Annotated in this window: 51 protein-coding genes (1 of these 51 only partly in view); 11 read left to right on the top strand and 40 right to left on the bottom strand. The window is 59.5% G+C overall.

The features are described from left to right. The 4 genes from CRO59_RS20355 to CRO59_RS20340 all read left to right on the top strand — a co-directional run. Positions 1 to 195 carry the 3' portion of an energy transducer TonB gene (locus tag CRO59_RS20355; protein ID WP_097089485.1) on the top strand. The gene continues 555 nt to the left of window position 1, outside the view, so only the last 195 of its 750 coding nucleotides appear in the window; its start codon lies beyond the left edge, outside the window; the stop codon is at positions 193 to 195. Positions 196 to 449: 254 nt separating this feature from the next. Then, positions 450 to 1,379, top strand: a complete 930-nt coding sequence (locus CRO59_RS20350) for a hydrogen peroxide-inducible genes activator (RefSeq protein WP_027610401.1) — start codon at positions 450 to 452, stop codon at positions 1,377 to 1,379. A 9-nt stretch (positions 1,380 to 1,388) separates the two neighbouring features. After that, positions 1,389 to 3,464 carry an ATP-dependent DNA helicase RecG gene (gene recG, locus CRO59_RS20345; RefSeq protein ID WP_027610400.1) on the top strand — a complete coding sequence of 692 codons (2,076 nt, stop codon included), beginning with the start codon at positions 1,389 to 1,391 and terminating at the stop codon, positions 3,462 to 3,464. Positions 3,465 to 3,543: 79 nt separating this feature from the next. Continuing rightward, positions 3,544 to 4,944 carry an aminoacyl-tRNA deacylase and HDOD domain-containing protein gene (locus tag CRO59_RS20340; protein WP_097089483.1) on the top strand — a complete coding sequence of 467 codons (1,401 nt, stop codon included), beginning with the start codon at positions 3,544 to 3,546 and terminating at the stop codon, positions 4,942 to 4,944. 286 nt (positions 4,945 to 5,230) lie between these two features. On the opposite strand, the gene CRO59_RS20335 is transcribed toward CRO59_RS20340, so the two are convergent. Continuing rightward, entirely contained in the window at positions 5,231 to 5,614 is a 384-nt protein-coding gene (locus CRO59_RS20335; RefSeq protein WP_047596805.1) for a helicase, read from the bottom strand. A gap of 515 nt (positions 5,615 to 6,129) precedes the next feature. Here CRO59_RS20335 and CRO59_RS20330 point away from each other — a divergent pair. After that, positions 6,130 to 6,501 (top strand): DUF6124 family protein, encoded by a 372-nt coding sequence (locus CRO59_RS20330; RefSeq protein ID WP_027610398.1) that lies wholly within the window; start codon positions 6,130 to 6,132, stop codon positions 6,499 to 6,501. Between the two features lie 92 nt (positions 6,502 to 6,593). On the opposite strand, the gene CRO59_RS20325 is transcribed toward CRO59_RS20330, so the two are convergent. The 29 genes from CRO59_RS20325 to tssA form a co-directional block, all read right to left on the bottom strand. Beyond that, a complete protein-coding gene (locus tag CRO59_RS20325; RefSeq protein WP_027610397.1) occupies positions 6,594 to 7,181 on the bottom strand; it encodes a lysozyme inhibitor LprI family protein in 588 nt (195 codons plus the stop codon). Between the two features lie 38 nt (positions 7,182 to 7,219). Then, the gene (locus CRO59_RS20320) at positions 7,220 to 7,678 is read right to left on the bottom strand and encodes a hypothetical protein (RefSeq protein ID WP_027610396.1); all 459 of its coding nucleotides are present in this window, start codon (positions 7,676 to 7,678) and stop codon (positions 7,220 to 7,222) included. Positions 7,679 to 7,819: 141 nt separating this feature from the next. Then, positions 7,820 to 9,175 carry a lysozyme inhibitor LprI family protein gene (locus CRO59_RS20315; RefSeq protein WP_027610395.1) on the bottom strand — a complete coding sequence of 452 codons (1,356 nt, stop codon included), beginning with the start codon at positions 9,173 to 9,175 and terminating at the stop codon, positions 7,820 to 7,822. A 114-nt stretch (positions 9,176 to 9,289) separates the two neighbouring features. After that, positions 9,290 to 9,826 carry a hypothetical protein gene (locus CRO59_RS20310; RefSeq protein WP_097089481.1) on the bottom strand — a complete coding sequence of 179 codons (537 nt, stop codon included), beginning with the start codon at positions 9,824 to 9,826 and terminating at the stop codon, positions 9,290 to 9,292. Between the two features lie 491 nt (positions 9,827 to 10,317). Beyond that, positions 10,318 to 11,151, bottom strand: coding sequence for a type IV pilus biogenesis/stability protein PilW (locus CRO59_RS28600; RefSeq protein ID WP_143503114.1), 834 nt, complete (start codon positions 11,149 to 11,151; stop codon positions 10,318 to 10,320). Between the two features lie 2 nt (positions 11,152 to 11,153). Continuing rightward, positions 11,154 to 14,408, bottom strand: a complete 3,255-nt coding sequence (locus CRO59_RS20295; RefSeq protein ID WP_027610393.1) for an EF-hand domain-containing protein — start codon at positions 14,406 to 14,408, stop codon at positions 11,154 to 11,156. Between the two features lie 16 nt (positions 14,409 to 14,424). Then, complete coding sequence (locus tag CRO59_RS20290; RefSeq protein ID WP_097089480.1) at positions 14,425 to 15,447, bottom strand: tetratricopeptide repeat protein; 1,023 nt, start codon at positions 15,445 to 15,447, stop codon at positions 14,425 to 14,427. A gap of 5 nt (positions 15,448 to 15,452) precedes the next feature. Next, positions 15,453 to 17,489: a type VI secretion system tip protein VgrG gene (locus CRO59_RS20285; protein WP_097089478.1), complete on the bottom strand. Its 2,037-nt coding sequence runs from the start codon at positions 17,487 to 17,489 to the stop codon at positions 15,453 to 15,455. A 28-nt stretch (positions 17,490 to 17,517) separates the two neighbouring features. Continuing rightward, positions 17,518 to 18,519: a serine/threonine-protein kinase gene (locus CRO59_RS20280; RefSeq protein WP_097089476.1), complete on the bottom strand. Its 1,002-nt coding sequence runs from the start codon at positions 18,517 to 18,519 to the stop codon at positions 17,518 to 17,520. Further along, the gene (locus CRO59_RS20275) at positions 18,516 to 19,244 is read right to left on the bottom strand and encodes a PP2C family serine/threonine-protein phosphatase (protein WP_027610389.1); all 729 of its coding nucleotides are present in this window, start codon (positions 19,242 to 19,244) and stop codon (positions 18,516 to 18,518) included. The genes CRO59_RS20280 and CRO59_RS20275 overlap by 4 nt, the downstream gene beginning before the upstream one ends. Then, complete coding sequence (gene tssM, locus CRO59_RS20270; protein ID WP_097089475.1) at positions 19,244 to 22,783, bottom strand: type VI secretion system membrane subunit TssM; 3,540 nt, start codon at positions 22,781 to 22,783, stop codon at positions 19,244 to 19,246. Before tssM ends, CRO59_RS20275 begins: the two co-directional genes overlap by 1 nt. A 13-nt stretch (positions 22,784 to 22,796) precedes the next feature. Next, a complete protein-coding gene (icmH, locus tag CRO59_RS20265; RefSeq protein ID WP_095668000.1) occupies positions 22,797 to 23,672 on the bottom strand; it encodes a type IVB secretion system protein IcmH/DotU in 876 nt (291 codons plus the stop codon). A 5-nt stretch (positions 23,673 to 23,677) separates the two neighbouring features. Next, complete coding sequence (tssK, locus tag CRO59_RS20260; protein WP_007962327.1) at positions 23,678 to 25,009, bottom strand: type VI secretion system baseplate subunit TssK; 1,332 nt, start codon at positions 25,007 to 25,009, stop codon at positions 23,678 to 23,680. Positions 25,010 to 25,011: 2 nt separating this feature from the next. Then, positions 25,012 to 25,512 carry a type VI secretion system lipoprotein TssJ gene (gene tssJ / locus CRO59_RS20255; RefSeq protein WP_007962325.1) on the bottom strand — a complete coding sequence of 167 codons (501 nt, stop codon included), beginning with the start codon at positions 25,510 to 25,512 and terminating at the stop codon, positions 25,012 to 25,014. Between the two features lie 5 nt (positions 25,513 to 25,517). Next, a complete protein-coding gene (gene tagH, locus CRO59_RS20250) occupies positions 25,518 to 26,711 on the bottom strand; it encodes a type VI secretion system-associated FHA domain protein TagH (RefSeq protein ID WP_097089473.1) in 1,194 nt (397 codons plus the stop codon). Between the two features lie 18 nt (positions 26,712 to 26,729). After that, complete coding sequence (locus CRO59_RS20245; RefSeq protein WP_003229566.1) at positions 26,730 to 26,870, bottom strand: hypothetical protein; 141 nt, start codon at positions 26,868 to 26,870, stop codon at positions 26,730 to 26,732. A 333-nt stretch (positions 26,871 to 27,203) separates the two neighbouring features. Beyond that, on the bottom strand, positions 27,204 to 28,724 hold the full coding sequence (locus tag CRO59_RS20240; protein WP_097089472.1) for a sigma-54-dependent Fis family transcriptional regulator: 1,521 nt from the start codon (positions 28,722 to 28,724) through the stop codon (positions 27,204 to 27,206). 10 nt (positions 28,725 to 28,734) lie between these two features. Continuing rightward, positions 28,735 to 31,392: a type VI secretion system ATPase TssH gene (tssH, locus tag CRO59_RS20235; RefSeq protein ID WP_095137721.1), complete on the bottom strand. Its 2,658-nt coding sequence runs from the start codon at positions 31,390 to 31,392 to the stop codon at positions 28,735 to 28,737. Between the two features lie 11 nt (positions 31,393 to 31,403). Continuing rightward, positions 31,404 to 32,411 (bottom strand): type VI secretion system baseplate subunit TssG, encoded by a 1,008-nt coding sequence (tssG, locus tag CRO59_RS20230; protein ID WP_041071592.1) that lies wholly within the window; start codon positions 32,409 to 32,411, stop codon positions 31,404 to 31,406. After that, the gene (tssF, locus tag CRO59_RS20225; RefSeq protein WP_007962320.1) at positions 32,375 to 34,162 is read right to left on the bottom strand and encodes a type VI secretion system baseplate subunit TssF; all 1,788 of its coding nucleotides are present in this window, start codon (positions 34,160 to 34,162) and stop codon (positions 32,375 to 32,377) included. Before tssF ends, tssG begins: the two co-directional genes overlap by 37 nt. 27 nt (positions 34,163 to 34,189) lie before the next feature. Beyond that, positions 34,190 to 34,621: a hypothetical protein gene (locus CRO59_RS20220; RefSeq protein ID WP_177409027.1), complete on the bottom strand. Its 432-nt coding sequence runs from the start codon at positions 34,619 to 34,621 to the stop codon at positions 34,190 to 34,192. Positions 34,622 to 34,841: 220 nt separating this feature from the next. Continuing rightward, a complete protein-coding gene (locus CRO59_RS28785; protein WP_177409024.1) occupies positions 34,842 to 35,003 on the bottom strand; it encodes a hypothetical protein in 162 nt (53 codons plus the stop codon). An 11-nt stretch (positions 35,004 to 35,014) separates the two neighbouring features. Then, the gene (locus CRO59_RS20210; protein WP_097089467.1) at positions 35,015 to 35,380 is read right to left on the bottom strand and encodes a hypothetical protein; all 366 of its coding nucleotides are present in this window, start codon (positions 35,378 to 35,380) and stop codon (positions 35,015 to 35,017) included. Further along, entirely contained in the window at positions 35,377 to 36,054 is a 678-nt protein-coding gene (locus tag CRO59_RS20205) for a DUF6695 family protein (protein ID WP_097089465.1), read from the bottom strand. Before CRO59_RS20205 ends, CRO59_RS20210 begins: the two co-directional genes overlap by 4 nt. A 1-nt stretch (position 36,055) precedes the next feature. Next, the gene (locus CRO59_RS20200; protein WP_097089463.1) at positions 36,056 to 36,580 is read right to left on the bottom strand and encodes a PAAR domain-containing protein; all 525 of its coding nucleotides are present in this window, start codon (positions 36,578 to 36,580) and stop codon (positions 36,056 to 36,058) included. Positions 36,581 to 36,591: 11 nt separating this feature from the next. Next, positions 36,592 to 36,999, bottom strand: a complete 408-nt coding sequence (gene tssE / locus CRO59_RS20195; RefSeq protein WP_007920274.1) for a type VI secretion system baseplate subunit TssE — start codon at positions 36,997 to 36,999, stop codon at positions 36,592 to 36,594. Between the two features lie 9 nt (positions 37,000 to 37,008). Beyond that, entirely contained in the window at positions 37,009 to 38,484 is a 1,476-nt protein-coding gene (gene tssC, locus CRO59_RS20190; RefSeq protein ID WP_003229584.1) for a type VI secretion system contractile sheath large subunit, read from the bottom strand. Positions 38,485 to 38,509: 25 nt separating this feature from the next. After that, the gene (tssB, locus tag CRO59_RS20185; protein ID WP_003229587.1) at positions 38,510 to 39,013 is read right to left on the bottom strand and encodes a type VI secretion system contractile sheath small subunit; all 504 of its coding nucleotides are present in this window, start codon (positions 39,011 to 39,013) and stop codon (positions 38,510 to 38,512) included. Between the two features lie 32 nt (positions 39,014 to 39,045). After that, the gene (gene tssA / locus CRO59_RS20180) at positions 39,046 to 40,608 is read right to left on the bottom strand and encodes a type VI secretion system protein TssA (protein ID WP_027610379.1); all 1,563 of its coding nucleotides are present in this window, start codon (positions 40,606 to 40,608) and stop codon (positions 39,046 to 39,048) included. An 874-nt stretch (positions 40,609 to 41,482) separates the two neighbouring features. Between tssA and CRO59_RS20175 the strand changes: the two genes are divergently transcribed. Continuing rightward, positions 41,483 to 41,716 (top strand): hypothetical protein, encoded by a 234-nt coding sequence (locus CRO59_RS20175; RefSeq protein WP_256578468.1) that lies wholly within the window; start codon positions 41,483 to 41,485, stop codon positions 41,714 to 41,716. A gap of 97 nt (positions 41,717 to 41,813) precedes the next feature. Here the strand turns inward: CRO59_RS20175 and CRO59_RS20170 are convergent, their stop codons facing one another. The 3 genes from CRO59_RS20170 to CRO59_RS20160 form a co-directional block, all read right to left on the bottom strand. Beyond that, complete coding sequence (locus CRO59_RS20170) at positions 41,814 to 42,089, bottom strand: HU family DNA-binding protein (protein ID WP_003213368.1); 276 nt, start codon at positions 42,087 to 42,089, stop codon at positions 41,814 to 41,816. A gap of 190 nt (positions 42,090 to 42,279) precedes the next feature. Continuing rightward, the gene (locus tag CRO59_RS20165) at positions 42,280 to 43,428 is read right to left on the bottom strand and encodes an NAD(P)/FAD-dependent oxidoreductase (protein ID WP_097089461.1); all 1,149 of its coding nucleotides are present in this window, start codon (positions 43,426 to 43,428) and stop codon (positions 42,280 to 42,282) included. A gap of 20 nt (positions 43,429 to 43,448) precedes the next feature. Next, positions 43,449 to 43,616, bottom strand: a complete 168-nt coding sequence (locus CRO59_RS20160) for a rubredoxin (RefSeq protein ID WP_003229600.1) — start codon at positions 43,614 to 43,616, stop codon at positions 43,449 to 43,451. 198 nt (positions 43,617 to 43,814) lie between these two features. Here CRO59_RS20160 and CRO59_RS20155 point away from each other — a divergent pair, with 198 nt between their 5' ends. Then, on the top strand, positions 43,815 to 44,375 hold the full coding sequence (locus tag CRO59_RS20155; protein ID WP_097089459.1) for a chorismate lyase: 561 nt from the start codon (positions 43,815 to 43,817) through the stop codon (positions 44,373 to 44,375). After that, positions 44,375 to 45,265: a 4-hydroxybenzoate octaprenyltransferase gene (ubiA, locus tag CRO59_RS20150; protein WP_097089457.1), complete on the top strand. Its 891-nt coding sequence runs from the start codon at positions 44,375 to 44,377 to the stop codon at positions 45,263 to 45,265. The genes CRO59_RS20155 and ubiA overlap by 1 nt, the downstream gene beginning before the upstream one ends. A gap of 112 nt (positions 45,266 to 45,377) precedes the next feature. Here ubiA and CRO59_RS20145 read toward each other — a convergent pair whose 3' ends face one another. Next, the gene (locus tag CRO59_RS20145) at positions 45,378 to 45,761 is read right to left on the bottom strand and encodes a hypothetical protein (protein WP_027610374.1); all 384 of its coding nucleotides are present in this window, start codon (positions 45,759 to 45,761) and stop codon (positions 45,378 to 45,380) included. Between the two features lie 151 nt (positions 45,762 to 45,912). On the opposite strand from CRO59_RS20145, the gene phoB reads away from it, so the two are divergent. The 3 genes from phoB (at position 45,913) to CRO59_RS20130 (ending at position 49,414) form a co-directional block, all read left to right on the top strand. Beyond that, positions 45,913 to 46,602 (top strand): phosphate regulon transcriptional regulator PhoB, encoded by a 690-nt coding sequence (phoB, locus tag CRO59_RS20140; protein ID WP_003229608.1) that lies wholly within the window; start codon positions 45,913 to 45,915, stop codon positions 46,600 to 46,602. Positions 46,603 to 46,676: 74 nt separating this feature from the next. Further along, positions 46,677 to 47,963, top strand: a complete 1,287-nt coding sequence (gene phoR / locus CRO59_RS20135; RefSeq protein WP_256214113.1) for a phosphate regulon sensor histidine kinase PhoR — start codon at positions 46,677 to 46,679, stop codon at positions 47,961 to 47,963. A gap of 110 nt (positions 47,964 to 48,073) precedes the next feature. Beyond that, positions 48,074 to 49,414, top strand: coding sequence for a hemolysin family protein (locus tag CRO59_RS20130; protein ID WP_003229612.1), 1,341 nt, complete (start codon positions 48,074 to 48,076; stop codon positions 49,412 to 49,414). A gap of 114 nt (positions 49,415 to 49,528) precedes the next feature. Here CRO59_RS20130 and CRO59_RS20125 read toward each other — a convergent pair whose 3' ends face one another. From CRO59_RS20125 to CRO59_RS20100, 6 genes are all read right to left on the bottom strand, one after another. Further along, a complete protein-coding gene (locus CRO59_RS20125; RefSeq protein WP_096795413.1) occupies positions 49,529 to 50,425 on the bottom strand; it encodes a M23 family metallopeptidase in 897 nt (298 codons plus the stop codon). Between the two features lie 210 nt (positions 50,426 to 50,635). Beyond that, positions 50,636 to 51,595: a response regulator gene (locus tag CRO59_RS20120; RefSeq protein WP_027610371.1), complete on the bottom strand. Its 960-nt coding sequence runs from the start codon at positions 51,593 to 51,595 to the stop codon at positions 50,636 to 50,638. Positions 51,596 to 51,775: 180 nt separating this feature from the next. Continuing rightward, the gene (gene phoU / locus CRO59_RS20115) at positions 51,776 to 52,537 is read right to left on the bottom strand and encodes a phosphate signaling complex protein PhoU (protein ID WP_003229617.1); all 762 of its coding nucleotides are present in this window, start codon (positions 52,535 to 52,537) and stop codon (positions 51,776 to 51,778) included. A 70-nt stretch (positions 52,538 to 52,607) separates the two neighbouring features. Further along, a complete protein-coding gene (gene pstB, locus CRO59_RS20110; protein WP_097089455.1) occupies positions 52,608 to 53,441 on the bottom strand; it encodes a phosphate ABC transporter ATP-binding protein PstB in 834 nt (277 codons plus the stop codon). A 161-nt stretch (positions 53,442 to 53,602) separates the two neighbouring features. Next, on the bottom strand, positions 53,603 to 55,273 hold the full coding sequence (gene pstA, locus CRO59_RS20105) for a phosphate ABC transporter permease PstA (RefSeq protein ID WP_007962288.1): 1,671 nt from the start codon (positions 55,271 to 55,273) through the stop codon (positions 53,603 to 53,605). Between the two features lie 15 nt (positions 55,274 to 55,288). Next, a complete protein-coding gene (locus CRO59_RS20100; protein WP_171061889.1) occupies positions 55,289 to 57,322 on the bottom strand; it encodes an ABC transporter permease subunit in 2,034 nt (677 codons plus the stop codon). Between the last annotated feature and the right edge of the window lie 349 nt (positions 57,323 to 57,671).

Here is a 57,671-nt window from a genome sequence, read left to right as displayed (position 1 = left end):
TTCGTGGTGGATGCCGAAGGTAATGTGCTGTCGTTCGAACTGGTGGGCCGCTCGGGCAACGCCGATCTGGACCGGGCCACCCTGGAAATGATCCGCCGCGCACAACCGCTGCCCAAGCCACCGGCCGACATGCTCAACAACGGCTCGATCGAAATTGTCGCGCCGTTTGTGTACTCGCTGGATAAACGCCGCTGATCCATTGTGGGAGCGGGCTTGCTCGCGAAAGCGTCGTGTCTGTCGACATCCATGTATCTGACACACCGCATTCGCGAGCAAGCCCGCTCCCACAGGGTCGACAGTGAGATCGAAAAGGCACCGAAAGGTGCCTTTTGCCTATCTGGCAACGGCAAACTCACATTGCCCGGTGTCGCATTCCTCACTCAGTCTGATAACGTGCGTCTATCGATTGCAGCCGTTATGCTTGGCCCGCAACTTCATGGACGCTTGCTATGACCCTCACAGAATTACGCTACATCGTTACCCTCGCCCAAGAGCAGCACTTCGGCCACGCCGCCGAGCGTTGCCACGTCAGTCAGCCGACCCTGTCGGTGGGCGTGAAAAAACTTGAAGACGAACTCGGTGTGCTGATTTTCGAGCGCAGTAAAAGCGCCGTGCGCCTGACCCCGGTCGGCGAAGGCATCGTCGCACAGGCGCAGAAAGTCCTGGAACAGGCGCAAGGCATCCGTGAACTGGCCCAGGCCGGCAAGAACCAGCTGACCGCCCCGCTGAAAGTCGGCGCGATCTACACCGTCGGGCCGTACCTGTTCCCGCACCTGATTCCACAACTGCACCGGGTCGCCCCGCAGATGCCGTTGTACATCGAAGAAAACTTCACCCACGTGCTGCGCGACAAACTGCGCAATGGCGAGCTCGACGCGATCATCATCGCCCTGCCGTTCAACGAAGCCGACGTGCTGACCCTGCCGCTGTACGACGAGCCGTTCTACGTCTTGATGCCGGCCCAGCACCCGTGGACGCAAAAGGAATCCATCGACGCTGCCCTGCTCAACGACAAGAGCCTGCTGCTGCTCGGCGAAGGCCACTGCTTCCGCGATCAGGTGCTTGAGGCCTGCCCGACTCTGACCAAGGGCAACGATGGCGCCAAGCACACCACGGTGGAATCCAGCTCGCTGGAGACCATCCGCCACATGGTCGCCTCCGGCCTGGGGATCTCGATCCTGCCGTTGTCGGCTGTCGACAGCCATCACTACGCCCCGGGCGTGATCGAAGTACGCCCGCTGTCGGCGCCGGTGCCATTCCGCACCGTGGCGATTGCCTGGCGCGCGAGCTTCCCGCGGCCGAAAGCCATCGAGATCCTCGCCGACTCCGTTCGCCTGTGCTCGGTGGCCAAGCCCGCCGCACCGGTCACGGCCGGTTAAGCCAGAGTCATGACTGAGCTGTCGCAAGTGTCGGTGACGGCACTCAAGGGTGTCGGCGAAGCCATGGCCGAGAAGCTGGCCAAGGTCGGCCTGGAAAACCTCCAGGACGTGCTGTTTCACCTGCCGCTGCGTTATCAGGATCGCACCCGCGTGGTGCCGATCGGCCACTTGCGCCCGGGCCAGGACGCCGTGGTCGAAGGCACCGTCAGCGGTGCCGACGTGGTCATGGGCCGACGCCGCAGCCTCGTCGTGCGCATGCAGGACGGCACTGGCGGCCTGAGCCTGCGCTTCTACCATTTCAGCAACGCGCAGAAAGAAGGCCTCAAGCGCGGCACGCGGATTCGCTGCTACGGCGAAGTGCGCCCCGGCGCTTCGGGGCTGGAAATCTACCACCCGGAATACCGCGCCATCACCGGTGACGAACCGCCGCCGGTGGATGAAACCCTGACCCCGGTTTACCCGCTCACCGAGGGCCTGACCCAACAGCGCCTGCGCCAGTTGTGCATGCAGACCCTGACGCTGCTCAAGCCAAACACCCTGCCCGACTGGCTGCCGACCGAACTGGCCCGCGACTACCAACTGGCGCCGTTGGCCGACGCGATCCGCTACCTGCACAACCCGCCCGCCGATGCCGATGTCGATGAGCTGGCCCTCGGTCATCACTGGGCCCAGCATCGGCTGGCCTTCGAAGAACTGCTGACCCATCAACTGTCGCAACAACGTCTGCGCGAGAGCATGCGTTCCCTGCGCGCGCCAGCGATGCCGAAGGCGAAAAAGCTGCCGCCGAAATACCTGGCCAACCTCGGTTTCAACCCGACCGGCGCCCAGCAACGCGTCGGCAACGAAATCGCCTACGACCTCAGCCAGCACGAACCGATGCTGCGGCTGATTCAGGGCGATGTTGGCGCGGGCAAAACCGTGGTCGCCGCCCTCGCGGCACTGCAAGCGCTGGAGGCCGGTTATCAGGTCGCGCTGATGGCGCCGACCGAGATCCTTGCCGAGCAACACTTCATCACCTTCAAGCGCTGGCTCGAACCGCTGGGCATCGACGTCGCATGGCTGGCAGGCAAGCTCAAGGGCAAGAATCGCGTCGCCGCGCTGGAACAGATCGCCAGCGGCACGCCGATGGTGGTCGGCACCCACGCGCTGTTCCAGGACGAAGTGCAATTCAAGAACCTGGCGTTGGTGATCATCGACGAACAACACCGCTTCGGCGTGCAACAGCGTCTGGCGCTGCGGCAGAAAGGCGTCGGCGGGCGCATGTGTCCGCACCAACTGATCATGACCGCCACGCCGATCCCGCGCACGCTGGCGATGAGCGCCTACGCCGACCTCGACACCTCGATCCTCGACGAACTGCCGCCCGGTCGCACCCCGGTCAACACCGTACTGGTCACCGACACCCGTCGCGTTGAAGTCATCGAACGGGTGCGCAGCGCCTGCGCCGAAGGGCGTCAGGCCTATTGGGTGTGCACGCTGATCGAAGAGTCGGAAGAGCTGACCTGTCAGGCGGCCGAAACCACGTTCGAAGACCTCACCGCCGCCCTCGGCGAGCTGAAAGTCGGACTGATTCACGGGCGCATGAAGCCTGCCGAAAAAGCCGCGGTCATGGCCGAGTTCAAGGCCGGCAACCTGCAACTGCTGGTCGCCACCACGGTGATCGAAGTCGGCGTCGACGTGCCCAACGCCAGCCTGATGATCATCGAAAACCCCGAGCGCCTGGGCCTCGCGCAGTTGCACCAGTTGCGCGGTCGCGTCGGTCGGGGCAGCGCGGTCAGCCATTGCGTGCTGCTCTACCATCCGCCGCTGTCGCAGATCGGCCGTCAGCGCCTGGGCATCATGCGCGAGACCAACGACGGTTTCGTCATCGCTGAAAAAGACCTCGAACTGCGCGGCCCCGGCGAAATGCTCGGCACCCGTCAGACCGGCCTGCTGCAATTCAAAGTCGCCGACCTGATGCGCGACGCCGATCTGCTGCCCGCCGTACGCGATGCTGCGCAAGCGCTGCTGGAACGCTGGCCGACTCACGTCAGCCCATTGCTCGACCGTTGGTTGCGCCACGGGCAGCAATACGGCCAAGTGTGAGCACCGTCGCAGTTTGTGCAGGATCGTTCCTACAGAGCTGGTTATACTCCTGCCATTGTTTCAAAAACGGATACAGACCATGACTGACGCAGCTCTCGCCCCTGAACTTCCGCACGCGCCGTCTGTAATTCGGCTGCTGCTCGGCAAGCTGGGGATCGCCTACGAAGAAGTGCTCGACCACCACGGCCTCAACGCTTCGCGCAAGGTACAAGCCGTGTTGCTGGACGATGCCGTCGGCGCGCTGATGGTGCTGTTTCCGCAGAGCCAGTTGCTCGACCTCAACCGCCTCGCCGAACTGACGGGCCGGCGCCTGACCGCCGTGTCCACCGAGCGCCTGGAAAAGATGCTCGGCAAACACAGCCTGAGCCTGCTGCCGGGCCTGCCGGCACTCACTAGTTCGCCATGCCTCTACGAAGAAAGCCTGCTGCGTGAGCCGAAACTGCTGATCAACTCCGGCGAGCCGGGCCTGCTGCTGGAAATCACCAGCGAAGCCTTCAAGAGCATGCTGACCAAGGCCAGCGCCGCCAACTTCGGCGAAGCCCTGAGCAGCATCCGCCCGAACCTCGACCGCCCGGACGATGACCGCGAGGAAATCACCCAGGCTGTGCAGGCGTTCACTGCACGCCGGATTCAGCAGCGTCTGGAAGCGACCATCGAGATTCCACCGCTGGCCGAAACCGCGCAAAAAATCATCAAGCTGCGCGTCGACCCCAACGCCACTATCGACGACATTACCGGCGTGGTCGAAACCGACCCGGCACTGGCCGCGCAAGTGGTGAGCTGGGCGGCGTCGCCGTACTACGCCTCGCCGGGCAAGATCCGTTCGGTGGAAGACGCGATCGTTCGCGTGCTCGGTTTCGATCTGGTGATCAACCTGGCGCTGGGCCTGGCCCTCGGCAAGACCCTGAGCCTGCCGAAAGACCACCCGCAACACACCACACCGTACTGGCAGCAATCGATCTACACCGCCGCCGTCATCGAAGGCCTGACCCGCGCCATGCCGCGCGCCCAGCGCCCGGAAGCCGGCCTGACCTATCTGGCCGGTCTGCTGCACAACTTTGGCTACCTGCTGCTGGCCCACGTGTTCCCGCCGCACTTCTCGCTGATCTGCCGCCACCTGGAGGTCAACCCGCACCTGTGCCACAGCTACATCGAGCAGCACCTGTTGGGCATCAGCCGCGAACAGATCGGCTCGTGGCTGATGCGCTACTGGGACATGCCCGATGAACTGGCCACCGCCCTGCGCTTCCAGCACGACCCAAGCTACGACGGCGCCTACGCCGAATACCCGAACCTCGTCTGCCTGGCCGTGCGCCTGCTGCGCGGTCGCGGGATTGGCTCCGGCCCCGACGAAGACATCCCCGACGCCCTGCTCGAACGCGTCGGCCTGACCCGCGACAAGGCAAATGACGTGGTCAGTAAAGTGCTTGAGGCAGAAGTCCTGCTGCGCGAACTGGCCTCGCAGTTCAGCCAGGCCTGAACCAAAACAGGCCCGCTCCCCCAAGGTTTACACAACCTCTGTGGGAGCGAGCCTGCTCGCGAAGAATTCACCACGATCCAACTGGCTCAGCGAAACCCTGTGGTGAGGGGATTTATCCCCGACCGGCTGCGCAGCAGTCGCAAACCCAGCCAACAGGGTGTGTCAGTTATATCGAGGTCTCAGGTTTTGGGGCCGCTGCGCAGCCCATCGGGGATAAATCCCCTCGCCACGACAGCCCATCTTCTCAAGCCCTTCTACTCAAGCCCCTCCACTCAAGCCCGTCTACTCAAGCCTTCGGCTTGGCCTTCCTCGGCTTCAAATACTTCATCAACCCCTGAAACCACATCACCAGCGCCGGATTCCCCTTCAGCTGAATCGACTTGTCCTGAATCCCCTGCATAAACGCCAGCTGCTTGTTCTTCGCCTGCATCGTGGCAAAGGCATAACCCGCATCCTTGAACGCAATCGCAAACGCCGGCTCCGCCACCACGCCAGACTTGCTGGTAATGCGCTGATTCTTCACCACGAAATGCCGCGCCACTTTCCCGTCCAGCGTCTGCAGCTGAAACACCAGATCCTTGTCCCCCAACTGCTGCTGGAACGCAGGATTTGTCCGGCTGGCCTTACCCATCAACAAACCCATCATCCACAGAAGAAAACGAAATTTCATGCGCACAGCCTCAAAAGGAAAATGAACGGCCGGGGCAGTGTAAGGGATTCAGACGATAACGCCACTATCGACCGCTATTGGAAGATGATGCAGACCATTTCCCGCACGATGACCGCCAAGTCACACTTCTGCACCCACCGTCCTACACCTGTTGAAACACATCCCTGTAGGAGCTGCCGAAGGCTGCGATCTTTTGATCCTCCGGCCTGCAAACCTATGGGAAATTTCCTGCAAGGCGTGGTGTTGTGCGAGAACTAGGCAGGTTGGAGCATCGTCGATAGCCTGTGTGTGTCTCCGCAAAATCGGTGACTCGGACGTGCAAGTCCAGACTCGTCATGCATTCAGTTATGGCTATTCGCCGGGTGTTTTCCTATGCTCGCGAACTGTTATGGCGGCTGTGTATGGGAGGCCTTCGGGTCTGCCGGTTTCCGAGTCCGGTCTTGCACACCTATGCACAGCTGCCACCCTCTCGAAGCAAGCGAAACGGTGTTGGCTCCATAACTCGGAAAATACTTATGATCAAACCAACACCCAATCCCCCCGAAACCCCAGACATATCGCCCTACGAATCGCTGGAATCCAAGAAATTCCACGAGGCCGCCGAACGCGCCCTCGACCACCATTTCAAACCGCGCACCGAATCCCAACCCAAACGCGAAACCGGCCTCTTCAGCCTCACCCCCGGCACCGACGCCGAAGCCCTGATGGCCAACGCCTCCGAAGACCTCCTGTCCATCAGCGCCATCGCCTGCGACCTCGCCGACGACCTCCACGGCTCCCGTCGCTCGGTAGCACTGGCCCTGAGCAGAATGGCGGATGGGGTGCGATTGATGGTGGAAGGGACGCTCGACCATATTGAAGTGCGAAACCTGGCAGCCAAGTCGTAGCGGGATTTGCGGATGAAAAAAGGGGACGTTAAGTCCCCTTTCTCAATGAACCCCGGCTCACCACTGACAGCCTGTTTCTGGCGAAGCGTTCTTTAGCGGTTCATGGGTAATTGAAAACGCATCCTCACCGCGCAGTAGGCGACGTCTTCACGCCACAGACGGCCAGCCATCTCACAATGCCCTTCTGCGTACGTCTTCCAAAGGGGATCATTGAACTCATCCCCTCCCAGTCGCTCAATGGCGGCCGCTAAATTTCTCTCACGATCCTTCCCCGCAATCGCAGATGCGGCTTTGTAAAAGCCATCTAGCGATAAGCCCGTCTGCAGGGCAATCAACTCTCCCAACCGGGCATTGGTCGTTTGTACCAGACACCCCAGTCTCTCGATTGGCGCCTCAGCGCCCGGCAAAGTGGATTGATAAAGCTCCTCGCAAAACGACTCTTTGAAACGCACCCAGTTCTTTTGCACATCTCTCAGATGGCTCTGCTCCGCAGGAGCCAAACTCGTCAGCGCTTTTTTGTATTGCTCGTTCAACACAGCGTCGACCTTCTCGAAGGTTTGCTGGCCGCAAATGATCAAGTCTGGGTTGGAAAAACTGTCTGGGTTACACGTCTCTACCGCAAGCGCCGTCGAGGAGGCTACCAATACCAAGCAGCCGAGCAGAATCGAAAATCCTTTCACGCTATAGCTCCTTCATTACCAATATGCCCAATGCCCAGTTATTGAGTGATTTTTTGGCGATCGTGGACATACAGCCAGCTCAACGGCGGCAATAGCACGAGCAATGCAAAAGCATCGAGCCACAGGTGCGACCAGACCTGCAGTTGCGCCGAGAGCCACATGTCTTGTGGCGCCCATAACAGGATCCCGGCAATCAGCCAGCCCCAGGCTGCCGAGGTTTTGAGACGGTTGCCAAGGTGCACCAGCGCGAGCATGTACAAGGAATAACTTTGCAGCGTCGCGCCGAACAGCGCGAGCCACCAGATCTGCTGTTCGTGGCCGGCGGCAGGGACTGCACCTGCGCCCCAGAATGCGAGTTCGAGATTGTGCAAGTAGCTGTCGAGTAAGCCGGAATGCCCGGCCCAGGTCAGGGTGAGGCCGGCGAGAATGTGCACGATCGCAGCGGCGTATAGCCAGAGCACGAGTGCTGGGCGGAGCGAGGTAGAGGGGGCTGGCATTCCGTGTCCTGAGCGCATTCCTTGGGGGGATGGGGAGCTTAAAGGAAAATCGCTGTCGTCAGATGCTCAAGTATTAAACTTTTAAGCGTGACGGACTCAGACTTAACATTTGCGGAAGCGCATCAAACATCACCCCGAACTTCAAATGCAGTGACTGGCCTTGATCGGCTGCGACCCCAATCGCTTCAAACTGTTGATGCTCGACTCATCACCTTTGTCAGCCGCCATCTGATAACAGGCTAACGCCCGAGACATATCCTTCGCTCCCAACTCACCACCCTCAAAGGTAGAAGCCAGATAACTCATCGCATCTGTGGAACCCATGGTGATCGCCCGAATGACCTGCTCTTCTGCCTGCTTGGGATGGAGGCAAGGGCCGTTATAGTCGGTGGAGTTTCCTGAACAAAGAAACGTGGCATAGCCCAGCGCGCCACTTGGTATTTTCGAGGCCGCTTTGAACAGCGCCTCAACCTTGCTGATTTCCAGCTGAGAGGCCATCTGCGAAAGACTCAGGCGTGCCGCCGACAGGCTCGCCTTCGCGTCACCCGACTCCGCAGCACATACATAATTTTCCAGCGACGCCTCAATCAACTCCGCAGTCAGCGGATATTGCTCAAGAAATCCCAGCCCTCCTAAAGCTTCAGCACGTTGTTCACAGAAATTCTCTGCGCGGCTCATTCCCAGATTACGTGTTGCGACAAGATCCTTCTCACTGATCGACCAGTCCTCAATCCCCTCCAGCACCCAGCACGCCTGACGAGAGAAGTTGAAGATCTTGATATTACTGTTGCCCGCCCGTTTATCCACCACCTTGACGTGACTGTCATCAACCTCTTCGATCTCGACCCCTGGTGTCTTGCCGGGTGTGATTGCAGCCATCAGCGGATAGGTGAAAGTAGCTCCACTGACACCCGAGGTCGAAGGCTCAAAAGTACTTCGCTCCTTTCCCGCTACCGGTTTCAACACCAGCGACTTGACCGTCATCGCAGTGAGCCGGCGTTGTGATTCGCTGTTGGCGGAAAACGCAGTCAGGAAAGGGGCGAACTCCTCCGAGGGGCAAGCGTCGCTGGTGGGAGCCGTCGAAGCGCTCTTATCGGATGCAAGCGCAGGGACGATCTTGTCCAGATACGCCGAGCGCTCGCGGCTCATTCTGGCGATGCACGAGTTAACGGCGAACACATGCGCCGGCATCCCCGCCTCGATCTCGAATGCCTCCAACGGACAATTCGCATCACGCAATTTCAACCATGCACGCTGCGACTCCTTGACCTTCGCCGCGTACTCCACACCCAACGCCGGATCTGTCCGATAGTCAGACTCAAGCCGCGTCATCAACTGCTTGTAGCTGACGTTCAACTGCGCATCGGCAGCCTTCTTCGCCGCCTCCGAGCAGGGCACCATTTCCAGACTTGAGGTGACATGGCTGCAGTCGTCCTGCGCATAGACCGCTGAAACAGGCAGCAGAACGGACAGAAGGGTAAAAACGAAACGGTTCACTGTGTTCATCCTAGAGTCATTCAGGTTTTGCGCTTGGCGAACCGGGGCCAAACCATGTTCGCGCATAATAAAGCGTGGCCTGCCCTATTAAACGCAAAGCATTGGCAGCCATCGCTATTTAGCACCATTTATTTTCTTTATATAAGATTTTATCAACCCTGCATTAACATAAGGAAAATGTTGCTCCTCACCTTCCTGATACCCTTCCATCCCACTCAAGTTCTTATCAAACCTGACAAGCTTATTCACAACCAGTTTATTGTCCGCACTTTTTCCATACCCATAAACTTGATAAAGGGTTCCGTACGTCCCGATTCCTCTGCTCGTAATTTCCCAAGAAACCAAAACAAGCATATTTTTTTTACCCTTTACCGGATAAAAGAAAATCGACTCAATTTTTGGATCTGACCCAGCTACATCGTATTTATCGACAAGACTTCTATTTTTTTTATTATCAGCACCAACAACATCCAAAACCAAGGAAACCGGAAACTCTGCGCTCCCTGTCTGCAAAAAGTACAGTTCCCCACCATTTACAACATTAGTTTTAAACGGGCCCTGAATCACTCGACCCTGAAGATAATCCACATCTTGCGCACTGCTGGAATTTGCTATAAGAAAAACGAAAGCAAACATGAAAAAACGAAGCATAGCGAATGACCCTTAGTTAATATTCATTAGTGCAGCGAGGGCTTGGTATCTGTTGTTCCTGTCCGTATACCCGTTTTGACCTCCATTCACCATTTGCGTTACATCGACCACGCTACCCGTCTTGGCAACTTCGCACAATTTTGTGCCTCCCTGACCAGTTTTGGTAAACCAGAAGACGGAGGCGGACTCAACACCGTATTCGGTTGAGGAAATCAAGAGATCTGGATTGGCCACGAAATCCTGAATATCTGAAGGATTTCGCTGATTATGCACATAAGAAAAATGGGGACAGACCACGGTTTTCGAGCAATTACTAAAACGTGGCCTGTCCCCATTACACTGCGGGTCAACTTACGGCATCACTGCCGAAGGCTTAAGCAATTCCCGCAAAAATGTCGAGCCTGGATTAACCACACGCCCATCCACGCGATCACCGCACATACGCCTCGGTGGTGCGCATGCCGCCCAGGATCGAAACCTCCCTCGCGTCGCTATTTCGCCCGTTCAGCAACGCGTGCAGGCACTTTTCCGGCTTTACCTTCCGCGATCATGGCGTCAGAGTATTTTTTGTAATATTTCGCAGCCTCGGAAGTTTCTTTCAAATTCCACAAGGAGTCCGCGATATTGAGCATCAGCACAGTCCGCTTACCAACTTTTTCTATTTCCCGATAAATCCTCAGTGCGGACGAATCATCACCTGCTTGTGCTAGATAGAAACCGACATTGTTCAAGGCTTGGACGTTCTTACTGGCCGGGTAGCAACTCATATAAGATTCGACACCCATGAATAGTTGGTCTTTTACAGCAAGTCCCTTCGCAGACGCATTATTAATCGATTCCACTGACTTTATTAGGTTGTTAGGAGAAATCGTCTCCAAGTTCGGCACAATCACCTCTCCCCTATCAGTCAACCAATTTCCCCCTTTCCAACTTCCTGAACACGCTTCAGCGGAGCGAGACAAAAGTACGCAACCAGTATCCATTGAAACCATATCGCAATAATTATTCTCGGTGGCAACCACCTCTTGCCCATTGCTCAACTCTCCAAATACAGTTCGCTGAACCAACGCATATTTTTTGCTGGGTGAAAGAGAATCAGAGTTAATACCTACGCCAACTGAAGTTTTGTTCCCATTATCGTATAAATCATAGCTGTCGTTCATCTTGGAGAAGGTAGCGCGCTTCCATACAGCGGCACCTTGATCCCAAGAAGAAAACTTGAGCATCGCACCATCGGCACTCGTCAAACTCGAATCTGCGGCATTACAAAAAGATCCAATTGAAAAAATTAGACATGTACCTATAAAAAATTTTGCCTTTAACATTTTCAAAGCCCTGCCTTTAAGTGATTATAACGGAGAGATGGATTCGTCATTCTTCTGTTATTACCATACAAATCGAGAACCTTCCGCTCATTCGCGCCGTGCGCCGCCCCCCAGGTATCAATATTCCTACTTACCGCCGGATTCTGGGAGAAAAACGTGTCGAGCGCTGCACCTAAATCATCCTTGACAAAGGCGGGCCTATTTATATCATGATCAAGTACTACAGCCTTTCCTAAAGGAGACTTAAATAACTTTTCGGCACTAAAGCTGTACCCCGCGGGCACTTTACTCAATGCAGCATGCAGCCTATCAATAAAATCCATTATTTGTATTTCCACGTATAGCGGGCTAGCAATTGCACACGCCATCGCAGAAACTGGTTGGCAATCAATTACCTTGCCAAAGGTCGCTTCATTACATCCAAGTTGCAGGTTTTCTTTTAGCGCCTGTTTTTCCAATTTAGCGCCGTTAGCTCGAGCCTCCCCCTGATAATATAATTGCGGGGATACACCAGCTTCATCTAATTTCCAACCTTTAGATTCAAAAAATTCTACATATGCATCTGGATATTGATCCTTGAATTTTTTAATTTGATCTGGCAGCTCACCGCCACCGGTGACTTTCATTGTTTTCTGCATCGCTCCCGCAGTGATCACTTCACTGTCATAACACTGTACCCCATTGATTTTTGCTTCATTCCCCGACATGACAACAATAATTTTCTTTTCATCCGCTGTAATCCTCCCCGCAGATACTAGCTCATCCCATTGAGGAGCACTGCCTAACTCTTTATCACCGGTATGTAGCGGGCCATAATGGGTCATAGTGCTAGAATTCCAACGAGTCACTTTAACAATAGCATTGCACTCGCAGATTTTTTTAGCGGTCATATTTTTTATGAATTCAACCGGATGAAAATGCCAAACTACATCTGAACTAACAGCGGCCTTACCAGACAGCTCACTCCAAAAAACATATTTGCTTATCCGTTCTTTTTCGTGCTTCAACTTTTTTGGAGATGCTTCTAGTATTTTATCCAACTTACTCCACTTAACCGACTCCGCCTTGTCCTTCCACTCAGTTGGATGGTGAGCAATGAGCTTCGCCCAGTGATCTCTCATATCAACATTTTTCAATGCCTCAGAGAGTTCATTGCTATCAACATCCCCGTCGTGGTTTTTATCAATTTTGACGAAAAGATCTTTGAAGAACTGAGGCATGTCTTGAGGGTCGAGGAATCCATCGGCAACGGTGTTTGTTTCTTCCACGATCTGAAAACCCAATTTCTCCCAGTCGTGCTGAGTGATGAGCGTTGCGCCAGATTTTTTAACAAGTCCCTTTAACGGTTGATCGTCTTCCACCACACTGACGTCATACCAGCTTTCATCGCCTTCCTTGATCACGGGAGCCTTGCTTAAATCAACAACATGCTCCTTTTTGACCGGAATACTACCGGTAGCAGGCGCCTTTTTCTTGAGCTCAGCTCCTGCCAAAAGATGTAGATATTGTTTACCTATCTTCAAATCAGCAGCGTTTTGAAGAAAATTTTCTACGTCGACATCAGCAGTGAATATCTCGACATGAACCTGATACTTATTGGTTACGCCGCCATCTTCGCCTGTGAGGTTTTCTGTCAGCCCTAAGTATCCGATCGGATCACCTGCCTTGATACCGGTACTTGCAGGCTCTACAGAATTGAAGCTACTCGGGATTACATCCCAGGCAACATATTCGTTTTCCACAATCACCCAGAAGCTGGGAGGAAGGTTTCCCGTCCCAGCCAAGCTACCGCTGCTGGTACATTTCGCCATTCTACGAATTGTCCCTGCAACATTGAGGTTCAGTACCTCTTTGCTTTCAAATTCCACAGAACTTTGAGGGTTAAGTTGCAGCGAGCCAATCTTATCACCGGCATTCTGCCCATTTTGGGCAGAGATAGGACCCTGATAAAGATCCAATCTTGTCAACGCGGTTCCTTTCACCTTACCTTGCCAATATTTTGGCTTTAAACGCTCCGGGATCGGGTCTGCCAGCCATATACGTGCGGGTTTGGAGTTTTTGTAGGGTTCTCCGTCTTTCAAGTATGCGAACCAAACCTCTTTGCCAGTCTCGCGAACTTTGTGACCGCTTTTTTTCACACTACCTGACAGGATTTTCCCTTTTGCGTAGGTAACTGTGCCTAGGGCCTTTTGATCCAGTATTTCAAGTTTGGTCCCCGCAACGAGCTTGCCGACGTTCTGAACGCTACTGGATTCAGGGAAATCGTCGTAAGCGTTGAAGTCACTTACTTTCATGGTCACTTGAGGCTTCGGAGTTTCTTCCTCAGTCAGCGGATAACGCTTGAAGGGCAGAAGGTGCATGTACAAGCTGTAGAAATTCAGCTTGTTTTGCTTGCCTTTATTCGGTCCGTCTTCTGGGTTCGGCGCAGATTTGTACTCATGTCGCACCAAACAAAACGAGTTGGAATACTTCAGTTTTTTCTCATTTTCACCGAACGTAGACTCCAAATAATCTTCGTTAAGTCGGTAGGCCACGACTTCACCGTCGGCCATACACCGAATTGGTTCGTTCAAGATGCACTGAGGAGCGCTGGCATTGCTGATGTGAATGCCGCCATGCCAGAACTTGTTGCTGCCTAGCAAGTAGTGGCCAGCAGTTTCAGCCTCGAGGGCTTTGTAAACCTCCTCAGCATCAGCGAACTGTTTACCGTCAGCTTTTCTGAACGGATATTGAAAGTTCATCAGAGGGGCGGGGCCTGCCGGTGCAGGTGCTGCCGACGGCGCGGGAGCTGGCGTGGCACCTGTCCGATATTCCTCCTTAGCTCTCAGAAATTTTGTTGGAACAGGCCAGTAGTAAGCAGGCGGGTTAGTTCCAAAGAATGCTTCTGAAGGTCCGTTAGTGGTCTGAGCACCAAAAATTTTTCCTTGACGCGTCGCCGCGTTGTACTCCATGACAATGCCAGTATGAAACAGACGACGACTACCTCCCGTTAGAGGAAGTATGTCAATCCAAAGAGCAATGTCCCCTTTCTTGACCTCTGTCGGCGGCACTACGGTGTAAAAGCGAGAGGAGGCGTTCATAGCTCTCGTCTCCTCATACTCAATCTGGTAGCCCGCGCCAGTGAGCAGAAGGTTCACCATATGTGAACAATCGATCAGTTTTTTTCCCGCCGCGTTGGTTTGAGTGCCATTACCTCCCATCAAGTAGACGTAATCACCGCCGGTGTACTGGTTTCTTAAATCGAGTGGTTCGGTCATTTCTGCATCCTGCAAATTAATAGCAATAGCTGGTCTTGGTAGAAGCAGCAGCGTCTTGCGCGTTTAAACGTTTCAGATTTCCGGCAGCGGTGTCGTTACCCTTGTCAGCGGCGAGGCGATAGCAGGCAAGCGCTCTGGACATGTCTTTGGTAACGAGCCTTCCTTCTTCAAACGAGTAACCCAAGTAATTCATCGCATCGACCGAACCCATTGATGCAGCGCGAATAAGCTCTTTTTCGGCTTGCTCTGGATGTCGGCAAGGCCCTTCGGGTACAGGGTTGTTCCCGTAGCAATAGAAAGTCGAAAGAGAGGCTGCACCGTCGGCAAGCGTTGTCGCGGCAGCCTTGAAAAGCGCCTCGACTTTTTCCGTTTCCAACTGTGGTGCCATTCCAGAAAGACTCAGACCCGCAGCACTCAAACTTGCTTGTGGGTCTCCAGAAGCAGCAGCGCACTCATAGTTTTCCAGCGCAGCCACAAACAGTTCACCGGTTAGCCGATACTGCTCTAACCCACCTAACCCAGCGAAGGCTTGCGCGCGCTGATAACAAAAATTCTCGGAGGTGTTCATGGTCGGCGTACTCGCCACTACGAGATTTTTCTCACTAATCGACCAATCCTCAACACCCTCCAAAACCCAACACGCCTGGCGAGAAAAGTTAAAGATCTTGATGTTGCTGTTACCTGCACGCTTATCAACAACGTTGAAGTGACTGTCGTCAACCGCTTCGACTTCGACACCTTCTGTCTTACCTGTGGCTACGGGCGCCATCAGTGGAAAGGCCAATGTCGAGCTTTTGACTCCCGTCGTTTGCGGCTCAAAATTTCCGCTCTCCCCAGCAGGTTTCAAAACCAGCGATTTCACCGTCATCGCAGTCAACCGCTGCTGAATTTCAGCACTCGCAGAGAACGCCGGCAGGAACTGGGAAAAGTCCTCGGACGGACACTCATCCGCATAAGCGCTTCCATGAACCAGGCTCAACAGCGAGGCGGTGAAAGCCGCTACGGCGAAGCCATTGCTCTTCTTCAACAAACCATTCATGTCGATCACTCAGAAAATACAAAAAAAGCCTTCGGCTTAACCTTCTCAGGCACCGCATTCCCCAACGCCTGATCCATCAAACTCCCCGCCTTATCCTTATCCGCCGCCCCCGGCAGCACCGGCGGTTTAATCCCGATCCCAGTCCCACTCCCCGGCGACCCACCGGCATTAATCTTCACCACCGGCCCAACCACCGTCACACCACCACCATCGAGCTTGATAAAGCTCCCACCACCAAGAATGGTCAGCTCCGTCCCCGCCTCAATGACAATCTTGTCCCCAGCCTTGAGGTGTATCTCTTTCCCCACGCTGGTGAGTTGCGCCGTGCCCAACTTCACATGCTGGTTCTGCCCAACCGTCAGGTGATCATCCAGCTTCGCCTCAATCTTGCGGTCAGAGATCGTGGTGCGGTGTTCTTCAGCCTTCAGCTCGGTGTAAGTGTTCTTCACCACCGTGTCATGGCGTTCGTTGCCGACGCGGATTTTCTGGTCGTGCTCGACGTTTTCATCCCAGTCGCGCTGGGCGTGGATGAAGATTTGCTCGGCGCCCTTTTTGTCTTCGATGCGCAGTTCGTTGTAACCGCCACCACCCGGGGAGCTGAGGGTTTTGAACACGCTGCGGGTTTTGTTCGCCGGGAGGGCGTACGGCACCGGGTTTTCCTTGTGGTACAGGCAGCCGGTGACGAGGGGTTGGTCGGGGTCGCCTTCTAGGAAGGTGACGAGGACTTCCATGCCGATGCGCGGGATGCTGATCGCACCGTAGCGGTCGCCGGCCCAGGAGCTGGAGACGCGTAGCCAGCAGCTGGTTTTGTCGTCGGCCAGGCCTTCGCGGTCCCAGTGGAACTGGACTTTGATGCGGCCGTATTGGTCGCAGTGGATTTCTTCGCCTTTGGGGCCGGTGACCATGGCGGTCTGGCTGCCGAGCACGCGGGGTTTCGGGTGTTCGAGGGCCGGGCGGTAGAAAACGTCCCACGGGGTGGCGAGGAAGGTGTTGCGGTAGCCCTGATGGAAGTCGTCCTTGTTGTCGGTGGTGTCGCTGGTCACGCCTTCTTCGAGGACTTGCGGCTGTTTGCCTTCGTGGAAGATTTCGGTGAGCAGCCACAGGTCGTTCCACTCGCTGCGCGGGTGGTCGGACATGGCCATGAAGTGACCGCTGACCAGTTTGGTCTGGTCGCCGCGACCTTCGGCCTGGCGGTAGTCGGCGCGATGGCGTTCGAGGGCGCGCTGGCTGAGGAACTTGCCGCGCGCGCGGTCGATGAAGCGGCCCGGGTAGTCGTAGTCTTCGAGATCCGGTTCAGTGCTCTCGCCATCCGGTTTGTAAGCCGCTTCCATCTGCAGGCGCGGTTTTTCGAAGTCGTAGTCGCGGCGCGTGGTGCGGCTGGTGCGGGTTTCCAGGCGCAGTTTGAAGCCTTTGATCACCGGCTCTTCAGCGACCATGCCGCTGCCCTGTATGTAGGCGGTCGGCTGGCCGAGGTCGGGGAACACGGTCTGGTCGTCGCCGAACACCAGCAGGTGGCCCTTGTCGCTGTGCTGGAAGTGGTAGTGAATACCCTCCTCCTCGCACAGGCGCTGGACGAAGTGCAGATCGGTTTCGTCGTACTGCACGCAGTAGTCGCGATCCGGGCACGGCTGGCTCAGCTGGAAGCTGTAGGCGTTGCCCTTGATCCCGTGTTCGTCGAGGATCAGCGCGATGATTTTCGGCGCCGACATCTGCTGGTAAATGCGCTGGTTGGTGCGGTGATGCAGGTATTGCAGTTGCGGCACCAGCGAGACCTTGTAGCGGGTCAGGCGCTTGCCGGCATCACCCTGGGCGACGCGGTAGATCTGCCCGTGAATGCCTGACCCTTGTGGATCGAATGCGAGGAACGCCTGCTTGTGCAGGAGTTTTTCCAGATCCAGATCGGGGTTTTCGCTGACCAGTTCGAGGTCGAAGCGAAACGGCTGGCTGATGCCTTCGGTGCCGGTGAACGACAGCACTTGCAGGTCGCCCACGTAGTCTTCGACCTTGAGGCTGAAGTGGGTTTCGTTAGCTGGGTTGAACATAAAGCGCTCCCTGTTCGAATGTCGTCCGTTACGCCCGAAGTCGCAACCGTTGCAGCCAGGACGAAGTGGCGCCCAAGGCGTCACGCAATTGTTGGGCAGTGATGGTGCGTTCTGCCGCATTGAAGCTCAGCGCGGTTCGCAGCGCTGGCCAGCCGTGTTTCGGTAAGTTCGCCGGGGCTTGCAGCTCGCGCTCCAGGTGCTCGTCGCGGGCCTGGGTCGAGGGCAAGCGGCGGAACGGGTGTTTGCCGCTCGCCAGTTCATAGATCACGCAAGCCACGCCGTAGACGTCCGCGCTGGCCGACAACGGTTGGCCCTCAAGCAGTTCGGGGGCGGCGTAGCCCGGGGTCCAGGCGTTGAAACGCTCGCGGCTCAGGTGCGGCAGGCCGGGCAACACGCCCTCGTCTGCCTGGCCGAGACCGAAGTCGAACAGGCGCAGACCGTCTTCACTGAGCATGACGTTGCTCGGTTTCATGTCACCGTGCAGCACGCCGCGACGGTGGGCGTAGGCCAGCGTGTCGAGCAGCGGCAGCGCGATGTCGCGCGTTTCTTTCCACGGCAGGCCGAGGGGCCGCTCGCAGAGCAATTTGTCCAGGGTCAGGCCACGCATGTATTCCATGGTGATGAAGGCCCGCTGGCAGTCGGTGTCGACTTCAAAAGTGTGTGCACGCACGACGTTGTCGTGGCGCAGGCGTCGGGTCAGGGCGAACTCGCTGTAAAGCAAGGCACTGGCGTCCGGCGATTCGGCAAATTCTTCGCTGAGGATTTTCAGCGCAATGTAAGGGTCGGGATCGCCGAACTGCTCGTGCAGCAGATCCCGTGCCCGGTAGACCGCACCCATGCCGCCCGCCCCGAGCAGACGCTCGAGGTGGTAGCGGCCGGCGAGTACGTCCGGCAGTGCACCGATGCTGGCCTTGGTCGGCGCCAGCAACGGCTCGGCATTGTTTGCCTTGGCGAAGGCGAAGTAGGTCAGGTTGCTGGCCTGCTCTTCGCTCATCAGCAAGTCATCGACTGAGGATTCGATTTCAGTCATTGGCGGATCACCACGGCAGTCAGGTTGTCCCGGGCGGCGCCACGCAGGGCGCCGTCGAACAGGCGTTCCAGCGCCACATGTGGCGCGCTGAGGCTGAGGGCGTTGCCGAGGGCATCGCTGCTCAGGCCCTGATACAAACCATCGCTGCACAGCAAAAACGCATCGCCCGGATAGACCTCGAGTTCGAGGACATCCAGGGTCAGCTGTTCGGCGGCGCCGACGGCTCGGGTCAAGGCCTGAGCCGCCGGGTGCGCTGCCGCCTGTTCGACGCTCATCTGTTGCTCGTCGATCAGTTGCTGTTGCAGCGAATGGTCCTTGGACAGCTGATACAGCCGCTGCCCACGCCACATATAGCAACGGCTGTCGCCGGCCCAGATGCAGGCCGCGCGATTGCCTTCCACCAGCAGCGCCACGACGGTGCTACCCATGATGCTGTCGTGGCGTCCGGCGGTGACCGTCAACTCCTGCCCCAAGCGCCGGTTCAACCAGTGCAGGCACTGGCGGATGGCTTTGAGGCGTTCGTCGAAGTCCTCGTGCTGCGGCAGTTCAGCCAGGCTGGCGACGATCAACTGGCTGGCGATGTCGCCACCCTGATGACCGCCCATGCCGTCCGCGACCACCCACAGCCCCTGCTGTGGCGAGTCGAGGAAGGCATCTTCGTTGCGCGCCCGCACCTTGCCCGGGTCGGTACGCGCCGCGCTGCGCCAGGGACTGGCCACCAGCATCAGAGCTGCACCGGCATACGGAAGGTGCGCAGCACGCCCATGTCGAACGGGTTCGGCGTGCGCTGGCTGGTCAGCAGGTAGTTGGCGCGCAGGCCACCCACGTCAGCTTTCAGCACCAGCACGTCGCGTCCGGTCAGGTACTCGGTCTGCATCAGGTCAAACAGACGGAACAGCGACCATGGGCCGGAGTTCTTCTCGATACCGATCGGACGCCCGGCCATCTTGTCCATCACCAGGCTGGTGCGACCGTCTTCAGCGTCGGTCGGCCACTTGAACGTCATTGGCAGGATCGGACCGTGGCGGTACTCCATGGTCTTGTCGCCGAACTTGAACTCGGAACGGCTCACCGCCGGATCGAGGGTGTACGGCTCCAGTTTGAACTGCACGGTCGGCTCGGCCGGGTTGATCGAGAAGAAGCTCTGGCGAATCGTCAGCGCCGCCGCCATCTGGTCGAGGTACATCTTCGATACCGGCAGGCTGTGACCGTCGACGCTGCGCATCCGGTAGTTGCCCGGATCACCGCTGACGAACGGACGCATGTAGCTGTCGAAGAAGCGATCGACGGTGCCTTGAGCGCGGAAGAACTCGCGGAAGTCGCTGATCGCCACGTCGCTGGTGCTGCTGGCGCTGAACGGATAACGCTTGCTGATGGTTTTGCCATACACGCTGTACAGCTCGTTCTGATAACGGCCGTTCAGGTATTGGTAAGCGTCGTTGAGCACCAGGCGCCACGAGTCTTCGGCCAGCACGTTGAACCACACGCTCAGCGGACGCGGCAGGCGACCCGAGGCCGCACGCAGGTTGGTCAGCGCATCACGCTGGCCGCTCATGCGGGTTTTCGCCATTTCGAACGCGGCTTGTTCCGGCGTGCTGGAACGGGCCAGACCGGACAGTTGCAGTTGCAGGTCGTTGAGCGCGCTGATGGCCGGGGTGAGGTCTGCGGCCGGGCCGTTGTTGTCATCGAGCAAGCGATGCAGCGGCTCGAAGCGACGTTGCAGCGACTTCTTCGCGGTGTCCGGGAGGCTCTTCGCCACGGCCATCGCCGAAGCCTTGTCCGCCACGGCAGACGCCAGTTTGCCGACCTTGCCCAGTTTGCCCTTCTGCCCTGCCAGTGCATCGGCGGCATCACCGGCTTCGTCCACCGGATCGGCAGCAGCCGGGAAGCGCGTGTTCTCGCGCACTTCAGTGAGCAACGCCAGCACAGGCGAGTTGGCCGACGTCAGGCCCGCCAGTTGCTCGGCGCCTTCACCGGCGTCGCTGATCGGCGGCAAGGCCACCTGGCCAACGGCCTCGCTCCAGTAGTTGGCGTAGTCGCGGAAGTACAATTGCTCCAGCTCGACCATCAGGCGACGCAAGTCCATGTCGCTGATGCCCGCGCCTTCGCCCAGCACCCAGTTGTCACGCAGGATGTCGGTGACCAGCGCCGAACCCTGCACCGAGAAATACTGCTGATAACCCTGCTGGGTGTAGAAGCCCGGGATCACGTATTCGGTGCCGATGAACAGCGAGCCCTGCGGGCCGAGGTGTTGGCTGAAACGGTATTCCGGCAGGTTGCGCGCCTGCTCGCGGAGCATGCGGTACACCACGGTAGCCAGCGATTCGGCGCGCAGCACCTGACGTGCCTGAGTCACCAGTTGATCGTTCAGCGGGTAGATGAACGGCTGCTTCAGCAGGCGCTCAAGGTGGGTGTTCAGACCATTCTGCACCGCGGTGTTGCCGGTGTAGCGCTGCGACCAGTCAGTGGCGACCCAGTCCTTGAGCCACACGGCGTCACGACGGTCTTTCATGTTCAGCATCAGGTACGCACGCAGGCTGTTGAGCAGCTTGTCGCGGTCCTTCATGTTGGCGCGGATCTGCCCTTCGAGCATCGTCGCGACCCGTGGCAGCAATTGCGCTTCGAGCTCATGTTCGTAGGCTTGCCTGACCACCGGATTGACGTCTTCGCCCTGATACAGACCGCCACGCTCGTGGTACGAGACGTCGCCCTTCTTCGGGAACACCTGAGTCGCGGCGTAGCTGGTGTCGAGGGTTTTCAGCACGCCCATCGCATCATCGCGCGGGGTCAGCGCCGAACGCTGCTGAGTCCAGTTCTGCGCCAGCGTGCGCAGGTTTTCCAGACGCTCATAGTTGGCCGAGAAGCCACCGGCCCAGAGCATGCCGAACAGCGCCAGTGCCGCCAGTGCGCCGACGTACAACGCACGCTGGCCCCAATGGATGCGGCTGCGTTCGCGCTTGTCGAGGCCGGCCAGATCCGACTCCGGGAAAATCACCCGACTGAACAGATGATGGATGAAGCGCGAACGGCCACTGCGCAGGGTCGGCAGCACGCCGGCACTCATGCCGAGGCTGGCGCCGATGCCAGCGGTGGTCGCGTCCATTTCCTGTGTCAGGTGCGGAGCGCTGGTCAGGTAGAAACCGCGCAGCAGCGACGCGCGCTGATACCGGTTGCCGGTGAACGCCATGTCGACGAACAGGCACAGGCGCTCGCCGATCTGCCCCAGTTGATGCGGGAAGTCGAGGATGCGGCCACGGCGCTGGGTATCGCGCTCGGAGTGCATGCGCATGATCACCTGATTGTTCAGGCGCCGCAGCAGCTCTTCGAACTCGCCGCGCAGTACCGCGACGTCGGTGCCGACCTGATCCTTGCGGAAACTGGTACCCAGCACCTGATCGCTTTCTTCGCGGGTCAGTTGATCGAAGAACTCGTCGAACCCGAGCAGCTTGTCAGCCTTGCTCAGCACCAGATACACCGGCACATCGACGTGCAGTTTCTGATAGACGTCTTGCAGACGACCGCGCACCTGGCGCGCCAGGGTGTCGATGTCCTGCTCGCTGCCACCGATCAGCGATTCCACCGGAATGGTCACCAGCACACCGTTCAACGGACGCCCGCGACGACGCTTGCGCAGCAACTCGAGCAAGGTGGTCCAGGCACTGCCGTCGACTTCGGCGTCCGGCTGGGTGGTGTAGCGCCCGGCGGTGTCGATCAGCACACCGTGATCGGCGAAGTACCAGTCGCAATGACGGGTGCCGAGGGTGTCGCGGGTCAGCTTGCGGTCGATCTTGTTGATCGGGAATTCCAGACCGGAGAAGTCCAGCAGGCTGGTCTTGCCGGAGGCCTGCGGACCGATCAGCAGGTACCACGGCAAATCGTTGCGCCAGCGTTCGCTGCGGCCGCGATACAGGCTCGAAGTCTTCAGGGTTTTCAGCGCGTCCTTGAAGCGCGCCTTCAACTCTTTCTGCTCTTCTTCGATCAGCTCGTCACGACGGATGCGATCCTGGCCATCTTCGGTTTCTTCGACGGCTTTCTTGCGGATGCCCGCGCGCCAGCTGACGAAGACCATGGTCAGGCCCCAGATCAGGAACAACACGGCGATGGTCAGCAGACGCGAGGTCGCGCTTTCCCAGAACTTGTAGTCATCCACCGCCAACAATGGGCCGACGAACCACACCAGCAGCGCCACGAACAGCACCAGCAGCAGAGTCCAGACCCAGGTCTGGCGCAGGAAGGCGCCGACTTTCTTGAAAAACTTTTTCATCACACGTCCCTGTTTACGGCTGCGACTGCGGTTGCACCGCGGCCGGATCGATCGGCTGATAGGGTTGCAGAACGGTGTCGCGCTGCTCGCCCAGGACCCAGGCGAAGCCCGAATACATCACCACCAGGCAGACCAACGTGAACAGCACCACCATCCACGCCGGCACGATGCGCACCAGGTTGCGGCGCTGGTCGTTGAGGCCTTCCCAGTGCGGCGACAACTCGCGCGGCACGTCGCCACGCAACTGACGGATCTGCCGGTACAGGGCGTCGCGGATGCCTTCAAGCTCAAGCATGCCACGGGCCTGCACGCGGTACTTGCCCTCGAAACCAAGGGACAGGCACAGGTACATCAGCTCGAGCATCGGCAGGTGTTTGACCGGGTTCTTCGACAGGCGATCGAGCAGCTGGAAGAACTTCTCGCCACCGAAGGTCTCGTTGTGGAAGCTGCTGAGCAGGCTCATCTGCGACCACTCGCTTTCGTTGCCCCACGGCGTAGTCACCACAGCTTCGTCGACCACGGTGCAGAGCACGTAACGCGCGGCCATCACCTGGCTGCTTTCGGCGCCGTTGTGCAACGCGCGCACTTCAAACAGCTTGAGCCCGGCGGTCAGGCGCTCGTTGAGCGCGTAGAGGTCTTCGCGGGTTTCGCTGTGCTTGAGGCGCACCACTTCCGAGAGCAGTTCGGACGACGCCGCCACCAGCGAATTGAGGCTGATGTTGAAGGCCTCCGCCGGGCGCAGGCGCGCGGCGTAGATCATCCGTTCTTCCAGTTGCTCGAAGCGCGGCGGCGCGGCGAAGTCGGTCAGCGGACTGGCTGCCGGTCCGTGGCCCTGACGATCGAGCAGGACGGTTTTGTCGTCCTGGTTGTAATCCGTTTCCTTGATCATGGCGGTCAGTTCCTGATGGCCCAGAATTTCAGTTCAAGCTCGGCGAATTCGCCGGACACGTGGAACGCGAAGCCGCCGGAGCGCTCGAGCTGCGCCAGGTCTTCGGAACTGAGTTCGAGGATGAAGTAGGTTTTATTCGAGTGGAACGCGATCTGCCGCGGGGCCACCGGCAACGGTTTGACCTTGATCCCCGGCAGGTGCAGGTTGACCAGTTGGCGGATGCGTTCCACCGGGCCGACCTTGAGGTGCGCCGGCAAGCGGTGGCGCAGTTCTTCGGAGTCGCAGTTGGCACTTGCCGCCAGCACGAACGACGCCGAGCCGAGCAGTTTGTGGTCGTGCAACGGCGACACGATGATGCCGTACTGACGCGCTTGCAGGATCAGTTCGATAGCGTGCTGTTCGAGCACCATCGACAGCACCTGACGAATCGCTTCCATCAGTTTGCGGAAGCTCGCGCCCTGATCGGCGTGGGAATAGCGGCTATCCAGACGCGGGCGCTTGCTGTCGCTGGAGAAGGTCGCCAGATCGCCGAGCATGGTCAGCAGTGTGCGGTACAACTCTTCCGGGTGTACCTGCTCCAGACCGAGGTAGTGACGCAGCAGCAGTTCGGTACGGTTGATCAGTTGCAGCATCATGAAGTCACCGACTTCCGCGCCGCCGACCTTGCCGTTGGAGCGGATCCGCTCGGCAATCGTGTCGCCCCGGTGGTTGAGCATGCTGATGACTTCTTTCAGGCACGACAGCAGATAGCTGGACGCGTGGGCCTGGATGTAGGTCGGCACGAAATCCGGGTCGAGACTGATCACGCCGTCCGGCGTGGTGTCGAGCACGTCGCAGATCTTCAGCTTCACGTAGGCCTGATCACTCTGCTGCTCGCCGAGCAACAGTTTGAAGTCCGGGCGACCACAGCTGACCTGGCTGGCGGAATCGTCGCCGGCGTTGGAGTCAGCCACTTCGGCGTCGTACGCGGTGTAACGTGCGAGCACGTCGGACTGCTCCGGACGGCGTGCCTCGATGTGGTTACCGGTGACCAACGGCAGCGCCAGATAAATCGGCGTGTTGCCAGTGTTCGGCGGTACGTCCAGCGCCAGCGGCTCGGTGTTGCCGCCGAGTTCGAACAGGCTGCCGTCCGGCAGGATCCCCGAGGCGGCACTGATCACCAGTTTGCCCATGTTGAGGAACTGCAGGTCAATCTCCAGATTGAGGAAACCCCAGGTGTAGCCACCCAGCAACTGGGTGCGGGTTTTCATCTGATGATCGTAATAGCGATCGTTGTGCTGGAAGTGCTGCGGCCGCAGCAACATGCCTTCCTGCCAAATGACTTTATGGGTATTCATGTTCAGTCATCCGCCTTGGCGAGCGCTTCATGGGTGTTGCGGATACCGGCCTGATCGAGGGTCAGATCGGCCTCGGTCAGCTCCAGCGGGGTGACCTGAACGGTGTAGCGCCACTTGGTTTCCGGCAGATCGCGGTAGGCGGCGAGAACGCCGACGTAGCGGCTGCCCTCCTCCACGCTGAGTTTCATTTCCACGGTTTCACCCGGGCGCAGTTCGAGTTCTTCGCTGGCCACCAGATCCGGATTGAGGGATTCCTTGGCGCGCTCGTAGAGGCTGAAGAAATCAGCGTTCTCGAAGGTCACCGGGTGCTTGAGCTCGAACAGGCGCACGACGATCGGCGAAGGACGGCCGTTGAGATCCGGGTTGAGCTGATCGCTGCCGGTCAGCTTCAGGTTGATCTTGGTCACTTTCGAGTACGGCGACAGCGACGAGCAACCGGCGAGCAGCACCAGCACGGTGAGCGCAGTCAGCGTCTTGAAAAAAGCGGTCGAGCGGCGAGACATGCGCATCATCCTTGGTGGTCGGTGTGGAGGGTAGAGATCAGGCGGATCTGTTCTTCGTAGGCCTGGGCGAAGTCGCGGGCCAGCAGACGCTCGCTCCAGTCATCGTCCTGACGCAGGGCCTGGTGGTAGCGGCCGAACGCTCTCCAGCGTCCGCCCGAGGTGGCGATCAACGGCTTGTTGTCGCGCTCGAAACGCAGAGTCAACTGCTCTGGCGAGAAGTGCTCCAGGGTGCCGCGCACGGCGGCGCGGCTGGCGGTGAGCAGCGCGACCTGATGCGCTTGCAGATCGCGGAATGCACGGGAGATCGCCTGCTCGGCCGGCAGGTGCCCTGGCTTGTGCGGCTGCAACAGAATCTCCAGCGCTTCGCTCGGATCGACGGCGAATTTCAGCGGGTTCTTGTTGGTGCCTTGCACGGTGGTCTGGGCCAGACGCAGTTCGTTTTTCAGCTCCGAACGAGTGCGCAGGCTCTGCTGCAAACCGCCGATGCTCTGGCGCAGCAGACGCGCGGCATTCAGCGCCAAGGCTTCGCGGGCGTCGTGATCAAGGCCTTTGAGATCCACGCCCAGCGCCGCGCCGAAATGCTCCCAGAAACCTTCGCTCTGACGCTCGACGGCTTTCGGGGCCGGAGCTGGCTCGGGCTCAACCGGGGCGATCAGCTCCGGCACCATCAGGCTTTCCATGTCGATACGCGCATAGTCGGCACGCTGACGGGAGTCCTCGGGCTTGGCGGTCGGTGCCAACAGTTCGTCGATCTCCGAATAGACGCGCTCTTGCTGTTCGATCGCGTTCAGCGGATCAAGATCGAGGAAGGCGTCGTCCGGAATGATGCTGCCGGCGGCACGCGGACGGCCGACTTCACCGTCGAAGGTCGCCGGGTCACGCACCAGCCGCGCACGAATCTCGAAGTCACCGAGCACGTAGGTGCTGCCGTGCTCGATGCGCACCGGTTCGCCCTTGTGCAGGCGTGCGCCGCTGCCGCCGTCCTGGACGCCGTTGCTGCTGGTGTCGGTGAGGAAAAACGTGCCTTCGCGGTAGCTGACAATCGCGTGGTGATTGGACAGATGCCGCTTGCGGTCAGGAATGATCCAGTCGCAGTCCTCGCCCCGCCCGATCACGCCGCCGGCCTGTTTGAAGGTCTTCTGGCACAACTCGGTGGGCACGAACTGCTTGGTGTTCAGCATTTCGAAAACCAGTTCCATGTTTGATGCTCCTTGCGGTCACTTGCCGCGATTGACCGCTTGCGGATCACCCAACGGGCGATAGTCGTTGTCGTTGAATTTGTAATTGCCGCTACAGCCGCCAAGGCCGCATAGAACGACGAGGGTCAGCAGGACAGCGTGCCAGTGACGAACAGACATCAGAGGGTCTCCAGGGGTAGACAAAGCACAAAGCGCCGACCCCTGCGGGCGGCGCTGAAATTAATTCTTTGAGTGGTCTCGAAGGCTCTACATCGGGGCCTTGAGCCAGACCACCGAGGCGTACGCACCTCCTGTGGCAAGTGAGCAATTTGTGGCGAGGGGACTTGTCCCCGATGGGCTGCGAAGCAGCCCCAAAACCTGATTACCGGTTCTTTCAGGAGAACCGCGTTTGCTGGATTACGACTACTTCGCAGCCGATCGGGGATGAATCCCCTCGCCACAGAGAAGCCCCTCAAGACAGGAGTTGTGCAAACGGCAAGAGCCAGGTTCAGGTCAACCATCGAAGTCACCCAGGTTGATATTCAACCGCCCGAGGCGGTACAGCAGGGTGCGGCGCGGCAGGCCCAGTTCGCGGGCGGCGAGGGTCTGGTTGCCGTCGTTCTTGCGCAGGCAGTCGAGCAACAACGTGCGTTCGACTTTTTCCAGGCGCTCGCGCAGATTCAGGCCGCTGTGGTCTTCGGGCATCGGCTCCATGCGCAGGGAGAAATGCTCGGCCAGCAATTCGCCGCCCTCGCACAACAGCACCGCGCGTTCGACCAGTGCCTTGAGTTCGCGCACGTTGCCGGGGAAGGTGTAACCGGACAGGTGCTCCAGCGCCGCGCTCGACCAGCGCACCGGATCACGCTGCAAATACGCGCAGGTCTTCTCGGCGAAGTGCTGAGCCAGTTCGAGGATGTCGCCTTCGCGCTGACGCAGGGCCGGCAGCTCGATCGGGAACTGCGCGAGGCGGTAATACAAGTCCTCGCGGAATTTGCCTTCGCTGACCAGCGTCGACAGATCGCGGTGGGTCGCGGCGATGATGCGCACATCGATCTTGTGCGTGTCGTTGGAACCCAGCGGACGAATCTCGCCCTCCTGCAAAACCCGCAGAATCTTCGCTTGCAGCGACAGCGGCATGTCGCCGATCTCGTCGAGCAACAGCGTGCCACCGTTGGCCGCATCGAACAGCCCCGCGCGGTCACGGTCAGCGCCGGTGAAGGCGCCTTTGCGATAGCCGAACAGCTCGCTTTCCAGCAGGTTTTCCGGGACTGCTGCGCAGTTCTGCACGATGAACGCCTGAGAGCGGCGCGGGCCGCAATCGTGAATCGCCCGGGCCACGACTTCCTTGCCGGTGCCGGTCTCGCCGCGCAACAGCACGGTGTAAGGGCTGTGCAAGACTTTGCTGATCAGCGAATGGGTTTGGCGCATGGCGGCGCTTTTGCCGATCAGGCCATAGCCGTTGATGCTCGGCACACTGCGCGCCACCGTGGCCGACTCTGCCGGCGGCTGGCGCAGACGCTGCAGCAAGTGCAACTGACCAAGGACGAACGAGCCGAGCTGGCCGAGTGAGTCGGCAAAACCCTGCAGGTCGACGTGACGACGACTGGCGCACAGCAGCAGGCCTTCAACCGCCTTCTGCTGATTGACCAGCGGCACGCACAGCAGCGATTGCCAGGCACCAGCGGTGGCCGGCAGGAAACTGGTTTCGTGCAGGCTGGCACCCAGATCGTCGAGGCAGACCACGCGGTTCTGGCACAGGGCAAACTGCAGCAGCTGCTCACCGTTGTAGTCCGCCGGCAGGCTGGTGGCGGCGCGCGGTTGCAGCGCGCCGTCGAGGCATTCGGCGTTCATCCCCAGGCAAGTGTGGGTGGCGTCGAGCAGATACAGCTGCGTCAGTTCGCAACCGCTCAGTTCGGCCAGTCCACGCACGAAGTCACCCAGCAGCGCAGCACCGTCCGCCGCGCGCGACAGGCTGGCGAACTGCGCCAGCAAGGCTTCGGCATAGACCAGTGGCTGCGGCACTTGAGTGAACATCACACCCACCTCAGGCGAACTCGCACGTCACGCTGGCGTTGCCGTCGAGCGTGGCATGCACACGTTTGAGGCTTTCACCGGTGGCCATCGCATCGAGCAAGCGGTCGGCCACCAGCGGCAGCACGTGCTGATCGAGCAAATGGTCGATCAGGCGCGCGCCGCTTTCGCTTTGCGTGCAGCGCTCGGACAGGTGATCGACGAGGTTCTGGCACCAACTGAAATCCAGCTGACGACGGTTCAGGCGCTCGCCGAGACGACCGAGTTTGATCTCGATCAGCTCGCGCAGCACCGGGCCACCGACCGGGTAGTACGGCACCACTTTCATCCGCGCCAGCAGCGCCGGTTTGAAGTGTTTGCTCAGCACTGGGCGAATGGTCTCTTCGAGCAACTCGGCGGTCGGGCGGGCGCCGTCTTCGCAGAGGTCGCTGATCTTGTCGCTGCCGAGGTTCGAGGTCATCAGGATCAAGGTGTTGCGGAAGTCGATCTCGCGACCTTCGCCGTCGTTGGCCACGCCCTTGTCGAAAATTTGATAGAACAGGTTGAGCACGTCGGGATCAGCCTTTTCGACTTCATCGAGCAGCACCACCGAGTACGGCTTCTGGCGCACCGCTTCTGTGAGCATGCCGCCCTCGCCGTAACCGACGTAGCCCGGTGGCGCACCGATCAGACGCGAGACGGTGTGCTTCTCCTGGAATTCGGACATGTTGATGGTGGTGATGAAACGGTCGCCGCCGTACAGCAGGTCAGCCAGGGCCAGCGCGGTTTCGGTCTTGCCGACGCCGCTCGGGCCGACCAGCAGGAACACGCCGACCGGTGCGTCAGGCTTGTTCAGGCCGGCGGCAGTGGCGCGCATCGAGCGGTCCAGTGCGTGCACGGCTTGTTCCTGACCACGGATGCGCGTGCGCAGGTCGGTGGCGAAACTGGCGACCTTGGCGTTGTGCTCGCGGGCCAGTTGCGCCAGCGGCACACCGGTCCAGGCGCTGATCACTTCGGCCACCAGACGCGGGCAGACTTCGAAGCTGACCAGACGTTCTTTGACTTGAGCCGCGGTCAGGGCACTGTGGGTCTGGTGCAGTTCGGCTTCCAGCGCTTCGACGCTCTGGCCTTCCTCGACCTCGGCGGCGATGGTTTCGATCACCGTGCCTTCGGCGTCTTCTTCAACGCTGACGGTCGGCTCGACGGCGGCAGCTTCGCGAGCCTTGGCCAGTTGCTGGCGCAGTTCCAGCAGGCGCTCGGCCAGTTGTTTCTGCTCGGTCCACAGACTTTCCAGCGCGACCATTTCGCTTTCGGCTTCGTCCAGTCGCGCTTCCAGTGCATCCAGCGCTTCGTGGTCGATCAGCAGACCGGCCTCGGCATCGCGACGCAAGGCCTGACGCTGACGACCGCCTTCGGCCAGTTCGCCACGCAGGCGTTCGAGACTTTCCGGGGCAGCAGCGAGGCTGATGCGCACGCGGGCACACGCGGTGTCGAGCACGTCGACAGCTTTGTCCGGCAATTGGCGACCGGCCAGATAGCGGGCGGACAACTCGGCAGCGGAAACCACCGCGTCATCGCGCAAGTAGATGCCGTGGCTCTTCTCGTAGACCTGCGCCAGACCACGCAGGATGGTCACCGCTTCGCTGACGGTCGGCTCATGCAACTGCACCGGTTGGAAACGACGGGCCAGCGCCGGGTCTTTCTCGAAGTATTTCTTGTACTCAGCCCAAGTGGTCGCAGCGATGGTGCGCAGTTCACCGCGAGCCAGTGCCGGTTTCAGCAGGTTGGCCGCGTCGGAACCGCCGGCGTTGCCGCCCGCGCCGATCAGGGTATGGGCTTCGTCGATGAACAGAATGATCGGTTTCGGCGAGGCTTTGACTTCGTCGATCACGCCTTTGAGACGGCGCTCGAATTCACCTTTGACGCTGGCACCGGCCTGCAGCAGGCCCATGTCCAGCGACAGCAGCTCGACGCCCTTGAGCACCTGCGGCACTTCACCGGCAGCGATGCGCGAGGCCAGACCTTCAACGATGGCGGTCTTACCGACACCGGCCTCACCGACCACGATCGGGTTGTTCTTGCGGCGACGGGCGAGGATGTCGACCATCTGCCGAATCGCTCCATCGCGGCACAGCACCGGGTCGAGTTTGCCGTCGCGCGCTTGTTGGGTCAGGTTATGGGTGAAGCGCTGCAGCAGCGATTCGCCCTGCGCCGCCGGCTTGCCATTGGCCGCCGGTTGCTCCTGTTGCGACAGGGCGAATTCCTTCAGGCGATCGATGTTCAACTTGGCGAGCAGCGGCTGGTAACGGCTGCCGGCGTAGCGCATCGGGTTGCGCAGCAGCGCGAGGATCAGCGCGGCGTCTTCGACCTGGGTCTGGCCCAGTTCGAGGTTGGCCACCAGCAGCGCGTCTTGCAGCCATTGCACCAGTTCCGGGGCGAACACCGGGTTGCGCGAGGCGCTGTGTTCAACGCGAGATTGCAGTGCGGCGCTCAGTTCACCGGCATCGACGTCGGCATCCTGCAACGCACGCGAGAGCAAGCCGTTCGGGCGCTCCAGCAGGCCCAGCAGCAGGTCTTCGACGAGGATCTTGCTGCCGCCACGGGCCACGCAACGTTCGGCCGAACGTTCCAGGTCACGACGGGTTTCGGCGTCCAGCGCCTGGATGAGTTGTTGCAGGTCTACGTTGATCATGGCTCACGTCCTTAATGAATTTTGCTGCCCAGGGTGACCACGCCGTCTGCTTTTTCGCAGCCCAGCCAACTGGTCCACCCCAGGCGACAGTCGTTCTTCTCACCAATGCGCAGTTCGCGGATTTCTTCCGGGCGCAGCACCAGGCGAATGTCGTAATCGAGCGGGTCACGCAAGGTGAACCGCACCAGCGCGCACAGCGGCTGGTAACCGAAACCGATCGGCAGGAATTCGTGGAATCGCTCCCAGTCGAGTTCGGTAATGTGAATGCGGAATTTGCCGCTGCGGTCGCGCACCCGCTCGCCCAGCACCAGGTCTTCACCCAGCAGGCTGTTGGCGCGACCGAGACGGTTGCGCTGCTCGTCGAGGATCTCCACGCGACGTTCGATACACTGCTCGATGACCAGGTCTTCGTGTTTGAAGTAGTAACGCAGCACGGCTTCGATCAGTGCCGCGGAGTGCGCGCGCAAGCTGAGCAAACCGAGGTACGGCAGCAGGCGTTTCCAGTTCAGTTCCTTGGCCTTGCGGATCTCGTCGCCGCCCAGACCGATCAGGGCAAACAGCTGCGAAGAGAACGGGTCGATCGCGCCACTCTGGAAGCTGGCGCGATAGCGGTACTTGCGCCAGATCGGCAGCATCAGCCGTTGCAGGCGATGGTGGAACAAGTCGAGGAAATTGCGCGTCGGGTTGCCGTCCTCGCTGTCGCCCAGAGCCTGTTCGCCGTAGAACGCCGGCAGCGGCGAACCGGAGCCGACCAGGCCGATCAGGTTGAAACGCATGCGCGCGCGCATCTGCCCGTGCTCTTCGAAAAACTCTACGCGATCGACGTCGCTGCGCGGAAAGCCCAGGCTCGGGTTGGCCTGGAACTCCACCTGATCGTACAGATCGTCTTCGCTCAGGTACGGGTGCGCCTCGCGCAGCCGGTCGATCACCAGCAGCACGGCCTGAAACAGCGAGTACTCGCGTATTACCTTGGTCAGCCCGCTTAAAGCAGGGGCTGCAGGCCCATACGTGGTGTCCATTGGTACACCTCTCCCTGTGTGCTTTTTACCCGCAGCTCGTGGTACGAATTGAGACTGGCGTAAAGCGCGAAAAACTCGTTAAGAACCGAGGCGAAAACGAACAGGTCGCCTTCGCCGATATACCCTTCCGGGTCGATGGTCAGTTCGGTGCGCAGACCGCGTACCGGCAAGCCACGGTGCAGCCGGTCGACGTGGTGGTGCTTGATGTGCTTGAGGCCGCCGAGCAGGCGTTTGCTGACCTTCTCCGCGTGCTGGTCGTAGTAGCGCGGCAGGTCGTAGGTTTCGAGAATCACCTTCAACGCGTTGACGTCAGCCAGCGACAGATAGTTGAGCGACATGTTGCTGATCAGCTTCCACAGGAAGTCACGGTTCAGCGGTGGCGCGAAGCTCGACGTGGCCGGGGTGATGTTGCGGAAACTCAGGAACTCCGGGGTCTCTTCACAGGCCATGCAGATGTCGCCGAGCTTGAGCTTGCGCGGCAGGTTCTGGTTGGTGCAGATCAGCTCGATCGACAGGGTTTCGTGGGCTTCGGTATGGCGGATGCCGAAGCTCAGGTAGGTGTCGAGGCCGTCGTGCAGCAACGACGAACGCTGGCGGATGCTGTAATGCGGACGGCTGTTGGGTACGTCGAAACTCGGGTCGTGCTCGAACGATTCGAACGGCACGTACTCTTGATAACCGAGGCCGCCGGGCTTCCAGCCGGTGACGGTTTCCACCGAAAACACGCCGCAGTTTTCCAGATCGTATTCCGCCGGCAGCAGCAGGTATTCATCCTGTTTGCCGTCGAGGCGGATCGGCAGGGCGTCGTGGGCGAACAGGTTGGCAATCGGCGTGCAGAACAGCTTCACGTTATCCAGGGTCGGCCGCATGCGCATGATCCCGCTCTTGCGGATATCGAAACGCAGCTCGAGGCCGCGCATCTGCTTGAGGGTGTCTTCCGGCAGCGCCTTGAGGATGTCCAGACCGTTGACGTCGACGAACAGGAACTTGTCCTGGAAGGCGAAGTATTCCTGCAGATAGCGATAGCCACGGAAGGTGTTCAGCGGATACGGGATCAACGCTTCTTCTTCGGCAAAGCCCACCGGCTTGACCCGGTCACCGGGAATCTTGAACGCCATCGGCTTGCCCGCCACGCCATCGATTGGCTTGCCGGCGCCGTCGAGCGGGATCAGTTCGATGCCTTCCAGGTTGCGCAGCAGGCTCAGGTAGAGCATCTGGCTGATGTAGCGCTCGCCGGCAAAGTGCAGGCGCAGTTTGCTCAGTTCCAGCTCACCGAGGTGGCCGTCGGCGCTCATTTCCAGACGCAGGCTGAGCAGCGAACCGTCGCCCTTTACCGAGTAATTCAGCGCAGCCAGATCCAGCGGCAAGACTTCGGTCGGATAGCAGGTGCGGAAGCGGCAACGCACGTCTTCGATCGGTTTGCTTTCGATCGGCGTATCGCGCTCGACCACCAGCGCCGGGCCAGAACGCTTCAGCGGATCAAACTGCAGAATGCTGAACGCCGGCAGCGGGCGCATGTAGTTCGGCCACAGCAGCTGCATCAGCGAATGGCTGAGCTCCGGCAACTCGTCATCGAGCTTCTGCCGCAGACGCCCGGTGAGGAACGCAAAACCTTCCAGCAACCGCTCCACATCCGGATCCCGCCCGGCCTGGCCCAGGAACGGCGCCAACGCCGGACTACGCTCGGCGAAACGGCGACCGAGTTGGCGCAGTGCGGTGAGTTCGCTTTGGTAGTAGTGGTTAAAAGACACGGGTTACCTGCCTGGTAGTGGAACTCATCAAAAAAATATCCTGTAGAGCGCAACCGTCACGCCCGCACAGAAATAGCCGGCGATCAGGAGATACGGCACGAGCAGAATCCAGCCGTAAGCCATGAATGCACTGTCGAACGGCCCGGCGATCAGACTGCACAAGCCATAAAGCATCCAGGGCACCGCGTAGAAAGGTATGAACTTCAACGGCGCCAGCCAGACCATTCGCAGCGCCTGCTGCTCATTGCGGCGCTTCGCAGTCCGCGATACCCACAGAGCAAACAACAGCAGCCCGGGCAAGCCGAAACACAACAGATACTCCCAGTGAGTCTCGGACGAATCGAATGTCGAAAATTCGCCAATCCACAGGCCATAAGATGAGAACGCCAGCATGGCCAAGAATGGCGTCCACAAGGCGCCCATGAAGAAACTCAGCTGCGCGCGACTGAGGATGGGCATCTCGTTCGATACACCAATCACGGGCAACCCCTCATCTTCGAAACCAAGTCCTGCGAAGCAATCGCAGGCAATGCCTGCCGCATCAGCTCCAGCGCAACTGCGCAGGTGTTCAACAGGTACACGTCATTGCGATAGACCCGCTGAACAGCGCTGGCAGGCAACGAGACCAGAAATGCGAAAGACCCTGTCCAGCCCAACATGCAGATGATCCCTGACAGTTTCATGGGCAGATCGAAACCTCACGGATCGTCCATTCCCGTTGCGTGCCTTCAGTGACCTTCTTGACCGCAGCCAGGCGTTGTTTCAACTGAGCGGAGTCAAGGGTCTTGTTGCCCGCGGCATCGTGGATGTTCAACTGATAGTTGCCTGTCATCCGGATCATATTCAGCCACATCATTTGACCGCTGCCGCATTCAGTTCCAGAACTGTTCCATCCTGTAAATAAACAACGTCACCACCGTCGTAACCAAGTAGGTCCTGGCTGGTTAACTTACGGCCCTCTTTAAGGCCGTGCTTTATCCAACCCTCAGCCCAGATGTCCCCACTCTCATAACGAATCTCAACGTAATAGGCTGGAGGATCTGATTTAGTGATTTCAAAAAAAACTCCTCCATCCTGCGCCCCGCTCCAATGAGCATTAGGATGATTTTTCAAGGTCGGCACCTTTCCGTCAGAACGCTCAAGCAATGAGTAGGCTGCGATTCCCAAAAAGAGCGTCAGCGCAAATATGGAAACGAAAGTCCACTTCAATACCTTCACTTGCTAATCTCCAAAGTGTCGGTTGAGAAGATGTAGTCCAGATCTGGTTCACTGAATTGAAATTGGGCCATGTAGGCACTTGGGACGACAACCCGCGTACGAAAAGGAATCGAGAAACCAACCGCCTCTGCCAAATCCGTCGCAAACGTCACACAGTTATGATTTCCGAGATCATATTCTTGCCGTTTGGCGTTCGAGTTTTCCGCCTCTTTCGCTTTGAGCCAAGTAAGCGCTTGGTCGTAGACATGTCCTCTCAAAACAACCCCGGTGATATTTCCGGATTGGCCGTGCTCGATGGCGATGTGTCTGAGGGTTTTCTTGAGGGACGATTCAGTAATCGAGCCACCTTTCAGTACCACGTCAGGAATTCGACCAACACGTACCCGCCCTGCCGGTCCAGGCCCGGGATAACGACCATATTCATAATATTTTGACTGACCCGTTTTTCCGTTAATTACGAGAACGCCCGCATGTCCGAGGTAGGGAGCTTTGCCACCGGGTATCTCTATTTTTTTACCGAAAAACGTCGTCTGATAGCCGTCGATGTGGATTTTGTAGTCTGGAAAAACAACTGGAATAACGTAGTCGTCGTCACCCACCAAATAGATTTGAACCGGCGCCACATCAGCTGCAGGCGTCGTTACTACGGTTGTGACTTGAGCCGCTTGACCCATCTCACTCTCCTCGCAAAAGCCAGTTCGGCTTAGCAGCGAACTGAACGCTTTGTGATTGAGCCTTTTGACCCAAGGGCTTCGAAAAACCCACCTCGTCTGTCACTCCCTGCACCTGCGTCCCATCCTCTAGTGTCGCTACATAGGAGACGTTTTTGAGTGGTGCCCCGGAAGCAGCGTCCAAGAGCTGAACACGGACATTGAACCCAAAAATACTCAACGGAATCGGTGGAACGAACGGTGCAGGCGTATGCGAATTCCCGATGATTACCGTCCCGGAGCCGGCAGTGACCTTGTTACCATGGGCCCCGACTGAACCTACGGTCGCAGCAGGTTTGCCATTGATCAAAACCGTGGTCGCCAGATCGCCAACCAACGCACCACCACACGCCGAGGCATCGCCTTGGCGGGCGGCCGCGAGGCCGTCGAAGAACACGTCGCCGGAACCGGCGGCGATCGGGTTGGTACCGTGGCCTGGAAGTGGGCAAGCGGTGGGGTCGGATACGCGTGCTGCGGGTTTGCCAGACATCGGGAATCTCCTTAGGTGACCTTCACTTGACCGCTGCCATCCAGGCGCGCGGAAAAACTGACCTGACGCTTGAAACCCTCGACTTCCAGCAGGCCTTCGATGCTGAAGGCCAGCCGTAGCTGGTCGTGGTCACGCGGCAGGGAAATGACACGCACGTTGCTCAGGCGCGGCTCGTAGGCTTCGATGAAGTTTTCGATGGCCAGACGGGCCTGACTCAGGGAGTCGTGCAGGCTCAGACGCATGTCATTGAGATCGGGCAACCCGTAGTCGGCCAGCGTTTGCACGCTGCCGGCCCGGGTGCTGAGCATTTTGGCCAGATGGGCAGCCACTGACGCCATGGCACAAGCCTCAAGGCTGTTGCCCTTGCGTAGTTGCGCGTCGCCGTTGAGGCGCTCGAACAGGCTGCCGTATCCGTCCATGAGTCGCTCTTACTCTTTGTCCAGCTTGCCAACCAGCGACAGGGTGAAATCGGCACCCATGTACTTGAAGTGCGGACGCACGTTCAAGCTGACGCGGTACCAGCCCGGCTCGCCTTCAACGTCGCTGACGATCACTTGCGCAGCACGCAGCGGACGACGGCCACGGACTTCGGCGCTCGGGTTTTCCTGGTCGGCCACGTACTGGCGGATCCACTTGTTCAGTTCCAGCTCGAGGTCGGTACGCTCTTTCCACGAACCGAGTTGCTCGCGCTGCAGCACTTTCAAGTAGTGAGCCAGGCGGTTGACGATCATCATGTACGGCAGTTGGGTGCCGAGCTTGTAGTTCAGCTCTGCCGCCTTGCCTTCTGCGCTGATGCCGAAGAACTTCGGCTTCTGCACCGAGCTGGCGGAGAAGAACGCCGCGTTGTCGGAGCCTTTGCGCATGGTCAGGGAGATGAAGCCTTCCTCGGCCAGTTCGTATTCACGACGGTCGGAGACCAGAACCTCGGTAGGGATCTTGGTTTCGATTTCGCCCATGCTTTCGAAGTGGTGCAACGGCAGATCTTCAACCGCGCCACCGCTCTGTGGGCCGATGATGTTCGGGCACCAGCGGAATTTGGCGAAGCTGTCGGTCAGCTTGGTGCCGAACGCGAACGCGGTGTTGCCCCACAGGTAGTGCTCGTGGCTGTTGGCAACGGTTTCCTTGTACACGAACGATTTGACCGGGTTTTCTTCCGGATCGTACGGGTTACGCAGCAGGAAACGCGGCACGGTCAGGCCGACGTAGCGGGAGTCTTCCGAAGTACGGAAGCTCTGCCATTTGGCGAATTGCGGGCCTTCGAAGTGGTCTTTCAGATCTTTCAGATCCGGCAGGCCGGTGAAGCTTTCCAGACCGAAGAATTTCGGGCCGGCGGCGGCGATGAACGGCGCGTGGGACATGCAGGAAACGCTGGCCACGTACTGCATCAGTTTCACGTCCGGCGAGCTTGGGGACATGAAGTAGTTGGCGATGATCGCGCCAACCGGCTGACCACCGAACTGGCCGTATTCAGCGGTGTAGATGTGCTTGTACAGGCCCGACTGCATGACTTCCGGCGAGTCTTCGAAATCGTCCAGCAGGTCTTCTTTGGAGACGTTGAGGATTTCGATCTTGATGTTTTCGCGGAAGTTGGTGCGGTCGACCAGCAACTGCAGGCCACGCCACGACGATTCCAGCGCCTGGAAGTCCGGGTGGTGCAGGATCTCGTCCATCTGACGGCTGAGCTTGGCATCGATCTCGGCGATCATGCGGTCAACCATGGCTTTCTTGACCGGCTCACCGTTGTTCTGCGGCTTGAGCAGTTCTTCGATGAACGCCGACACGCCACGCTTGGCGATGTCATAGGCTTCGTCGTCCGGAGTCAGACGGGTTTCGGCGATGATGCTGTCGAGAATGCTGTACTCGCCGCTTTCGGCGCTCTTCTCTTGTGCTGCGCTAGTGCTCATTGTGTTGGCTTCCTTGGCTGGAGTCTCAGGCGTCCGGGGCTGCGGCGTTCAGGCCCAGCTCACCGAGTACGCGACCGCGGGATTCGTCGTCGGCGAGCACGCCTTCGATCGCTTTACGGAACGCAGGTGCGTTACCCAGCGGGCCTTTGAGGGCCACCAGCGCATCGCGCAGTTCCATCAGTTTTTTCAGCTCAGGCACTTGCTCGACCAGGCTGGCCGGGTTGAAGTCCTTCATCGAATTGACGCGCAGTTGCACAGCCAGCTCGTCGGCCTCGCCATCTTCCTGCAGACGGTTCGGCACGCTCAGCGTCAGACCCAGCTCTTGCTTGGCCAACACTTCGTCGAAGGTCATCTTGTCGATGCTGATCGGCTTGCGATCTTCGATTTTGCGATCGTCCTTGCGGTGGGTGTAGTCACCGATTGCCAGCAGCTTCAGCGGCAGTTCAATCTCTTCCTGAGCACCGCCGGTGGCGGGTTTGAAGGTGACGTTGATGCGTTCCTTGGGGGCTACCGAGCCTTCTTTGGCCATGGCTTTTCTCCTTGCGGTTGTGGCCCTGGGGCCTATTCGAGTACCACTTCGAGGTCGAGGTGGCACAGCCTGCGATAAATCTCTTCCTTGCGTTCACGTACGGCATGGTTCTGCGGCAACAACTCGCAGCAGCTATGCAGTAAATGCAGCACTTCCAATGCAAGATCGGGCTCCCAGGCGTGCAGGCCTGAGTCCTGTAATGTCTGATCGAGGGTTTCTAGCTGGTTCTTGGCCAGTTCGTACTTCTTGGCCATGAAGCACAGCCGGGCAAGGGCGAACTGCCAGAAGAACCGCTCGCGTCCACCGTGAGCCGATTGCAGCCCTTGCTTGAGCGTCTGCACGGCAGGCTTCAGGCCTTCCTTGCGCAGCATCGGCAGCACGTCCTGAAGGGCCTTTTCCCAGGCGGGCTGGGTTTCGACGTCGTCGGTTTCGACCTTGCGCGGCGCACTGGCGCTCTGCAGGTGCGGCATGACATTGCCGGCGATCCACGCCCGGGTGGACGGATCGGCAAACGGCGCGCCGTCATGGAAACGACATTCGATGATGCCGGGCAGGCGTTGAACCAAAAGCGCGAAGTGGATTTCCACTTCGCGCATTGCCATCTCGGCGTTGAGGTTCTGGAGACATTCCCAGACCATCCTCTGGCCATCGAACCAGAACGGCGCCTTCGCCAGGCTCGCCTCCAGTTCCACCAGCAGGTCGGCGTATTTGCCCTGATCGAAGCGATCCTGATACTGCTTGAGTTTGTCCACCGGCAGGCCGCGCAGCACGGTGATCTGCTCGGCGTTGCGCTCGGGCACCGCGTCGATCGGCAGCCAGAGCAAAGTGCGATTCAGACGCAAGGCGCGCAGGTCAGTGGCCTTCTGCTTGAGCCACCAGGCACACAACGGACGCGCGCTTTCCTGCTGCGCGCGCAAAGCCTTGTAGGCGTCTTTTTCGTTGTCGATCGGTGCGCCGGGGGTCAGCAACTGGCTCGCGGCCTGCTTGACCTGCGCCACCGCTGCGCCCACCACACCGGGGGCCGGCTGATTGTCGGCGGCACGCTGGATCATGGTTTTCAGGCGACGCGAGAGCGGCAGCAACAGCGGAGCGTCGTCGCCTAGATGCTCGGTGCAGGCGGCATCGAGGCCGGCCAGATGCTCGGACAACTGCCGGAACATCGGCAACTGTTCCTTGATCGCAATGTTTTCGGTGAGCACCTGCTCCAGACGCGGCACCAGCCAGCCGATGGCGGCGGCACGGGTGCGCGGTTTGAGCGGGTGAACGTCGGCCCAGTGGTTTTCCGACAGATGGTGCAGCAGACCGAGGCCGGCCAGCAGCCCGGGGAAGGATTCACGCTGGTACAACGACCAGGTCAGCCAGGCGCCGACGCGTAAATCCTTGGATTGGGTACGCAGCAGATTTTCGCTGTTTTCACGGATTTTCAGCCAGTCGATCTGCCCGCTTTCGTGCATCGACGAGGCTTTGGCCAGCTCGCTTTCCAGCGCCTCGAATTCGCTCGAAAAACGAACGTCTTCGCCCGCGAAATTCTCTTTGGAAACAGAGACTTTTGCGAGTTCGAGGTAATGGGCGGAAAGTTTGCTTGAGTAGGACATCCATGGCCTTTAATTAGGATTACAGTCATGCGCCTATTGGAGTAACCGCGGCGCGGGACAGTATCGAAGAGCGGTGAAGCGACTCATCCAATTGAGATGTGCTCTTTCAAGTGGGCGCATCGTAATCACTATGATGGCCACTAGCAAGCATCTGCTTAAACAACAAGACGAAGTGTTCATTGGGCTGTGTAGGAGATCGCCCTATATGTGGCAGGGGAATCCCTGATGGCGAATTATATTGCCTGCATTTGCCCTGCTGCCTCAGAACCCTTGATCCAGAGCGGCCCGATCCAGCTTGCGCGAATCGCGTCGAACATCCGCTCCATTACACGGCGGCCAGCATGACAACTCTCGAAAAAAATAGAAGTAGGATTCTTCCGAAAACCCGCTGGATTTTACAAACAATTCACCGGCGACAACGCGCAACAACAAAAGTGCCATCAATTTGATGGCAATTCATTTTTCTGAAACTTTATTCATCTCGTGAATGCTGTACTTCAGTGCCAACTCAATAATTATCGAAGTGCGATCCAACAGTCATTTCCACCACTTACGCAACACTTCCACGCCGAAAATACTCTGACAAATGTCAGGGATAATTCTTACATCGTTTTATTTCCCACGTTGCCAGCTTGCCTTGGTAAATTCTTTTCGCCCGGCAATGTCACCAGGCCGACTGACTGTTGAGCCACGGTCCAGAGCCTGCATCTCATTCGGCTCCTGACCCCGGAGCCGCCAAGGAGCTTTACCTCATGGAATTGAAACCCCTGTTGTTCGCAGCACTCATGTGGCTACCCGTCACTCACGCCTCTGCAGACACCCCGCCACTGGACGGTCATTACTATTTGACTGGTGCAATGGAGATGGGCGCCGAGTGCTGCTGCGCAAGGACGGCACGTTTGACGCCGGCGTGGCGTATGGCAGCGCAGATGGCTTTGCCAAGGGCACCTGGCAGGTGGAAAACCACACCGTGACGCTGAAAAGCAATACCAAACCGGCGTCGAACAGCGATTTGTCCGGCCTGTTCCAGGATCTGCAACTGGCGATCGAACCGAACTGCCTGGCCGTGGATTTCGGCAATGGCAAGGCCTGCTTCCAGCGTAAATAAGCCGATTTTCAACCACAAAAAAATGGGCACCCGACCGCAATCGGTGTGCCCATTTTTTATTGCAGTTCTCCCCGCTACTCAGGGAGTTCGCCACAATTTAAGGATTGACGCTGTCTTTCAACGACTTGCCTGGCTTGAATGCCACGGTGTTGCTGGCCTTGATTTTCACCGGTTCACCGGTTTGCGGGTTCTTGCCGGTGCGGGCGCCGCGGTGACGTTGCAGGAAGGTGCCGAAGCCCACCAGCGTGACGCTGTCCTTGCGGTGCAGAGCGCCGGTGATTTCTTCGAGGACGGCGTTGAGAACGCGGTTGGCCTGTTCTTTGGTCAGATCCGCTTTTTCAGCGATTGCAGCGGCGAGTTCTGGTTTACGCATTAGTGAAGCCCCTTTGACGGTTTTTTGTTGTTATGTCCGTGCTGTTCTCGTTGGAACAGCGCCCAAGGCGCCGCAGGCTCTACTCTGCGGCAGACGGGAGTGAGAATGGCACGCGGATACCGGCGGCGCCAGTCTCCCCGCGACCTTTGTAGGGGCAAAAGCGGGGTGATTCCGACAGAACGACCGGTATTTACGCCAGCAGGGCCGGAAGCTGTTTGTTCAGGGCGAGTTTTTCCATCACCGCCGCGCCGGTCAGCGCGTAACCGAGCAGTTGGCCATCGGCGCTGTGACACAGGGCCTTGATGTCGGCGCCCTGCCCTTCAACGGTCCAGACGCCTTCGCTGCCCCGTGGCGGTGGCGAAACGACCAACGGGCACACCGGAGTTTTCACCGTGATCGGCATCGCGCCGTAACTCACGGCCGTCGGATTGCCGGCCAGGGTTTGTGCCAGTGCACGCGCACAGCTCATGAGGGGCATCACGTACAACAGATTCAGCCCATCGACCTCGGCGCAGTCGCCCAGGGCGTAAATATTGGCGTGGGACGTCTTCAGATACCGGTCGACTACGACACCGCGATTGACCTGCACCCCGGCCGCCGCGGCCAGATCGATGCGCGGGCGCAGGCCGATGGCCGACACCACCACATCGCAGGCAATCACCTGCCCGTCGGACAGATGCGCTTCCAGACCGTCTGCGACTTTTTGCAGGCGGGTCAGCACCGGGCCGAGGTGGAAACGCGCGCCCAGGCTTTCCAGCCCGGCCTGCACGGCTGCTGCAGCGGCCGGGTGCAGCAGCATCGGCATCACTTGCTCGCACGGCGCCACCAGTTGCACCTCGTAGCCGCCGAGGATCAGGTCGTTGGCGAATTCACAGCCGATCAGCCCGGCGCCTAGCAGCAATACGCGGCGCTTGCCCGCAGCGGCTGCACGAAAGCGCGCGTAATCTTCGAGATCGTTGATCGGGAACACCAGATCAGCACCGTCACCTTCGATCGGCACTCGCACGGTTTCCGCACCCCAGGCGAGGATCAGGTCGCGGTAGTACACCGCTTCTTCGCCGATCCACAGACGCTTGTGGCCGGCGTCGATGCCGCTGATGCGCGTGTGGGTGCGCACTTCGGCCTTCAATTGCTCGGCCATCGCGCCGGGTTCGGCCATGCTCAGGCCATCGGCGTCCTTGTTCTTGCCGAAACCGGTGGAGAGCATCGGCTTGGAGTAAGAGCGCCCGTCATCGGCGGTAATCAGCAGCAACGGGGTTTCGCCATCGAGTTTGCGAAACTCCCGGGCCAGGTTGTAACCCGCAAGCCCGGTGCCGACGATTACGACAGGTGCGTTCATGCCTTACTCCTTGGTTTTTCTCAGTTGATTTCGATCATTTCGAAGTCCGACTTGCCCACGCCGCAGTCCGGGCACAGCCAGTCTTCCGGCACGTCCTGCCACAGGGTGCCCGGCGCGATGCCGTCATCCGGCCAACCGTCAGCTTCGTTGTAGATCAGGCCGCAGACGATGCATTGCCACTTTTTCATTCAGGTACTTCCTCAATTCAGGCTTTTGTCGGCGCGGACGGTCGATGGTGGTTGCGCTGCCATCCGGCTCAGGGCGTTTTGTACTGAGGGTGCCGGGCAGATGCAAGCCTGTTCGGCGCAACGGCGCCCCGGATCCATCAAATTCGCAGCACGCCATGTTAAGCTCGCCGCCTCATTTGCGGCCATTAATGACTCATTGTGCAACATTCAAATGCCTGCCCGACCCCGCTCTGGCTGACTCAATGCCGACTGACGCCCCTTCCCGATTCGTTGACCCTGAACTGGTTGTTCGACGAAGGCTCGCTGACCCGCCGCCTGACGCGGCTGTCGAATGACGGCTTCAGCGTCACACCGTTGTTCGAAGGCTGGGACACTCTGCGCAGTGACGAATGCGCGGCGCTGGATCTGGCCGAAGGCAGCGAAGGCTGGGTGCGCGAGGTGTATCTGCGCGGTCACGGCGAGGCCTGGGTGTTCGCCCGTAGCGTGGCGTCACGCGCCGCCCTGCAAGGCGACGGCCTGCACATGGACGAACTGGGCAGCCGCTCGCTGGGCGAACTGCTGTTTTGCGACCACGCCTTCCAGCGCCGCGCCATCGAGGTTTGTCATTACCCGCAAGACTGGCTGCCGCCAGCCTGCCGCGCCCCGGAGCTGTGGGGCCGCCGCTCGCGCTTCGACCGTGGCGCCTTGAGCGTGCTGGTGGCGGAGATTTTCCTGCCGACGTTGTGGAGCGCCGCCCGCGCCCATCCGGAGAACTGCTGATGTACCAGAGCCTGCTCAAGTCCCTGAACCGCTTGAACCCGCGCGCCTGGGATTTCATTCAGCTGACGCGCATGGACAAGCCGATCGGCATCTACCTGCTGCTGTGGCCGACCCTGTGGGCGCTATGGATTGCCGGTAAGGGCTCGCCGTCGCTGGCCAATATCGTGATTTTCGTCCTCGGCGTGGTGCTGACCCGTGCCGGTGGCTGTGTGATCAACGACTGGGCCGATCGCAAGGTCGACGGCCACGTCAAACGCACCGCGCAACGACCGCTGGCCAGCGGCAAGATCAGTTCGAAAGAGGCGCTGGTGTTCTTCGCGCTGCTGATGGGCGTGAGCTTCCTGCTGGTGCTGTGCACCAATGCGCCGACCATCTGGTTGTCGCTGGGTGGTCTGGCACTGGCGTTCACCTACCCGTTCATGAAGCGCTACACCTATTACCCGCAGGTGGTGCTGGGCGCGGCGTTCTCGTGGGGTATGCCGATGGCGTTCACCGCCGAGACCGGTGAGCTGCCGGCGGCAGCGTGGCTACTGTGGATCGCTAACCTGTTATGGACAGTGGGTTACGACACCTATTACGCGATGACCGATCGTGACGACGACCTGAAGATCGGCGTGAAATCCACGGCGATTCTGTTCGGCGATGCGGATCGGGTGATCATCCTGACGTTGCAGGCGCTGTCGCTGGGCTGCCTGTTGCTGGCCGGGTCGAAGTTCGAGCTGGGTATCGGGTTCCATCTCGGCCTGTTGGTGGCCGCTGGATGCTATGCGTGGGAGTTCTGGTACACCCGTGATCGCGACCGCATGCGTTGCTTCAAGGCGTTTCTGCACAACCACTGGGCCGGGCTGGCGATTTTTGTCGGGATCGTGCTGGATTACGCACTGCGTTGATCCACAAAACCTGTGGGAGCGGGATTGCTCGCGAAAGCGTTTTGCCAGTGGCCTCTTCGTCAACTGACACACCGCTTTCGCGAGCAAGCCCGCTCCCACAGGGGATTTGCGTTTACTTGGCCTTGGCGACGTGCCAGGCGCCATCCATTTTGCCCTCACCGGTCATGTCACCAGCCTTCTTGTCCATGACGAAGGTGTACAGCGGTTTGCCCTCGTAGGCCCATTGCATCTTGCCGTCATCGCGCTTGATCACGGTCCAGTCACCCATGGACTTGTCGCCGGCCGTAGCCATCAGTGGTGGCCAGTTCGCCGCACACTTGTCGTTGCACATGGACTTGCCCGCAGAGTCTTTGGCAAAGGTATACAGGGTCATGCCCTTGTGATCGGTAAACATGCCGTCCTTCTCCATCGCTGGCTCAGCAGCAAACGCCATGGTCGGTAAAGCAACGGCAGCAGCCATCAGCAGAGCTTTGAAAGAAGCAGTCATTTGAGTCATGGAAACCTTCTTTTGTGGTTGTCAGGATTCGGACTTAGAGCTTAGTCCAGGATCACGCCAACCGCCGGGCGACTAAAATACTGTCACACGACTGCAATAATTCCGTTATCTAATGCGGCGCAAGACAGTTAAATGACAAGAGGATTAAGGCATGGTTGGCAGGAGCATTCTGATCGTCGACGACGAAGCGCCCATTCGCGAAATGATCGCCGTTGCGTTGGAAATGGCCGGCTATGACTGCCTCGAGGCGGAGAACTCGCAGCAGGCACACGCCATCATTGTTGACCGTAAACCGGACCTGATCCTGCTCGACTGGATGCTGCCTGGCACCTCCGGCATCGAACTGGCCCGCCGTCTCAAGCGCGACGAGCTGACCGGAGACATCCCGATCATCATGCTCACCGCCAAGGGCGAAGAGGACAACAAGATCCAGGGTCTTGAAGTCGGCGCCGACGACTACATCACCAAACCGTTTTCTCCACGCGAACTGGTCGCACGCCTCAAGGCTGTGCTGCGCCGCGCCGGCCCGACCGATGGCGAAGCGCCAATCGAAGTCGGCGGCCTGCTGCTCGACCCGATCAGCCACCGCGTAACCATCGACGGCCGTCCGGCCGAGATGGGCCCGACCGAATACCGTCTGCTGCAATTCTTCATGACCCACCAGGAACGCGCCTACACGCGCGGGCAGTTGCTGGATCAGGTCTGGGGCGGCAACGTCTATGTTGAAGAGCGCACCGTCGACGTGCACATCCGCCGCCTGCGCAAGGCCCTCGGCGACGCCTACGAAAATCTGGTACAAACCGTGCGCGGCACCGGCTACCGGTTTTCCACCAAGGCCTGATCCGACCGCCAGACTCGCTGACAAGGACCGTATTTTCCGTGAATCAAAACTGGCATGGCACCCTGATTCGCCACATGCTGTTGCTGGTCACAGCGTGTCTGGTGATTGGCCTGATCACCGGCTACTACGGCTGGAGCCTCGCTGCCGGCCTGGGTATTTACCTGGCCTGGACGCTCAAGCAACTGTTGCGTCTGCACGAATGGCTGCGCCTGCACCAACCCGATGAAGCACCGCCCGACGGCTATGGCCTGTGGGGCGAGGTGTTCGACAGCATCTACCACCTGCAACGCCGCGACCAACGGGTGCGCGGGCGCCTGCAAGCGGTGATCGACCGGGTGCAGGAGTCCACCGCCGCGCTCAAAGACGCGGTGATCATGCTCGACAGCGACGGCAACCTGGAATGGTGGAACCGCGCTGCCGAAACCCTGCTCGGCCTCAAGACCCCGCAGGACAGTGGCCAACCGGTGACCAACCTGGTACGGCATCCGCGCTTCAAGGAATACTTCGAGCAGGACAGCTATGCCGAACCGCTGGAAATCCCCTCGCCGACCAATGATCGGGTGCGCATCCAGCTGTACCTCACGCGCTACGGCAACAACGAACACTTGATGCTGGTGCGCGATGTCACGCGTATCCATCAGCTGGAACAGATGCGCAAAGATTTCATCGCCAACGTCTCCCACGAACTGCGCACACCGCTGACGGTGATCTGCGGCTACCTGGAAACCCTGCTCGACAACGTCGAGGAAGTGAACCCGCGCTGGAGCCGCGCGCTGCAGCAGATGCAGCAACAGGGCGGACGCATGCAGACGCTGCTCAACGACCTGCTGCTGCTGGCGAAACTGGAAGCCACCGATTACCCGTCGGACAACCAGCCAGTGCAGATCGACGCCCTGCTGCAGTCAATCAAGAGCGACGCCCAGCAGTTGTCCGGGCAGAAGAACCAGAAAATCACTCTCGAAGCCGATGCGCGCATCCTGCTCAAGGGCAGCGAGGCGGAACTGCGCAGCGCCTTCTCCAACCTGGTGTTCAACGCGGTGAAGTACACCCCGGCCGAGGGCAACATCCGCATTCGCTGGTGGGGCGACGAGCAAGGCGCGCACCTGAGCGTGCAGGATTCCGGGATCGGCATCGACAGCAAGCACCTGCCACGCCTGACCGAACGCTTCTACCGCGTAGACTCCAGCCGCAACTCCAACACCGGCGGCACTGGCCTGGGTCTGGCGATCGTCAAACACGTGTTGCTGCGCCACCGCGCACGGATGGAGATCAGCAGCGTGCCCGGTCACGGCAGCACATTCACCTGTCATTTCGCTCCGGCGCAAGTGGCCAGCGCACGGGCGATCAGCACCGCTGAGTAATGTCGCACTAGGCAATCGCCAGGTCAGCCGCTACATTGGCTGACTTGCGCCTGCCTTTCAGGCGCGACTTTTCTCTCTTTTGAATCACACGGAACCCGCAAAACTCCATCATGGACCCTTCCCCTGGCTTGTCCCTCGCTACGATTTTCGCCGATTTCGGCATGATTCTTTTCGCTCTGATCCTGGTTTTGCTCAACGGCTTCTTCGTTGCGGCGGAATTCGCCATGGTCAAACTGCGCTCGACCCGGGTCGAGGCCATCGCTGACAAGAACGGCTGGCGCGGGCATATCCTGCGCACCGTACACAGTCAGCTCGATGCGTACCTCTCGGCGTGTCAGCTCGGTATCACCCTCGCCTCCCTCGGTCTGGGCTGGGTCGGTGAGCCGGCATTCGCGCACATTCTTGAACCGCTGCTGAGCGCAGTCGGCGTGCAGTCGCCGGAAGTGGTCAAAGGCATTTCGTTCTTTACCGCGTTCTTCATCATTTCCTACCTGCACATCGTGGTCGGTGAGCTGGCGCCCAAGTCGTGGGCGATCCGCAAACCGGAGCTGCTGTCGCTGTGGACGGCGGTGCCGCTGTACCTGTTCTACTGGGCGATGTACCCGGCGATCTACCTGCTCAATGCCAGCGCCAACGCGATTCTGCGGATCGCCGGCCAGGGCGAACCCGGCCCGCACCACGAACACCATTACAGCCGCGAAGAACTGAAACTGATCCTGCACTCCAGCCGTGGCCAGGACCCGAGCGACCAAGGCATGCGCGTGCTGGCATCGGCGGTGGAAATGGGCGAACTGGAAGTGGTCGACTGGGCCAACTCCCGCGAAGACCTGATCACCCTGGAATTCAACGCGCCGCTGAAAGAAATCCTCGCGATGTTCCGTCGCCACAAGTTCAGCCGGTATCCGGTGTACGACAGCGAACGTCAGGAGTTCGTCGGCCTGCTGCACATCAAGGACCTGCTGCTGGAGCTGGCGGCGCTGGACCACATTCCGGAGTCGTTCAACCTGGCTGAACTGACCCGTCCACTGGAGCGCGTGTCGCGGCACATGCCGCTGTCGCAGCTGCTGGAGCAGTTCCGCAAGGGCGGCTCGCACTTCGCCGTGGTGGAAGAAGCCGACGGCAACATCATCGGCTACCTGACCATGGAAGACGTGCTGGAAGTGCTGGTCGGCGACATCCAGGACGAACACCGCAAGGCCGAGCGCGGGATCCTCGCGTATCAGCCGGGCAAGCTGCTGGTGCGTGGTGATACGCCGCTGTTCAAGGTTGAACGCCTGCTCGGTATCGACCTGGATCACATCGAAGCCGAAACCCTCGCCGGGCTGGTCTACGAGACGCTCAAGCGAGTGCCGGAAGAGGAAGAAGTGCTGGAAGTCGAAGGCCTGCGGATCATCATCAAGAAGATGAAAGGGCCGAAGATTGTGCTGGCGAAGGTGTTGATGCTGGATTGATGGGCTGATCGGGCACCGCGCCGATTCCTTCGCGAGCAGGCTCGCTCCCACAGTTGAAATGCATTCCAGGGTGGGAGCGAGCCTGCTCGCGAAGGGGCCAACAGATACAACACATCACTGTTTGCCCAACGCAAAGTTGGGCAACGCCCCCAGTGGCTGGTTGAACTGATACGGAATCGACACCAGCCCCTGCCCGGTATTGCGCTGCACCACAAAGTGCAGGTGCGGGCCGCTGCTGTTGCCGGTATTGCCGGACAGCGCCAACGGGCTGCCAACCGTCACCCGCTGCCCCTCGCGTACGCTCACCGAACCTTGCTTGAGATGCAGGTACACACCCATCGTGCCGTCGTCGTGCAGCACCCGGACGAAATTGCCGGAGGCATCATTGCCGCGTCCGCTCTGTGAATTTTCGGTTTTCACCACCACCCCGGCCCGTGCGGCAATGATCGGCGTCCCTACCGGCATGGCGATGTCCATCGCATACCGGTTCTTCGGCCCATAGTGGCTGTACTGACCGTTGGCACCCTGACTGAGACGGAACGGCCCGCCCCGCCACGGCAACGGATAGCGATAGCTCTGCGCGGCTCCTGTGGGATCACCCAGCGAGTACTGGAATTGCGGCGAATACACCAGCGGCTGACCCCGGCTGATCGCCGTCAGCAACGCCAACCGCGTATTGCTGCGCGCCGGCAGCACCCGGCGAATCGTCTGCGCCGGAGCGCCACGCACATTGCTCAGGCCGGTAAACGCCAGTGCAATCTCGACCGGCGCATACAGATCGTTGCGCACAAACACCACGTCGCTGCCCTTCTGTTTCTTGATATCGAGATACACCTGGCGCTCAAGGTGCTCGACCATGCGGTCCTGAAATACGAACACCTGTGAGCCTTTGCTCGGCCGGTCGCTGTACGAGACCACGCCGTTGGCATCGGTGGATTTGTAGATGGTCATGGCCACAGTCGAGGTGGAGGCCAGGAAAAGACCACAGAAAAACAGCAGGCGCGCGAGCATGGGCAAAGAGTCTGTCGAAGGAAGGCCTGGAAATGAGCCTAGCAGCTGAGACAGACCAGGCTAGTCGACAGATGTTTCAAATTGGTAGGTGCGGGAGATGGGTGGTGCATTTGATGGCCCCTTCGCGAGCAGGCTCGCTCCCACATTTGAAATGCATTTCAAGGGTGGGAGCGAGCCTGCTCGCGAAGGCGGTGTGTCAGGCGACGAGGATCAAGCGCCCGGAACGAAGTGCTTTTGCGCCGTGCCGCGGGCGATCAGGCGGGAGATGTAATCGAGCTTCTGCGCATCCTGGTCGACGAAACGGAAAGTCAGTTGCAGCCAGTCGCTGTCGGCTTTCTGCTCGTGGGCAACGATGGCGTGCAGGTAGCCGTTGAGGCGGGCGATTTCGGCGTTGTCGCCCTGCTCCAGGTCGAGCACGGCGCTGTCGAGGATCTGCGGCAGGGTGTCGGTGCGTTTCACTACCAGCAGCGCTTCCTTGATGCTCAGGGCCTTGATCACGCATTGCTGGGTGCCACTTGGCAGGCGCAACTGGCCCTGGCCACGACCACCGACTGGCGCTTTCGAGGCAGCCGGTGCCTGCACCGGCGGGCTGTTAAGCAAACCGCGCGACGGCGCAGCAGCTGGCGTTGGCGCGACAACCGCTGGCTTGGCGAACGGATTGACCGCAGCAGCGGCCGCCGGCGCAGCACCGACCACGGCAGGCTTGCCGCCGGTCAATGCGCTCAGGGAATCGTTGCCGAACGCCGAGTTCATCTTGGTCGGCGCGCTGTTCATCAGGGTGTCGAGCTTGCCAACCTTGTTCAGCGCCTGCTTGACCTTGGTCAGCAGTTGTTCGTTGGTGAACGGCTTGCTGACGTAGCCGGAAACCCCGGCCTGGATCGCCTGCACCACGTTCTCTTTATCGCCACGACTGGTGACCATGACGAACGGCATGGTCTTGAGATTGTCCTGCTCGCGGCACCAGGTCAGCAGCTCGAGGCCGGACATTTCCGGCATTTCCCAGTCGCACAGCACCAGGTCAAACGCTTCCCTGGCCAGCATGGCCTGGGCCTTTTTGCCGTTGACGGCGTCCTCGGTGCGGATCCCCGGGAAGTAATTACGCAGGCACTTTTTCACCAGGTCACGAATGAACGAAGCATCGTCCACGACCAACACACTGATCTTGCTCATCCAACACCCCTATAAAAATCCCGGCAAGCATACCGCTTTTACTGATGGCACATTGCCAACAATCTTCAGTCACGCCGGGACTTTTCGTTCGCGGGTGCTGCTTTTTAATTCGATTTCCTGATACAGGCGCCCTAAACAAAAACGCCCGGCCAAAGGGCCGGGCGCTTTTCTCAGGCAATCTTACTTATCGTCAGCATTGCCCGGAACATTAGCGGTTTCGCCGCTTGTACCTTCAACTTCTTCTTTCATGCGTTTGAGGCCCAGGTGGCGCACATCGGTGCCGCGCACCAGGTAGATCACCAGTTCCGAGATGTTGCGCGCATGATCGCCGATGCGTTCCAGCGAACGCAGCACCCAGATGATGCTCAGAACCCGCGAGATAGAGCGCGGGTCTTCCATCATGTAGGTCGCCAGCTCGCGCAGGGCGGTCTTGTATTCGCGGTCGATGACCTTGTCGTATTGCGCCACCGACAAGGCTAGATCGGCATCGAAGCGGGCAAACGCGTCCAGCGCATCGCGAACCATGTTGCGCACCTGATCGCCGATGTGACGAACCTCGACGTAACCGCGCGGTGCTTCACCTTCTTCGCACAGCTGAATGGCACGGCGGGCGATCTTGGTCGCTTCGTCGCCGATGCGCTCCAGATCGATCACCGACTTGGAGATGCTGATGATCAGCCGCAGGTCGGACGCCGCCGGCTGACGACGGGCAAGAATGCGCAGGCATTCTTCGTCGATGTTGCGTTCCATCTGGTTGATCTGATCGTCGATCTCGCGCACCTGCTGGGCCAGACCGGAATCGGCCTCGATCAGCGCGGTGACCGCGTCGTTGACCTGCTTCTCGACCAGCCCGCCCATGGCCAGGAGGTGGCTGCGCACTTCCTCAAGCTCGGCGTTGAACTGCGCGGAGATGTGGTGGGTAAGGCCTTCTTTACTAATCATGTTGGCGTCCTTGGAGCGTCCGGTAAGGTGCGGTGGGCCGCAGCGTCAATTCTGTGAATAACCGCAACTGTCAGCCATAACGACCGGTGATGTAGTCTTCGGTCTGTTTCTTCGCCGGATTGGTGAACAGGGTATCGGTGTCGCCGAATTCCACCAGTTTGCCCATGTACATGAACGCCGTGTAGTCGGAAACCCGCGCGGCCTGCTGCATGTTGTGGGTCACGATGACGATGGTGAACTTGGACTTCAGCTCGTAGATCAGCTCTTCGACTTTCAGGGTCGAGATCGGATCGAGGGCCGAGCACGGTTCGTCGAGCAGCAACACTTCCGGTTCAACGGCGATGGTGCGCGCGATTACCAGACGCTGCTGCTGACCACCGGACAGGCCGAGTGCCGAGTCGTGCAGACGGTCTTTGACTTCGTCCCACAGTGCCGCGCCTTTCAATGCCCACTCGACGGCTTCGTCGAGAATGCGCTTCTTGTTGATGCCCTGAATGCGCAGACCGTAGACCACGTTTTCGTAGATGGTCTTGGGGAACGGGTTGGGCTTCTGGAACACCATGCCGACGCGGCGACGCAGTTCGGCGACGTCTTCACCCTTGCGGTAGATGTTGTTGCCGTACAGGTTGATCGCGCCTTCGACACGGCAGCCGTCAACCAGGTCGTTCATGCGGTTGAAAGTACGCAGCAGCGTGGACTTGCCGCAGCCGGACGGGCCGATGAAGGCCGTCACGCGCTGTTTCGGGATGTTCATGCTGACGTCGAACAGCGCCTGCTTCTCGCCGTAGTACAGGCTCAGGCCCGGGACTTCGATGGCCACGGTTTCCTGCTCGAGGCTCAGGCTCTGCTTGTCGCGACCCAGGGCCGACATGTTAATGCCGTGGGTATGTGTTTCGTGCTGCATGGGAGGCTCCCTGTGCTAACAAATTCGGTTCGGTTAGCCGCTTGGTGCGGCTGTACTCAATCTAGGGTGGGAGCGGGCTTGCTCGCGAAGAGGCCGGCACACTCGACATCAATGTCGCCTGACCCACCGCTTTCGCGAGCAAGCCCGCTCCCACAGGAATATCAACTGTCCAAAGCTTTGTATTTTTCGCGCAGGTGGTTACGGATCCACACCGCCGACAGGTTCAACGTGGCGATCACCAGCACCAGCAGCAGCGCCGTGGCGTACACCAGCGGTCGTGCCGCTTCGACGTTCGGGCTCTGGAAGCCGACGTCATAGATGTGGAAGCCCAGGTGCATGATCTTCTGGTCCAGGTGCAGGTACGGATAGTTGCCGTCCACCGGCAGCGACGGCGCCAGCTTCACCACACCCACCAGCATCAGTGGCGCCACTTCACCGGCGGCGCGGGCCACGGCGAGGATCATCCCGGTCATCATTGCCGGGCTGGCCATTGGCAGGACGATCTTCCACAGCGTTTCCGCCTTGGTCGCGCCCAGCGCCAGCGAGCCTTCACGGACGGTGCGCGGGATACGCGCCAGACCTTCCTCGGTCGCCACGATCACCACCGGCACCGCCAGCAGCGCCAGGGTCAGCGAGGCCCAGAGCAGACCCGGAGTACCGAACGTCGGCGCCGGCAGTGCTTCGGGGAAGAACAAACGGTCGACCGAACCACCCAGCACGTAGACGAAGAAGCCCAGACCGAATACGCCGTAGACGATCGCCGGAACGCCGGCGAGGTTGTTCACGGCGATGCGGATGATCCGGGTCAGGGCGTTCTGCTTGGCGTACTCACGCAGGTAGACCGCCGCCAGCACGCCGAACGGGGTGACGATCATCGCCATGATCAAAGTCATCATCACCGTGCCGAAAATCGCCGGGAAGATCCCGCCTTCGGTGTTCGCTTCACGCGGGTCGTCGGAAAGGAATTCCCAGACCTTGCTGAAGTAGAAACCGATCTTGGTCATCGTGCCCATGGCATTCGGCTGATAGGCGTGAACCACTTTGCCCAGGCTGATTTCGATCTCTTTGCCGTTGGCATCGCGGGCAGTCAGCGCGTCGCGGTTGAACTGCGCATGCAGATCGCTCAGACGCGCTTCGATGTCCTGATAACGCGCGTTCAGCTCGGCACGCTCGGCGTCCATGTCCGCTTGCGCGGTGGCGTCGAGCTTGCCGTCGAGTTCCAGTTTGCGCCCGTGCAGACGGATGCGCTCGAGCCCTGCGTTGATCGCACCGATGTCGGTCTTTTCCAGCGACTTGAGTTGTGCAGCAAGGCCGTTCACACGGTTGATCCGCGCTTGCAGCTCAGGCCAGGCCGCTTCGCCTTCGGCGATCACCTTGCCGTCCTGTTTGACGTTGACCAGGTAGCCGTAGAAGTTGCCCCACTCGCGACGCTCGATCGCCATCAGTTCCGGCGGCGTGGTCTGCTTGGTCAGCCATTCGCCGACCACCCAAGTGAAGTCGTTGCCGTTCAGGTCACGGTTGCCGACCTTGATCAGCTCGCGGGTCATGAATTCCGGGCCCTGATCAGGCACCGGCAGGCCGGCGCTTTTCAGGCGTGCACGCGGCACCTCTTCTTTCTGTACCACTTCGCCGATGACCAGATGATTGGCCTGGCCAGGTACGTCGTAGCTGGCATGGATCAGGTCCGCCGGCCAGAAGTGACCCAGACCGCGCACGGCAATCACCGCCAGCAGGCCAATGGTCATGATGACCGCGATGGACACCGCGCCACCGCTGATCCAGACGCCTGGGGCGCCGCTCTTGAACCATCCATTCAGGGAGTTCTGTTTCACAGACTTCTACCTTTCTTAAAGCGACGAGTATTTCTTGCGCAGACGCTGACGAATCAGTTCTGCCAGGGTGTTCATGACGAAGGTGAACAACAGCAGCACCAGCGCCGAGAGGAACAGCACGCGGTAGTGGCTGCCGCCGACTTCCGACTCGGGCATTTCCACCGCGACGTTGGCGGCCAGGGTGCGCAGGCCTTCGAACAGGTTCATTTCCATGACCGGGGTATTACCCGTGGCCATCAGCACAATCATGGTTTCGCCGACCGCACGGCCCATGCCGATCATCAGTGCGGAGAAGATGCCCGGGCTGGCGGTGAGGATCACCACGCGGGTCATGGTCTGCCACGGCGTGGCACCAAGCGCCAGGGAACCGAGGGTCAGGCCGCGCGGCACACTGAACACGGCGTCTTCGGCAATCGAGTAGATGTTCGGGATCACCGCAAAACCCATCGCCAGACCGACTACCAGAGCGTTGCGCTGGTCGTAGGTGATGCCCAGGTCGTGGGAGATCCACATGCGCATGTCACCGCCGAAGAACCAGTTCTCCATGTACGGACTCATGTACAGCGACAGCCAACCGACAAACAGGATCACCGGAATCAGCAGCGCACTTTCCCAGCCGTCCGGGACTTTCAGGCGGATCGACTCAGGCAGACGACTGAAGGTGAAGCCGGCGACCAGAATGCCGATCGGCAACAGCATCAGCAGGCTGAAGATGCCCGGCAGATGTCCTTCCACATACGGCGCGAGGAACAGACCGGCGAAGAAACCGAGGATCACCGTCGGCATCGCCTCCATCAGTTCGATCACCGGTTTGACCTTGCGGCGCATGCCCGGGGCCATGAAGTACGCGGTGTAGATCGCGGCGGCAACCGCCAGCGGCGCGGCCAGCAACATCGCGTAGAACGCGGCTTTCAGGGTGCCGAAGGTCAGTGGCGACAGGCTCAGTTTCGGTTCGAAATCGGTGTTGGCCGCCGTCGATTGCCAGACGTATTTAGGCTCGTCGTAGTTCTCGTACCAGACCTTGCTCCACAACGCGCTCCACGACACTTCCGGGTGCGGGTTGTCGAGCAGCAGCGGTTGCAGCTTGCCGCCGGCCTCGACGATCACCCGGTTGGCGCGTGGCGACAGGCCGAACAGGCCCTGACCTTCGGCAACCGGCTCGACCAGCAGGGTGCGGTGCGCGGTGCTGTGGAACACGCCGAGCTTGCCGCTGGCATCGAGGGCCACGAAACCCTTGCGACGCTCTTCGGCGGTAATTTCAACAATCGGCGTGGTGCCCATCTGGAAGGTGCGGATCTGCTTCAGGCGCAGCTCGCCGTCGGTATCGCGAGCCATGAACCACTGGGCCAGACCACCCTTGGAATCACCAATGATCAGCGAGATGCCGCCCACCAGTTGCGTGCTCGCGGTGACTTCGGCGTCAGCGTTTTCCAGCAGTTTATAGCGACCGTTGAGGCTCTTGTCGCGCAAGCTGAACACGTCGGCCTGGGCACGCCCGTTGACCACGTACAGCCATTGCTGGCGCGGGTCGACGAAGATGTTCTTCACCGGCTCGGTCATCTGCGGCAGCTCGATACGCTTCTGCTCGTTGGTGACTTCACCGGTCATCATGTTTTCTTCGCTGGTCAGCGCCAGCACATTGAGTTGCGAACCGGTCGAGCCGACCAGCATCAGCGTCGAATCGGTGGCGTTGAGGCTGACGTGCTCCAGTGCCCCGCCGCCCTCGTTCACCGCGATCGGCGCTTCGCCATACGGGTATTCGATGGCCGGAGTGATGGTTTTCTTGCCATCGGGGTAGCTGACCTTATAGGTGTGACGGAACACCAGCGCCTGGCCGTTGGACAGACCCACGGCGACCAGCGGATGACCTGGCTGGTCTTCGCCAATGGAAGTTACGCTGGCGCCGGCAGGCACCGGCAGATCGACGCGCTTCAATTCGGCGCCACTGTCGATGTCGAAGAACAGCGCCTGGCCCTTGTCGGAAACGCGCATCGCCACCTGATTCTGCTCTTCGAGCGAAATCATCAGCGGCTTGCCGGCGTCCTGCATCCAGGCTGGGGTAATGGCATCTTTCGCGGTCAGGCTGGCACCCTGGAACAACGGTGCAACGACGTAGGCGAGGAAGAAGAAGATCAGGGTGATGGCTGCCAGCACCGCCAGACCGCCAACGAGGACGTACCAGCGGGTGAAGCGATCCTTGAGCGCGCGAATGCGGCGCTTGCGTTGCAGCTCAGGCGTATTGAAATCAATGCGCTTGGGAGGGGAAGTCGTAGTCATTGGGGAATTGGCCAGATCATTCATGCGCTCACCCTAGCGATCCTGTATGACAGAAAGATGACAGTGCAGTGACGCAGCAAATCCACCGCCAGCGGGTACTGGAGGAGGATCAGAGAATTCG

The organism is Pseudomonas sp. LAMO17WK12:I5, from assembly GCF_900215165.1.
Taxonomy (GTDB): domain Bacteria; phylum Pseudomonadota; class Gammaproteobacteria; order Pseudomonadales; family Pseudomonadaceae; genus Aquipseudomonas; species Aquipseudomonas putida_A.
Note: the sequence above shows the minus strand (reverse complement) of the source record. Positions and strands in the feature narration are given on the sequence as shown.

Coding starts and splice junctions, on each gene's coding strand:
- tssE (WP_007920274.1), bottom strand. CDS start 36,999: ATGGACGGATACGGCAGCCTGTTCGAGCGCCTCAACGGCGACGCGCAA.
- tssG (WP_041071592.1), bottom strand. CDS start 32,411: ATGGACACCACGTATGGGCCTGCAGCCCCTGCTTTAAGCGGGCTGACC.
- tagH (WP_097089473.1), bottom strand. CDS start 26,711: ATGGAACTGGTTTTCGAAATGCTGAACACCAAGCAGTTCGTGCCCACC.
- pstB (WP_097089455.1), bottom strand. CDS start 53,441: ATGCAGCACGAAACACATACCCACGGCATTAACATGTCGGCCCTGGGT.
- recG (WP_027610400.1), top strand. CDS start 1,389: ATGACTGAGCTGTCGCAAGTGTCGGTGACGGCACTCAAGGGTGTCGGC.
- CRO59_RS28785 (WP_177409024.1), bottom strand. CDS start 35,003: ATGATCCGGATGACAGGCAACTATCAGTTGAACATCCACGATGCCGCG.
- CRO59_RS20330 (WP_027610398.1), top strand. CDS start 6,130: ATGATCAAACCAACACCCAATCCCCCCGAAACCCCAGACATATCGCCC.
- CRO59_RS20335 (WP_047596805.1), bottom strand. CDS start 5,614: ATGAAATTTCGTTTTCTTCTGTGGATGATGGGTTTGTTGATGGGTAAG.
- CRO59_RS20340 (WP_097089483.1), top strand. CDS start 3,544: ATGACTGACGCAGCTCTCGCCCCTGAACTTCCGCACGCGCCGTCTGTA.
- CRO59_RS28600 (WP_143503114.1), bottom strand. CDS start 11,151: ATGTTAAAGGCAAAATTTTTTATAGGTACATGTCTAATTTTTTCAATT.
- CRO59_RS20310 (WP_097089481.1), bottom strand. CDS start 9,826: ATGCTTCGTTTTTTCATGTTTGCTTTCGTTTTTCTTATAGCAAATTCC.
- phoU (WP_003229617.1), bottom strand. CDS start 52,537: ATGATTAGTAAAGAAGGCCTTACCCACCACATCTCCGCGCAGTTCAAC.
- CRO59_RS20240 (WP_097089472.1), bottom strand. CDS start 28,724: ATGTTCACTCAAGTGCCGCAGCCACTGGTCTATGCCGAAGCCTTGCTG.
- CRO59_RS20275 (WP_027610389.1), bottom strand. CDS start 19,244: ATGCTGGTGGCCAGTCCCTGGCGCAGCGCGGCGCGTACCGACCCGGGC.
- CRO59_RS20350 (WP_027610401.1), top strand. CDS start 450: ATGACCCTCACAGAATTACGCTACATCGTTACCCTCGCCCAAGAGCAG.
- CRO59_RS20170 (WP_003213368.1), bottom strand. CDS start 42,089: ATGCGTAAACCAGAACTCGCCGCTGCAATCGCTGAAAAAGCGGATCTG.
- tssJ (WP_007962325.1), bottom strand. CDS start 25,512: ATGTCTCGCCGCTCGACCGCTTTTTTCAAGACGCTGACTGCGCTCACC.
- CRO59_RS20280 (WP_097089476.1), bottom strand. CDS start 18,519: ATGACTGAAATCGAATCCTCAGTCGATGACTTGCTGATGAGCGAAGAG.
- CRO59_RS20125 (WP_096795413.1), bottom strand. CDS start 50,425: ATGCTCGCGCGCCTGCTGTTTTTCTGTGGTCTTTTCCTGGCCTCCACC.
- CRO59_RS20200 (WP_097089463.1), bottom strand. CDS start 36,580: ATGTCTGGCAAACCCGCAGCACGCGTATCCGACCCCACCGCTTGCCCA.
- ubiA (WP_097089457.1), top strand. CDS start 44,375: ATGTACCAGAGCCTGCTCAAGTCCCTGAACCGCTTGAACCCGCGCGCC.
- tssC (WP_003229584.1), bottom strand. CDS start 38,484: ATGAGCACTAGCGCAGCACAAGAGAAGAGCGCCGAAAGCGGCGAGTAC.
- CRO59_RS20120 (WP_027610371.1), bottom strand. CDS start 51,595: ATGAGCAAGATCAGTGTGTTGGTCGTGGACGATGCTTCGTTCATTCGT.
- tssB (WP_003229587.1), bottom strand. CDS start 39,013: ATGGCCAAAGAAGGCTCGGTAGCCCCCAAGGAACGCATCAACGTCACC.
- icmH (WP_095668000.1), bottom strand. CDS start 23,672: ATGATCAAGGAAACGGATTACAACCAGGACGACAAAACCGTCCTGCTC.
- phoB (WP_003229608.1), top strand. CDS start 45,913: ATGGTTGGCAGGAGCATTCTGATCGTCGACGACGAAGCGCCCATTCGC.
- CRO59_RS20205 (WP_097089465.1), bottom strand. CDS start 36,054: ATGGGTCAAGCGGCTCAAGTCACAACCGTAGTAACGACGCCTGCAGCT.
- CRO59_RS20160 (WP_003229600.1), bottom strand. CDS start 43,616: ATGAAAAAGTGGCAATGCATCGTCTGCGGCCTGATCTACAACGAAGCT.
- phoR (WP_256214113.1), top strand. CDS start 46,677: ATGCTGTTGCTGGTCACAGCGTGTCTGGTGATTGGCCTGATCACCGGC.
- CRO59_RS20165 (WP_097089461.1), bottom strand. CDS start 43,428: ATGAACGCACCTGTCGTAATCGTCGGCACCGGGCTTGCGGGTTACAAC.
- CRO59_RS20295 (WP_027610393.1), bottom strand. CDS start 14,408: ATGACCGAACCACTCGATTTAAGAAACCAGTACACCGGCGGTGATTAC.
- CRO59_RS20245 (WP_003229566.1), bottom strand. CDS start 26,870: ATGTCTGTTCGTCACTGGCACGCTGTCCTGCTGACCCTCGTCGTTCTA.
- CRO59_RS20145 (WP_027610374.1), bottom strand. CDS start 45,761: ATGACTCAAATGACTGCTTCTTTCAAAGCTCTGCTGATGGCTGCTGCC.
- CRO59_RS20290 (WP_097089480.1), bottom strand. CDS start 15,447: ATGAATGGTTTGTTGAAGAAGAGCAATGGCTTCGCCGTAGCGGCTTTC.
- CRO59_RS20130 (WP_003229612.1), top strand. CDS start 48,074: ATGGACCCTTCCCCTGGCTTGTCCCTCGCTACGATTTTCGCCGATTTC.
- CRO59_RS20100 (WP_171061889.1), bottom strand. CDS start 57,322: ATGCAGGACGCCGGCAAGCCGCTGATGATTTCGCTCGAAGAGCAGAAT.
- tssH (WP_095137721.1), bottom strand. CDS start 31,392: ATGATCAACGTAGACCTGCAACAACTCATCCAGGCGCTGGACGCCGAA.
- CRO59_RS20220 (WP_177409027.1), bottom strand. CDS start 34,621: ATGCCCATCCTCAGTCGCGCGCAGCTGAGTTTCTTCATGGGCGCCTTG.
- tssK (WP_007962327.1), bottom strand. CDS start 25,009: ATGAATACCCATAAAGTCATTTGGCAGGAAGGCATGTTGCTGCGGCCG.
- tssM (WP_097089475.1), bottom strand. CDS start 22,783: ATGAAAAAGTTTTTCAAGAAAGTCGGCGCCTTCCTGCGCCAGACCTGG.
- tssA (WP_027610379.1), bottom strand. CDS start 40,608: ATGTCCTACTCAAGCAAACTTTCCGCCCATTACCTCGAACTCGCAAAA.
- CRO59_RS20285 (WP_097089478.1), bottom strand. CDS start 17,489: ATGTTCAACCCAGCTAACGAAACCCACTTCAGCCTCAAGGTCGAAGAC.
- CRO59_RS20320 (WP_027610396.1), bottom strand. CDS start 7,678: ATGCCAGCCCCCTCTACCTCGCTCCGCCCAGCACTCGTGCTCTGGCTA.